The organism is Marinobacter halotolerans, assembly GCF_008795985.1.
In the GTDB taxonomy this organism is placed as follows: domain Bacteria; phylum Pseudomonadota; class Gammaproteobacteria; order Pseudomonadales; family Oleiphilaceae; genus Marinobacter; species Marinobacter halotolerans.
This window is the reverse complement of sequence record NZ_VMHP01000001.1, coordinates 963,906-1,018,734: the sequence shown is the minus strand read 5'-3', so window position 1 is coordinate 1,018,734 and position 54,829 is coordinate 963,906. Positions and strand designations below refer to the sequence as shown.

The window sequence follows — 54,829 nt, the reverse complement described above, 5'->3', positions numbered from 1 at the left end:
AAGGCCGGCGGTAAAGACAACACTATGAACCAGTTCTAAACAACGGTTCCGTTGTCATTGAAGCGGGCTGATAGGCCCGCCTCAGATTCCAAAACCCTGCCTTTGTGCGGGGTTTTGTTTTTTTACATCGGCATTTTTTTCAACTTTCTGAAATCATGAAATAAAGTTCCTTTCATGGCTGTTTTTCCGCGTGTTCTGTTTCATTCCTGAAACAGTGTCAGCGGTGCCAGGGCCGGTTGGTTATCCATCGAATAAAAAAAATTCATTAAAAACATGAACCTGACTCCATTTTCTCAATTTTGGCACGGTAATCGCTCCTTTGTTCTGGCGGGTCTGAACCTTGGCTTACCCAAGGGCTATCGGGTTGGGTCGGATCCCTTAAAAGCCAATAACTTCAAAGGAAATGACATCATGAACACAAAAAAAACACTGCTAGCAGCTGCCATCGCAATGGCAATGGGCGTTTCCGGTTTTGCCTATGCGGACCAGGGTGGAGATGGAGATCCGAATACCAATGCGGACAACACCTCAACCGCCAACAACGACCAATCCGGCAACACTGACTCCGGAAACGACAACTCCACTGACAGCTCTGACAACAGCACTGACGTGGCTGATTCGTTCAAGATCGCGGACAGTGGCAATGACAACTCTACGGATAGCTCCGATAACTCAACGAATGTTGCGGACAGTGCGAACAACAATTCCGACAACAGCACCGACGTCGCTGATTCGTTCAAGATTGCGGACAGTGGGAACGATATGTCGGACAACTCGGACAATTCTGATAATTCAGACAACTCCGATAACAGCACCAATGTGAGCGATGCCTTCAAGATCGCCGACGCTGGCAATGACATGTCGGATAACTCGGACAATTCCGATAACAGTGATAATTCGGATAACTCTGACAACTCCGATAACAGCACCAGTGTGAACGACTCGTTCAAGATTGCCGACAGCGGCAATGACAACTCCGACAACTCCACGAATGTTGCTGACAGCGGCAACACCGCCGTGGCCGATAGCGGAAATGATAACTCCGACAACTCCACGAATGTGGCGGACAGTGGGAATGACAGTTCCGATAATTCCACGAACGTCGCGGATAGCGGGAACGATAATTCCGACAACTCCACGAATGTAGCGGACAGCGGAAATACCACCGTCTCTGATAGTGGCAATGACAGCTCCGACAACTCAACCAACATTGCCGATAGCGGGAATACCACTATCTCCGACAGCGGAAACGACAGCTCCGATAACTCATTGGCTCTGGATCTGGACGTGTTCCTGAACAACGCTGATCTGGACGGCAGTGTATCCGGCTCTTCAACTACCTACGGCGATGCCAATGGCAGAGCGTCCTACACCGATGCCCGGAACCGCAACGAAATCTCTGGCGGTTCAGCGAACTTCACCGGTGTTGGCGCTTTTGCCCAGAATGCAGGCAATGGCAACGTTACACAGGCGAACGTCAGTGTAATGTCCAACCTGTCCACCGGCCAGTAAGGAATCCGGGCCGCATCTAAAAGGATGCGGCCCGGTTATTCCGGGAGAACTGCCATGGGTTACGTCATCAGAAGGAAACTGAAGGCTGCCTTGCTGGCGTTATTGTTCGCGGCAGCGGGATTTGTTTCAGCCGAGGAGTGGCTGGATGTCGCACCGATGTCGGCGGATCAGCTGGCGGACTCAAGCGGTCGCCAGGGGGTTCCGCTGCAGCTGCAGATTAACAATAACCAGCAAAACGCGAATGTGTCCGATAACCTGCTGTCGGGTAACGTTGTCACGGGTGATAACAGCATTTCCGACAACGCCTTCGGAAACATGAGCGGGATTGCCACGGTTATCCAGAATACCGGTAACCAGGTTGTCATTCAGGACAGTACCCAGATCAACATACTGATTAATCACTGACGGAGGTGGGCCATGACCAGGAAGGTTCTTGTCGCGGTTTGCGCGAGTGCCGGGCTGCTATGGTCCACCGCATTTGCCGGCTCGGTCATGGTGCCGGGTATTGGTGGTGATTTCCGGCTTACGGTGAACAGTTTCGAAAGCCGGCGATTCGACAGTGTCCTGCGACAGCAGTATGACTTCAGCTGTGGCTCCGCTGCGGTCGCCTCGTTATTGAGCTTTCATTACGAGGATCAGGTCAGCGAGCATGATGTTTTCGTTGAAATGCTGGCGTTGGCAGATGAGGACAAGGTGCGCCGGCATGGGTTCTCAATGCTCGATATGAAACGCTACCTGGCATCCAGAGGTTACGAGGCCGATGGATTCCGTTTGCCCCTGGTCGGGCTCAGGGAGAAGGTTCGCCTGCCGATGATTGTGTTGCTGAACATTGAGGGGTTCCGTCATTTCGTGCTGATCAAAGGCATCAGTGAAAACGAGGTGTTGATAGGAGACCCCGCCCGGGGTCTGAAAATCTATTCTCACTCAGAATTCAGCGAGTACTGGGATGGCACCGCCTTCGTTATTCGCAATCATCTTGACCGGGGGCGCGATCACTTTCTCGATGATGGCCGTTGGCCCCAGGTGGCCCGGGCGCCATTGCAGAAAGGCCTCGGGGGGCCATCCCTCGGACACACGCTGCCATACTGGCCCTCCACGAGGGAATGGTGATGATCATGAAGGGCAGGATGCCTGTGGTCGCATTGCTGGCTATAGCCTGCGCGACCTTATCGACGGTTGCACGGGCCGAACTGAATCCCGGAGTCGACCCGATCAGTGACGGAGAGCTTTCAGAGTACCGGGGCGGCTTCCTGACGGATAATCTGGAGATCAGTATTGGTCTGGAGCAGATCGTCGGTATTAACGGTGACACCCTGGTGATCAATCGATTGACCATCCCCAACCTGAACCAGCCCAGCAATAACCATTTGCTGGACCACCAGATGGAAACCGTACTGGAGGTGATCAGCGCGAGCCGCAGCGGCGAGGCGCGGATAGCCAGTAGCATGGCGGGCCCAAGCGGCTGGATGACGGTAGTTCAGAACAGCCTTGATGGCACTGTGATACAGAATATGCATCAGCTGAATATCGAACTGAACAATCTGGGAATCGGGAATCAGCTCCCGGCCCGGTTCAGTGATCAATTGATCCAGTTGCTTGGCCGCTGAGAAATTCTCGATTCCTCCCTAGGGATTGATCGGAAGCTTGAGAGTAATCTCGCTGTTGGGCGCGTTTTCAGTAACGCCAATGCTTACCGTCAGGCTCAGGGATGTGGACTGCGTCAGGCGCTGGGACAACCCGAATGACAGCGATCCGATCTGAATTCGGTCGAAATTGGATTCAAAAAGATCAATGTTCCTCTCGAACGTGGTTTTCCGGATAACGGAGTGATCATAGCCCAGGCTGAACGAAGTGCGTTCGTTAAAGGCGAACCCCATCCCGAAGCCAAAACGTACGATATCGCCGGGGTCGACCGTGCCTCCGTTTTCAAAGCCTTGCTCCTCTTTGAGGGTCCAGACATAACTCAGGTTGCCGAACAGCACGGCCGGGTCTGTCGGATAGATAAATGAGAGTCCGGGTTCGAAGGCCCAGAAACCCGAGCCGGTCGGCCGACTTTCCAGTTCGATGCCAATCGGATTGCCCTGATTATCCTCGATGACCCTCTGGTCTACGTCGTAGGGGCCCTCTCCGGTTGGCGCTCTCACCCGCAGCCCGCCAATGACGTAGGGCCAGCCCGCCAAGCCATCGGTTAACTGGTAGCGAGCGGAAATCTCGACATCGCCAAGACCCTCGCCAGAGGATTCACGAAGTGTGTCCACCGGTGTGCCCTGGAACACCTCACGCTCTCTTAGATCCTCGTTGATGCTCAGGTAGGGCACGCGGATCGCCGCTTCGAATTTGCTCGTAAATCCGTATTTCAGTGACATGGCACCAACGAAAATATCTCGCTGTATCTCCGAAATGTTGATCAGTCCGATCAGCAGGGCAGGGATAACCGTGTAACCCTCAATGGCCACTGCCGTTGAGTTGCTGTGGGCGTGGGAAAAAGATGGCTCGATAGAAAACCGGCCTGGCCGGGTAACGATGCCCCGGTCGGCGGTGATGGAGGCAATGTCTGTTGCGGGGTCGTGGTCTTGTTTAGGGGCACTTATCGCTGTACTGCGATCCGTTGAGATAGTGTCCTTGTCCGCCTGTGCGGCTTCAGTTAGTCCCGGAGTTATTGCTACCGCTAATAGCGAAACGAAGCTGAGCATTTTTGTCGACATGGGTAAATCTCCATTAATCACTCTTCAAAGGCCGAACCGACATTCTGTGGATGACCTGATGCCTTTCCATCAGTCGGTAAAACGAGACCCTCGAGATGTTAAGCAGTCGTGCTGCGGCAGAAATATTATTGTTCGCCAGCGCCAGACTTACCGAGATCGCCTGGCGATCTGCCTGGGAGCGAAAGGCGCTCAGGGATAGCTCCTCTTCCCGGCTGTGGTTGTTGACGGGAGCCAGCCCAAACCCCATGTCAACCGGTTCAATGAGCGGACCCTGCCCTAGCACAATCGCCTGACGCAGCCGGTTTTGAAGCTCTCTGAGGTTCCCCGGCCACGGGTGCTTGGCAAGGTAGATTATGGTTGTGTCCGCGAGCCGTTTTGGTCCGATGGAAGGTGCAGCTGCCGCAAGGATCCGGTTTGCCAGCAGAGGAATATCTTCCTTTCGGTCACGCAGAGGAGGCAGGAGTACATGCAAACTTCCGAGGCGGTAAAAAACATCACTGCGAAAATTGCCAGACGCGACTAATTGGTCAAGAGGGGTCGTGCTGGTTGCGATTACCCGTACATCCACCTTAATGGGATGACTACCACCGATACGCTCGAGCTGGCCTTCCTGAAGGAAACGTAGAATGGCCGATTGTTGTTCTGATATGAGTTCATCAACACCGACGAGTAAAAGAGTGCCACCGTCGGCGGTTTCAATTCTTCCCTTTTGTGAACGCATGGCATGGGTAAACGCGCCCTTTTCATGTCCGAACAGTTCATTCTGGGTGAGGGAAAGGGGTAGGGCTGCGCAGTTGACCACAACCAGCGGTTTGCGCTTGCGAGAAGAGTGGTTGTGAATGAATGTTGCGGCCGCTTCCTTGCCGGTGCCACTTTCACCGTAGATCAGAACGGGTTCCTCGGTGTGTGCAAACCGGCCAAGCAGCTCTCTTGTCTGCGTGACAGCAGAGGATTCGCCCTCCAGGGCAAATTCCTGATAGCTCGCTGGTTTGTTGTGGAAAGCCCGAGCCTGGAGTTCCGACATGCCCCATAGATGGCCAAGTGCTGCTTGCAGCCGGTCGGGCTGAATCGGAAAGGTATGATAATCCCCGCAATAGCGGTTGATGAGTCTGCACACCTCGGGGTCTTCAATCTGTTCGGGCTCAAGAATGGCTACCCAGTGTTCAACTTGAAGTGCTTCCAGCCAGCCCTGCGCCAGCGTTAGCTGGGACCTGGAAATGTCGCTGAGGGCAAGCACACCAACTCGCGCACTGCAGCCGGAGATGCCGCCCGGAAGACGCTGAGCCGAAATAGCAACAGAAATCACCTGCCATCCGGGCAGTAAAATATCTCGCGTTGCTGAACCGGAATAGTCCGCCGACAACCAAACGAGCGGTCGTTTTTCCTCCATGGTGACTCTCCTTGAGTTCGTGTCGGAAAACGTACTGCTTGGTTTTCAGTAAATTCTGGTAAGGCTGGAACGTCTGGATCCAGTCATGTCCCTGTCACTGCAAAGACGAGTGAACAGGTGGAGCGTTCTCGGAAATTATTCATGTTGCGTGCCAATTCAGGCACTTTGAGTCATTTCAGGCGGTTAGAGCTAAGGGGCGTCTGTCACAGGTCTTTGCATGTAAAGGCTGCCGACACAAGACATAGATTGTAGAGGGGTGTGACTGTTTGAGGGCGCTTTCTGGTCAACGTCCGTTCAGTTTTTTGCGGGTTTCCAGTCGCCCCTCCCGGCGGATTTCCGCATTTTCGAATCGCCGTTTCTGATCTTCAGTTTCCGGTTCCACAGCTGGTACATCAACAGGTTTGTCGTCCTCGTCCAGCGCCACGAAGGTAAAGAATGCGGAGAGAATGTGGCGGCTATCGCCGGTGTAGCTGTTTTCGGCCTCAACACGGGCGCCGATTTCCATGGATGATCCCCAGCTCCGGTTCAGTGAGAGACTGAAGAGCAGGGTATCGTTACCTTTAGCGGGTGCCCGAAAATGGATGGAGTCCACTGCCGCTGTCACGCAGACGCAGCCGGAATGACGTTCTGCCACGACCAGCGCCAGGCGGTCGCATTTTGACATGATCATCCCGCCAAATACCGTCTGATGGGAGTTCATGTCGTTTGGAAATACTTTGTAGACGTGTCCCTCAATGGCAGATGCACTTACCGGGCGCTTGCGTGCGGTCATTCTGGCTTCCTTTCGTCATGTCGTGAGGTTTGCGAGCTAGAGCATCGCTTTTCGCCGAGAGTCCAAGCTTACCAGACCTGGCCGGTTTATCTGACCTGGATTCGATCACCATCCTCCAGCTCACGGCTGGGATGACGTACGACTTTATCACCTTCGTCGAGGCCATCCAGGATGACGGTGCTCAGGCCATTGCTCCTGCCCGTTTCTACGGGTGTAACGTGTGCCGTGTCGTCTTCGATTACGAAAACAAACGACGCACCATCTGTCACGAACAACGATGAGGCGGGAATCTGCAGGCTGTCTTCAGATGACCAGAGAATGAACTCGGCATCGACCGCATATCCATCGCCCAGGTTGGCCCAGTCGGCTCTTGGGCTGGTCAGGTCCAGAATGACCTGTACCCTCTGTTCTTTCACGCCAAGGGCCGAAATGTCTTCGAAACCCACCGGTTCGATTCGACGAACCACCGCATTCAACGGGCTTCCGCCCCACCCGTGGAGTCTGGCCAGTGTGCCCGGTGTCAGCCTGACTGCGTCGGAACTCAATACATCCACGACCACTTCCAGGGCGCCGGCATCGCCAAGCTCCAGTATGGCTTCCCCGGCCTGTATAATGCCCTCGCTCTTACGCATGATGCCCAGCACTGCGCCGTTGACCGGAGAGCGCAGGGCGACCTGTTCGGCAGGTTTCTCGCCGGCTGCCCGTGCCGCCGAGACTTCCAGATGCGTGCGGGCCCCGGCCAGCTCATGAGAGGCTACTTCCTCTTCAAACACCGCCGAACGAAGTATCGCTCTGGCGCGAGTCAGGGCCGTTTTGATTTCGTCCAGCCGTTCTCTGGAAACAAACTGTGAGCTCTCCAGGCTTTGAAGCCTCTGATATTCGCTGTTTGCGAATTCGGCATCGGCACGGGCGGCGCTGACCTTTTGGCGGGCCGAATTGAGTGCTGACTGGACGGCGGCCACCCGGGCCTGGGCTTCGGCGCGGCTGCGGGCATCAAGCATTTCGGACGGCATAGGGTTCACGTGGGTCAATAACTCGCCGGGAATTACCTCGTCTCCTACCTGAAATTCCAGCCGATGCAGGAAACCGGTGACGGGAGAGGAAACGACGAATCGGTCTTTCACCCGTGTCGTGCCCTGCTCAGCAATCGTGACCTCGATAGGGCCGCGCCTGGCCTCTGCCACATCGACCCAGACCGGTTCAGGCCGCAGCACGCCGATCATCAGGGCGATCGCCAGAACACCGAACAGCAACCAGAACAGCCACTTGCCCATTGACCGTTTGCCGGCTGACACTTTGCTTGGTGACATATGCAGGGTCTCCTCAGGCTATCCGTTTTATTCTCGGGTTTTGAGCACCGACACCAGATCCAGCTGCCGGATTTTCCACCAGCTAATGAATCCGGACACCAGCGCAGAGACGATGACCACGGTGGCTGACAGCGCCAGGGTGTGAGCTGAAATCACCAGTGGCACACGGTAGAGCTCGGTTTGCATGGCCGTCACGATCGCCGTGGCGATGACATGACCAATGCCCCATCCCAGCGGGATGCCAATGAATAGCAGAAGGGCGAGCTCCCCCAGCAATACATGGGACACTTCATTATGGCTGTACCCCAGCACTCTGAGGCTGGCCAGCTCACGGCCTCGTTCGGACAGGGAAATCCGGACCGTATTGTAAATCACGCCAAAAGCGATAATGCCGCCGAGCAGGCTGATGATGAACGTGTAGGTCAGGAAGGTTTTCGCCAACGTCTCGTAGAAGCTGTCCAGCATGCCTTGCCGTCGATTGATGGCCATAATGCCGGGAATGTCATACAGGTACTCGTAGACGTCCTGCAGCTGCGCGGGGTCAAGGGTCATCAGAATCCGGTTGATCAATGGGCCTTCACCCATCGCCCGGTTCATTGCTGCCAGATTCAGGTAGGCACCGACGCCAAGGAACTCACTGGTCACACCAGCGACTGGCAAGGTCAGTGTGGCGCGTTTGCCATCCAGAATACGCACGGTGACCTCGTCGCCCGCGCGAATGTCGAGACTGGTTGCCAGAAAGTCGGTGAGCAGCAGGCCTGCCGGAGGAATACGGACGTCGTTTAATCGTTCGTTCACCACAGACTGAAGCTTTGCGCCGTCGGGAATGCCTCTCAGCGCGGTACGCTGGCGTCGATGGCCGTTAGTCAATTCAACCGGAACGACCCGGCTGCCCTCCACAAACCGAATACCGGGCTGTTGCCGGAGCGAATACAGCTCCCGATACCCAACCGGCTCGTACAAAGCGGCGCTGAGGTCGTGCTTCTGGGCCACCGCGAACTGGGTGTGAACCATCATCGAGACAGAGCTGAGCTGAAAGTTGCCGATCAACACCACTGCAGTGGCCATGGCAACTCCGAGCGTAGACAACAGCGTTCGACCGGGCCGGTGGGATAGCTGGCGGACGATCATTCTTGAGGTTTGCGTGAGCCGAACGTTTGACAATCCTCTTTCCAGAACCGACACCCCGAATTGAGCCGGGCCTTCGGGGCGCATGGCCTCCGCAGGTGGCAGGCGGGTGGCCTGGGCGATGGATTTCCAGCCGCCGAGCCAGGCCACGCATAGCGTGATGACGGCAAGAAGGGCGATCCATCCCGGGCTGAGCTGGAACAACAGCTCAGGAAACCGGTAATAATCCATGTAAAGTTCGCCCAGTTCGCGGCCCAGCCAGATCCCGGCGACACAGCCGATGACGAATCCCACCAGCGCGACGATCAGCACCAACTGGCTGTAATGCCAACCAATTTCGCGATTGGAATAGCCGAAGGCCTTGAGCACCGCAATGACATCACGCTGGGTGCTGACCAGCCGGCTGATCACCACGTTGAGCAGAAACATTGCCACGCCCAGGAAGATCGCCGGGAAAATGGACGCCATGGTTTTCAACTGATTCAGCTCGTCGGACAGAAAACGGTGGGAGAACTGATCCGTTCGGCCGATCGCGCCGACACCACCGTAAGCCGTAAAGAGGCGATCAATGCGGTCGATTATGTCGGCGATGGGCGTGTTGGGATCGATTTCCATCGCCAGGCTATTAAACGCGCCCGTCATGTCCATGGCGGAGGCCAGGGCTTCCTCGGTCATCCAGAGCACACCAAAGCGCTCAAAATCCGGAAGCATTCCCCCAGGCGGAATCACGTAAATGAATTCCGGCGATTCGACAATGCCAACAATGCGAAGAGATTGCTGGCGACCGTTGATGATGGCGGCCAGTTCGTCGCCGAGCGTCAACCCATGGGCTTCGGCAAAACTGCCGATCACGGCGGTTTCATCATTCCTCTGAGGGGATGGCAAGCGACCGTGCCGAAGGTACAGGCGATTAACTGAGGGTTGCCCTTCATTGGGCAAAGAGACCAGTCGGGCGGACACCGGGTCGGAAAAGCCAGGCACGGCGAGCCTTGCGGTGCCTTCAATGCGGGCGCTGATCCGCCCGGCGCCCGGGATCTCTGACACTTGCTGCACCAGGTGTCGGGGAGCCCGTTTCACGGATAGGAAAAGGTCTGCGAAATGATAATCCCGGTAATATTGGTCGCGGGTTGCGTTGAGAGAGTCGTAATTCACCAGCGAGAGCAGGCACACCGCAATGCCGCCGGCAATCACCAGCGCGATGGCAAGCATCTGCCCACGCATTTGCCAGAGTTCGCGGCGCAGTTTGGTGTGGAGAACGCTCGAGCCAAAGAGATTCATGGCGTCACCAGCTCAGGCTCATCGGGTCCTGACGCTCCGCGTTGCGGTGCTCCCCGCTGACCGCGCCGTCGGAGAGGGTGATGACCCGATCAGCCATCCGGGCAATGGACGCGTTATGGGTGATAATGACCGTGGTGGTGCCGGTTTCGCGATTGGCCCGTTCCAGTGCGGACAACACCAGCACACCGGTGGTGGAATCAAGAGCGCCTGTCGGCTCATCGCACAGCAACACCTTGGGGCGCTTGGCAATGGCCCGGGCGATAGCGACCCGCTGTTGTTCTCCGCCGGAGAGCTGTGCCGGGAAATGGTCCATGCGCGCTTCGAGTCCAACCAGCGCCAATGCGGCTTCAGGAGACATCGGGTCTTGCGCAATTTCGGTGACGGCAACGACGTTTTCGCGGGCGGTCAGGCTGGGTATCAGGTTGTAGAACTGGAAAACGAAGCCCACGAAGTCGCGGCGGTAGCGAGTGAGCTCCTTATCACCGGCGTTGCTGAGGTTGATGTCCAGATAGCGGGCTTCTCCGCCGGTGGGAACATCAAGGCCGCCGAGAATATTCAGCAGGGTCGATTTGCCGGAGCCTGAGGCGCCCAGCATAACCACTAGTTCGGCTTCGAAAAGGTCAAGGTTGATGCCTCTCAGAGCGGCAATTTCCACTTCGCCCTGCTGATAGGTCTTGGTGAGGTCGCGGGTCTGAAAAACAGCCTGCTTCGGACGACGGGCTTCCATTTCGACGGCATTCCTTCGCAATGTCCGTTGCTGATGTTTTCAATATAGCAGGCCTTCGTTCGCCCGGAAGCCCGCACCAGGGCGCTAGGGTTCTTGTCGGAAGCGTTCTATCCGCTCGGCGGTGCCGGGGTGGCTCGACAGCAAGTCACTGATCTGCCGCCAGCCTTCGTTGTCGTCGTGTTCTTCCGGCGCGGGTTCACCATGGGTGGCCATCAAGCGTTCCATAATGTTGGCGAAATGCCTGGCAGGAATCTGGTTGGCCTTAAGTGTTTCCAGGGCATAGCCGTCGGCTTCTCTCTCCAGATCCCGGGAATAGGCGAGGCTCATCAGTATCGCAGGAAGCGCGACGGTGGTGTCGGAAAAGGCCGACAGGTCTCCGGTCATCATTACGATCAGCCAGGTGGTCAGAGAGGACTGCACCACACCTTTCATGCCGTGGCGATGGGCCACGTGGCCGATTTCATGAGCCAGTATGGCGGTGAGTTCATCGTCGTTTTCGGCCAGTTCCACCAGGCCATCGGTAAAAATCAGCGTGCCGTTGGGCAGGGCCATGGCGTTGGCACCGATCGCCTCGGATGACCGGAACAGCACTTCCAGGTCCTGACCACCAACGGGTGTCAGCAACGGTGCGAAATGGGCCTGCAGAGCCTGCTGCCGCTCCTGGGGCAGGTTGCTGGGCTCGAACCAGAGGTCGTCCAGGGTTTCCAACGTGGAATTGCCCACCTGTTCAACCAGAGTATCCGGCAGGGCATTGGCGATCGCCTGGGATGCCCAGGGCACCCCGTAGATGAAGGTGAATGCGATGGTAGCCACCGTGAAGACGGTGGCCGCCAGAATCAGGCCAAGGTGATTTTCGAGCCGGTGAATCCAGCGGGAACTGCGCTGCCCCGTCTGTTGGCTTAGGCGGTCAACGGCGTCATTGTCGCCGGTTTCGAAAACGCCGTCGTCCGGCAGATGAAGGTAGCGTGGCGTGTTGCCGATTCGCGGTGAAAGGGTCACCTGATCCGGCCGGAGGTCAAGGGCGACCCCGGCGGATTCAATGGTGATGGACTGGCCGTCGGAACGCAGCGTGGCATTCTGACGGCGGGAGTCCTGACCGGAAAAGTAGTGGCCTTCAACAACGACTTCAGATGGCGGCGAAGTCGACATCAAAGGCATCCCCCAGTTCCTGCCCCAGAGCGCTGGTGCGGGTCTCTTCTGCTGCCGTGAACCGTTGCAGGTCGCCGGCGATCAGCATGGAGGTGCGGCTGGCCCGGTACCGGGCCATACGGCACTTGGCCCAGGGCGTGTACAGCCCCAGGGTAATGGCCACAAGGAAGCTGTTGGACAGGTAGATCCAGACCATCTGGACCGGTTGCAGCTCGGAATCGAAGCCGTGGTCGGCCAGCTGCACGGAACTGAAGAACAGGTTGGCGATACCGGCAATGAAGTAGCCCAGCAGTGCCAGGTACCCGATCAGGCCTATGGCCATTCCCAGTCCTGCGCTGCCGGAGCGCGTGGCCAGATAACTGACGACACCAAAGGCGGCGGCAATCAGCACGGCCTTACCGAAGAAGCGGTAATAGTCGCCGATGCTGGCGTTCAGGGCGAATTCCGACGTGCCGTAGCGGCTGCCGTTGGCGATGAATTCGTGGGTGCGCTTCATCACCAATGGAGTCAGCAACATCAGGGTGAAGACGTTCAGTAATGGCCACACAAATGACACCATCAGCGCCTGGCCGTAACTGCCCTGGAAGTCGAAGCGGACATTGCGGTAGGCGCTGTTCACCGCCCGGAATCGCAGGGATTTCACCATGATCCAGGGCGTCAGTGGGATAAAGGCGATGGCCAGAATGATGGCCGCTTCCACGTAGAGTTCTGACAGCGCAACGAACAACACCAGAACTGCCAGGGCAATCAGACGGCCCTTGAGGATGGTTAGGGGCTTGGCCAGGTACTGGAAGCTGGAATCGTCCAGCTGCGTATTGCCATAGAAATACTGATTGTTGCGCACTGTGGCCCAGGCCGAATAGATGCCGAGGGTCACGATGGTCAGCAGGATATTGACGATCCAGATACCGAAATATTCCCTGCCGCTGCCGGTAAACTGAAAACCTGCCTGGCGGATATCGCCGGAATCGTCGTTCACCTCGGATATTGGAGGTTCCTGGGCAGTCATCGCCGGCGGCTCTGCCGTCGTAGAATACTCTGTCGAGGCTTCGAATGGGGAATCGTCGGCCAGGGAAACGGGGTCCGGTTCTGCTGGCGGCGTGGCTGCCAGCTCGGTAAAAGCACCGATACTGGCCAGACGTTGCTGGTAGTCAAGCGCCTGCTGATGCGTCAGGCCGGATTTTAGTATCTTCGGCGCCCCGGAGAACAGATGTGCGGCTCTGGTGTCGGAAAGTTGAAACAACGATTGGACGCCGGTTTTTACCGCGTCTATGTCAAACTCCGGCAGTGGCCGGCCATCAAAAATGATCTGATACGTGGTGCGTTCATTTTCGGAGGTCATAACGTTCCCTGTTGTGTGCCGGCCCCCTGATAGGACCGTTTTTCGAGAAGTTACCAGAAATTCATTTTCTATGCATGATTCAGGTCTCATCTGAACCCTTGTTTGTTATCGTAGACCCATGAATAGGCAAACCGGAGATAAACCCGTGGACAAAGCAACTCTGCTAGGCGAGCTCGAAACAGCCCGACGCCGGACCCGTGAGCTGATCACCTCGTTGCCGGAGGAGAAGCTGGATGTGCCCTACCATCGCGGGGTGAACCCGCCGCTCTGGGAAATGGGGCATGCCGCGTTTTTCTACGAGGTGTTTGTGTTCAACCTGCTGGACGGCACGTCAAGCTATGATCCCACCATGGATGACCTCTGGGATTCGTTTCATGTTGAGCACGGGGACCGCTGGCGCAGAGATCTGTTCCCGGGCCGGGAGCAGACGCTGGTGTACTTCGACACCATCTACGACCGGGTGGCCTCAAGAATCGAGAATCAGCCCCTGACCGACCGGGAGCTCTACCTCTACCGATACTCGATTTTTCATCAGAATATGCACATCGAATCGATTATCTGGTGTCGCCAGACGGTGGGCTATCCGGCGGTGCCGGATTTCCGGCCCGAGCGGGTCGCCCCTGGCCAGCCTCTCGGCGATGGCGTGCCGGGAGACGCGCAGATCCCGGCGGGGCGCTGGCTGGTCGGGATGCCGGGCGAGTCGGACGCCTACGCCCATGACGATTTCGCCTTCGACAACGAGAAGCCCGGCTTTGAGATCGAACTGCCGGCCTTTGCTATCTCCCGGCTTCCGGTGAGCAACTGGGAGTTCATGGCGTTTGTGGAAGAGGGGGGATACGAGCGACCGGAGCTTTGGTCCTTTGGCGGCCGGAAATGGTTGGAGAAAGAATCCGACCACACCCTGGCTCAGGGAACAGTCGAGCCATTGATACAGACGCCGCGCCATCCACTTTACTGGCGAAAGCAGGATGGCCAGTGGCAGGAGCGTGTTTTTGATCAGTGGCAGCCGCTGAATCCGGATGCGCCCGTTGTACACGTCAATTACTGGGAAGCAGAGGCCTGGTGCAACTGGGCAGGCCGAAGGCTGCCCACAGAGTATGAATGGGAGGTGGCGGCCCTGGGTAACCGCCCGGGTGAGCCGTTCCGCCGTTTTCCCTGGGGCAACGAGCCGCCAAACGCTGAACTGGCCGACCTGGGCGCACGGAACATGGCACAGAATCCGATCTGGGATTACCCGGCCGGCGAGAGCCGTTATGGCTGCCGCCAGATGGTTGGCAGTGTCTGGGAGTGGACCAGCAACCAGTTCTTCCCTTATGACGGCTTCAGCATTGACGTCTATCCGTTCATGTCCACCCTGCAGTTCGGCGACCATAAGGTCACCAAGGGAGGTGGCTGTGCGACCTCTCCGAATCTGATTCGTGGCACCTACAGACAGGCCTATCTCGCTGAGCGGAACGATGTTTACACCGGGTTTCGCACTTGCGCCCTATCTGAATCCGATCGCACACAAACCTGAGGACACGCCATGAACGTGTATGAAACCGATGAGCTTCTCAGCCAGTACCTGGACTTTCATTTTGGCGAGACCCATTTCGGTGTCGGCAATTACCCGGCCCGCTGCGCCCGGATATGCCAGGAGCTGATGACCGGGCGCGACAAATTCCGGGCCCTGGACCTGGGATGCGCCGTTGGGCGTACGGCGTTCGAGCTGGGGCGGGTATTCGATGAGGTGGTCGGCGTTGATCTGTCATCACGATTCGTCGAGGCCGCGGCCAGCCTCAAGCAGGACGGTGCCATTGATTTCTTCCGCCGCGACCAGGGCGAGCTGGGCGAGCGGGTCACCGTCAGCCTGGAAACCCTGGATCTGGCACGGGCTGCAAAAAAGGTATCCTTTGCCACGGGGGACGCCTGTCAGCTCGCCGACGAGCACCGGGACTACGATCTGATTTTTGCGGGCAACCTGATTGACCGCCTGCAGGAACCGGCCGCCTTCCTGCGTGACATTCACACCCGGCTATCAGCCGATGGCACACTGGTGATCAGCTCCCCCTACACCCTGCTGGAAGACTTCACGCCCCGGGCCAACTGGATCGGCGGATTTCAGCACAATGGTCAGCCAAGAACCGTGCTCGATGGCATGCGGGAGTTGCTGTCCGACCATTTCGAGGAAATTCAGCCGCCCCAGGATGTGCCTTTTGTGATCCGGGAAACCCGCCGCAAATTCCAGCACACCATCGCCGAGCTCAGTGCCTGGCGCCGGATTCGCTGATCAGTCCTGACGGGTGAAAAAAGCCGTCTGGGTGGGGTGGCCCACTTCCGGAACATATTCGCCGATACCGCCGAACCGCACGTCATAGCGGTTGCGGCTGGCGACGCCACGGGCCCAGCGCTGGAATTTGGCCCGGTCCCATTCGAATTTGTGGTCTTCCTCCCGGAATTCGCCGGGCTCAAGGTCGAACAGCGGGTTGTACTCCCGGTTGGGTGTGGTCATGAACAGGCAGCCCGGCCGGTACTCACCGAAAACCGCCATTTCCACCCTGGAAAGCTGCTCCGGGCGCACATGCTCGATGGTTTCCACCATGGCGGCAGCCTCATACCCGGCCAGGGCGGGATTGCACTCGGCATAGGACCCGCGGATCAGCTCAATCCTTGACGGTGTTTCGTCCAGAAACGGCGCCAGGATCGACCGTGCCTGGCGCAGCGATACGCCGGAATCCTCCAGGCCGGTGACCTGATCGAACTGGCTGTCCGCCAGTAACCGGTACAGCAGCGAGCCCGAGCCGCAGCCCAGGTCCAGTACTCTTCGGGCGCCAGTATCCCGCAGAGTTCGGAATACAAAGTCCAGACGCTCCTCGTGCAGGGAGGTCATCTGGGTCATGGTGTTTTCCCGTGAACCGGTCCGCTCGTGATTCATAGATTGGCGCATCAAATCGTTCCCGCCGTCTGCGAGGGCACGGCAGGTTGGTTGTCCCGTAAGTGGCTGGCCAATGCCACACCGGTCTCGCTCATGGTCAGGTAGGCTTCATCGGCGCCGGCTTCGCGAATTTTCTTTGCTTCATCTGCGTAGAGGGTGTGGGCGACGACATACCCTTTAAAGCCCTTTTTCCTCAGCATCCGGGCGGCAATCAGTTTGCCTTCTATGTCGTTCATGGCAAGGATCACCGCCTCTAAATTCGGCATATGCAAGCCCTCCCAGAAGGTGTTGTCTTCGGCGTCTGCAAAGACGACATTTCTGCCCGCTTCCTGATGGGTCCGTGTTTTTGCCGGGTCAGAATCCAGGCCGATAAGCGCCGGTTCGGACTCATGTAGCCAGTCGTAGGCGGCGGTTCCGGTTCGGCCCATGCCCATGACCAGTACCTTGGTGTCACCCAGCGAAACAGGCTGCTCGTCAGGGTGGCGGGTCTGGCTTTCAAACTGTCCCAGAGAACCGGAAAAACGCTCATACAGTGAATGGGAAAATCGATTCAGGGGTGCGGAGATGACAAAAGACAGTGACACTGTAATCGCCAGGGGAATCAGCCATTCGGGTAGTGCAACGCTGGCGACAATCAGGCCGAACTCACTGTAGTTGGTTAGTGACAGGGAACTGAGGAATCCGCTTCGGGCACGCAGTCGGAAAAGCAGCAGCAGGAAAAAGAACAGTATTCCCTTCAGCGGCAACACCAGGGTCGCAAGGATAGCGAATATCAGCGCCTCGCCGTCCGGTAGTCCGCCAATACCGATCTGGAGAAAGAAGCCTACCAGGAAGACCTCTTTGACGCTCCAAAGGGACTTTGCCAGTTCCTGGGAGCGGGGGTGATTGGCCAGCATGGCGCCGAATACCAGCGCGCCCAGTTCTGAGCTGAGTCCGACCGCCTCGAAACCCAGCCCGCCAACCACCAGGGCCAGCAACAGCCCCAGCAAAACCAGCAGTTCGTCATGGCCGCTGGCGTCCAGCAGTTTGTAAAGCAGTGGCCTGAGCAGTGGCAGGCCAAACACGATCAGCGCCCATTGAGACGGGGTCTGGCCTGCAGCCAGGCTCATGACCAGCAGGGCGACCAGGTCCTGCATGATCAGGATGCCGATGGCGACACGGCCGTGAAACGCCCGCAGCTCGCGTTTGGTTTCCAATACCTTGGCCGCAAGCACCGTGCTGGAGAAGGAAAGGGCAATGGCCAGCAGAAAGGCGGTCTGTAACTCAAGGTCCATCAACAGATAGAGGCCGGGCGTGAACACAGTGCAGGTAATGCCAAAATGTAACAGGCTGCCGCCGATGACCTCTCGGCTGATGATCGAGCGTAGTTTGAGTTTCAGTCCGACTGTGAACAGCAGCAGCAACACGCCCAGATGGGCAATGTGGGCCAGAACATCGGTTGCTTCAATGGTGATGTCAGTAGCGGCAGAAATGCCACTGAGCACAAATCCGGCGGCCAGATAGCCTACCAGGGGGGGAAGCCCCACGGCCTTGACCAGCAGGCCAAGGCCGAAAGCAAAGGATATCCATATAGCTTCTGGCATGGGTCACTTCATGGTTAACGAGAAGACTCGGCCAAGGCTAGCGTGTTTTTACCGACTCGGCCAGAAACTCCCGGAACAGAGCCGCTGATTTTTCCGGCGCCTCAATCATCGGGGCATGACCAATGCCGTCAAGAAGAACCTTGCGGGCATCCGGGATCTGCTGCACAAATATATCGGCATTACGGGGATCGGTGATGCGGTCTTCCTGGCCCCAGATAATCAGCACCGGTGCCTTGATGGCCGTAATGTCTTCACTGAATTGCGACGCCATGGTGCTGTCGCGGATGTCATTGAAAATCACCGTGTTCACGTCCCTGTTCGCGATGGCCTTTTCTTCCATAACGCTGTAGATCGGCCAGGGCACGAAGGGCTTTTCGACCAGAGCAAAATCCACCAGTCGCTCGAAATCTCCTTCTTCAGTGGGGATCAGCGGGTTTTTGCCCCCGGCCACCACCTGTTCAGCCAGGTCCGATTCGTAGGCCCAGATCCCGGCCGGGTCGAACAGCACGGCGGAGCGAATCTGTTCCGGATAGTAGGCGGCATAGAGCGCGGTGATGGCGCCGCCCATGGAATTGCCCATCATATGGAAACGGCCGAGATCCAGTTCTGCCAGAATCCGGCTCAGACGGCGGGTCTGCTCGTCGAAGTGATACCCGATGTCCAGCGGCTTGCTGCTCTCGCCGTGGCCGGGCAGGTCAATAGCATAAACGTTGAAGTCGTCGCTCAGTTCGCTGGCCAGGCGGGTCCAGTTGTCCTTGTTCGCGCCGAAACCGTGGATCATCACTATGGTGTCACCGTCGACGGTCTCTTTGCTTTTCAGGTAGGCAATGGTCATGTCGTCAACCGTCATGACCGCAGGTTCCAGTCCGGCGCCGGAGCGTTCCCAGGCAATGGCGTTGTCATACAGAGCTTGCCTGGAACAGGCGCTGATCAGCAACGAGGTGATTAAAATTGTGATCAGGGACAGGGCGGATCTTGGCATCATGAACGGTTGCTCCCTTCACGGGCGATGGCGCGGAAGCCAATGTCCGAGCGACAAAATACGCCGTCCCAGTGTATGCCTTGGGCCAGCCTATAGGCGCGCTGCTGGGCTTCAGTAACGGTATTGCCCAGGGCCGTCGCGCAGAGCACCCGGCCACCGTTGGTGACGACCTTGTCTCCGTTCAGGCGGGTGCCGGCGTGGAAGACTTTTTCGCCGTCGGTGTCGGATTCCGGCAGGCCGGAAATGACATCGCCCTTGCGGTAGGAGCCCGGATAGCCGCCTGCCGCTAACACGATGCCGACAGAGGCGCGCTCGTCCCACCGGGAATCACACTGATCCAGCTGGCCATCAATGGCGGCCTGGCAAAGCTCCACCAGGTCGGACGTCATGCGCAGCATGATGGGTTGGGTTTCCGGGTCACCGAAGCGGCAGTTGAATTCAATAACCTTGGGTGCGCCCGCGCCGTCGATCATCAGACCGGCGTAGAGAAAGCCCTTGTAGGGGTGGCCTTCTGCCGCCATACCCTGAACCGTGGGATAGATGACCTCATCCATGATGCGCTGATGAACATCAGCGGTCACCACAGGCGCTGGCGAATAGGCACCCATACCACCGGTGTTGGGGCCGCTATCACCATTGCCCACGCGTTTGTGGTCCTGGGAGGTTGCCATGGGCAGTACGTGCTCGCCATCCACCATCACAATGAAGCTGGCTTCTTCGCCTTCCAGGAACTCCTCTACCACTACGCGGCTGCCAGCTTCGCCAAAGGCATTGCCGGCCAGCATGTCCCGCACGGCGTCTTCGGCTTCCGCAAGGGTCATGGCGACAATCACGCCTTTACCTGCGGCCAGGCCGTCGGCCTTGATGACGATGGGCGCGCCTTGCTGGCGAACGTAGGCCAGGGCTTCATCCACATCGGTAAAGTTGCCATAGGCGGCAGTCGGGATCTTGTGGCGGTCGAGAAAATCCTTGGTAAAGGCTTTCGAGCCTTCCAGCTGGGCAGCGCCTGCCGTCGGGCCGAAGACCCGCAGTCCGCGCTCTTCGAACAGGTCCACCACGCCGTCAACCAGGGGCGCTTCCGGTCCGACGATGGTCAGTCCCACATTGTTGGCGGCGGCAAAATCGGCCAGGCCTTTCAGGTCGTTAACGTCGATGTTGACGTTTTCCAGGCCAGCTTCCCTGGCCGTGCCGGCATTACCGGGGGCGACGAATACGCGATCTGCGGTCGGGGATTGTGCGGCTTTCCAGGCCAGGGCGTGTTCACGGCCGCCGGAGCCTATAACAAGAATGTTCATAGTCGATTCCTCAGTGCCGGAAATGGCGCATGCCGGTGAAGACCATGGCAATGCCGTGCTCGTTGGCCGCGTCGATCACTTCCTGGTCGCGCATGGAGCCGCCGGGCTGGATGACCGCGGTAATACCCGCCGCTGCGGCGGCATCGATGCCATCGCGGAAGGGGAAGAAGGCATCGGAGGCCATCACCGAACCCTTCACTTCCAGGTTCTCGTCGGCGGCCTTGATGCCTGCGATTTTTGCGCTGTAGACGCGGCTCATCTGGCCGGCGCCCACGCCGATGGTGCGGCCAGCACGGGCGTAGACGATGGCATTGGACTTGACGTATTTGGCCACTTCCCAGGCAAACAGCAGGTCGTTCAGTTCCTGCTCGGTGGGCTGGCGGTCGGTGACCATTTTTACGTCTTCCATGGCGACCATGCCCAGGTCACGGTCCTGCACTAGCAGACCGCCGGTCACGCGCTTGTAGTCCAGGGATTTTGCCCGTTCGCCGTTGAATTCACCACTGGCCAACAGGCGGACGTTCTTCTTGGCTGCCACCAGTTCCAGCGCTTCCGGCGCGATGGTCGGGGCTATGATCACTTCCACAAACTGGCGGTCGATAATGGCCTTGGCGGTCGCGGCATCAAGTTCCCGGTTGAAGGCAATGATGCCGCCAAAGGCCGAGGTGGGGTCAGTGGCAAACGCCAGATCGTAGGCCTGGGTGATATCGGTGCCAATGGCAACGCCGCAGGGGTTGGCGTGCTTGACGATGACGCAGGCCGGGTCCGCGAAGGGCTTGACGCACTCCAGGGCGGCGTCGGTATCCGCCACATTGTTGTAGGACAGCTCCTTGCCCTGAAGCTGCTTTGCTGTTGCGACGCAGGCTTCCCGCGGGTGACGTTCTTTATAGAAAGCGGCACGCTGGTGTGGGTTCTCGCCGTAGCGCATGTCCTGCACCTTCACATACTGGCTGTTGAAGGTGCGCGGGAAGTCCGGGTTGTCGTTGTCAGCGGTGCGCCCACCCAGGTAATTGGCGATAGCGCCGTCATAGGCGGCGGTGTGTTCAAAGGCCTTCACCGCCAGATCGAAGCGGGTGGCGTGGGTCAGCTCGCCATCATTGCTTTCGAGTTCTTTCAGTACCCGGCTGTAATCGGCCGCGTTCACCACAATGGCGACGTCCGCATGGTTTTTGGCCGCCGCACGCACCATGGTGGGGCCGCCAATATCGATATTCTCGATGGCGGTGGCCAGATCGCAGTCCGGCTTTGCCACGGTTTCCTCGAAGGGGTAGAGATTCACCACTACCATGTCGATAGGTTGGATGTCGTGTTGCTTCATCACCGCATCGTCGGTGCCGCGACGGCCCAGAATGCCGCCATGTATTTTCGGGTGCAGGGTTTTGACGCGGCCATCCATCATTTCGGGAAAGCCGGTGTGGTCACTGACTTCGGTGACCGGCACCTGGTTTTCCTTCAGCAGCCGGAAGGTGCCGCCGGTGGACAGCAGCTCAATGCCGCGCTCGGTGAGCGAACGGCCGAATTCAACAATGCCGGTTTTGTCGGATACGCTGATCAAGGCGCGACGGACGGGGGTACTAGCCTGATTTGCCATGGGTCACTTTTCTGCCGGGTATGAACGAATGAAGGCCTCGCGAATGGTGTCCGGGAGGCCCTCCTTACACTGGGGTTGCTGGATTATAACAAATCGTACTGCTTGAGTTTCTTGCGCAGCGTGCCGCGGTTCAGCCCCAGCATGGTGGAAGCGCGGGTCTGGTTATTGCGGGTGTACTTCATCACCTGCTCCAGCAGTGGCGCTTCAACCTCGGAAAGCACCAGTTGGTAAACTTCCGTCACCGGCGCCCCGTCGAGCTGGGCAAAATAGTTCTTCAGTGCCACTTCAACGCTGTCGCGCAGGGTAACTGCGTTGCCGCTGCTGTTCACAGTCTGCAATTGATGAACATCGTCGTTGGCGGATTGATTTGTACTGTCTTTGGCCAAAGTGTCAGCGGTCATGCTGCGAATACCTCTCCATTTCGTAAGCTTGCAAAATACTGTTGGATGCTTTCCTTCTGCTCTAACGGATCATCAATGGCGTTAAAGCGCTTTCGGAACTGTCTGTCTTCATCGTGGCACTGCAGATACCAGCCCACGTGTTTTCTGGCGATACGCACACCCATGGGCAGGCCATAGAAACTGTGCAGCTCGTCAAGATGCTCGCTAAGAACCGACTCGACTTCGTCCAGTGGCGGTTCCGCCAGGTGCCTGCCGGTTTCCAGGAAATGCAGTATTTCCCGGAAGATCCAGGGCCGGCCCTGGGCACCGCGGCCGATCAGCAGGCCGTCGGCGCCGGTATGTCTGAGGACTTCCCGGGCCTTGATGGCGCAGGTGATGTCGCCATTGGCGAAGACCGGAATGCCAACCTGTTCTTTCACCGCCGCTATGGTGTCGTACTCGGCTTCGCCCTTATAGGCGTCCGCCCGGGTGCGGCCGTGAACGGCCAGTGCCTGGATGCCTGCGTCTTCCGCCATGCGGGCGATCAGGGGCGCGTTGCGATTGTCGCGGTCCCAGCCGGTGCGCATCTTGAGCGTGACGGGTACGTCCACGGCGGCCACCACGGCCTCGAGTATGTCCCGTACCAGTTTTTCGTCTTTCATCAGTGCCGAGCCGGCCGCCTTGTTGCAGACTTTTTTGGCCGGGCAGCCCATATTGATGTCGATAATCTGGGCGCCGTATTCCGCGTTCAGTCTGGCGGCATTGGCCAACATGTCCGGGTCGCCGCCGGCAATTTGCACCGAACGGGGCTCGGGCTCGCCGTCATGGTTCATGCGGGTCTGCGACTTGCGCGTGTGCCAGAGCTTGCTGTCGGCAATCACCATTTCCGATACTGCCAGACCCGCGCCCATGCGCCGGCAGAGCAGGCGAAACGGGCGATCGGTGACTCCGGCCATGGGAGCAACGATCAACGAATTCGGTAGGGTGTACGGCCCGATTTTTGCCGTTGGCAGCATGATCTCAGTCCGTGTCGGAGCAGGTTAAGCGAACTCGAAAAGGAGCGATTGCTCAAGAATTAACCGATCACCATTCGAAGGGCGATAATGATACCGCCGCTCCGGATGGTATTGAAGGGGCCAGCGCCTTAAAAAATTGATTATTTTTCGCTCTGTCTGGTTGACTTTTGGCCTGCCCGGTGGCGTAGGCGTTAACCGATATGCGAAAGTTTCGGATCAGGGGGTATAGGCCCGGAAGGCAATGTTGTAGTTGACGGCGTCTTTGCCCGGATCGCGAATATTGATCATGATCCTTACGGGCGTATCCGGTGGCATGGCCTCCATTCCCTTACCTTCTCCGGCCAGATATTCCTCCGGTGTGAAGACACTCTGGGCTACCACATCATTATTGAGGTTGGAAAAGGTCAGCGCTATGGCCGGGAAAGGCTGCTCAAAGGAGGCCCGGTTAATGATGACCGCATCCACGACCAGTTGGCTGCGGTTTTCCGGATTGGTTTTCACCACCAGTTTGCGACTCTGGATTGCCTGGACGTCGACAAGGGGCTTGAGCTCACAGCCGAACAGTTCGCAGCCCTGTTCATAGAAAGGTCGCAATTGGGGAATCGCCGACAGGCGATCGAACTGGAACCACACCACCTGGGAGACCAGGGCGCCCAGCAAGGCAAGAATCACCACGAACCACATAAAGGCTCTCAGGCGGCCGCTGCCGCTGCCATCTACAGCGACCGGTTCCCGGCGGAGGTTGTGGTAGGGCGACTCTGTTGCCCGTGGCCCGGGCACCGGCTCCGGGTCCATGTCGTAGTCGAAGCCTGTGCTTTCAGGCTCGTCGATATAGAAGCCGTCGTCATCGTCCTGCTTCTTGGGTTCGGGCGCGAGAGAATGTTCGGGTTCTGGCTCGGATTCCTCCTGAGGCTCGGGTTCAGGCTCCGGCTCTGGTTCCGATTCTGGCTCAGGTTTCGGGGCAGGCTTTTGTTCCTGTTTTGGTTCCTCGACTTCCGATAGTATGGCTTCGGCCCAGCTTTCATCTATGGACTCGTCTGTCGTCTCGTCGTCTTCAGGAGTAAACCCTGCGCTCGTGCCTTTCTCGTCCACCGAGCGGAAGCTGTCGCTCAGTTCATCGTCGCTGAAGGTGAGCCTGGTGCCTGTGTAAGTGCTTTCGGAGGCGTCCTCTTCCGGGTTGTCTGCGAACAGCAGATCGTCCTCGGAGTCCCTGGGTGTGTTATCGCTGCTGGCCTCTGGTGTGGAGGCCTCTTCCGGGGCAGGCGAGGGCCGCGGTGTTTCCTTCAGCTGGTGCTCAATGGCATTGAAAACCGACATGCAGTTGCCGCAACGCACCTTGCCCCCGGCCACGCTAAGCTGTGCGTCCGTTACCCGGAACCGGGTATCGCATTTGGGGCACTGTGTCTGCAAGCTGTTCTGGGGCATGCCGGGGTCCTGTCAGCAATCTTGCTACGAGTGAGGCAGTTTAGTTGGTTCGGCCTGGTTCGTCATCTGTCGTTGCGCCGTCCTGTGAGACGGATCCATTCCTCGCGTTGATCCGGCTCGTCCATGATAAACCAGGGCTCGTAGGCAGACATGACCTCCCGGGCCTGATTGGAAAGAATACCGGACAGTACCAGGTGGCCGCCGGGTCTGACTCTGCTGGCCAGATGCGACGCCAGGCCGATCAGCGGCTGGGCCAGTATATTGGCGAGCATAAGGTCAGCGACGGTCGCCGGTTCGTCTTCCGGCAGGTACAGGTCCAGCCGGCTCTGCTCTACGTTGTTGCGCCGGGCATTTTCCCGGCTGGCTTCCAGGGCCTGGGAGTCGGTATCCACGCCAATCACGTGGTCCGCACCCAGCAGCAGGGCTGCCAGTCCCAGAATGCCAGAACCGCAACCGTAGTCGATCACCTGCTGGCCTGTGACGTCCTGGCCGTCCAGCCATTCCAGGCAGAGCGCGGTCGTCGGATGGGTGCCGGTACCAAAGGCCAGCCCGGGGTCCAGTGCCAGGTTGGCCGCATCCGGGTCGGGGGCCTCGTGCCAGCTGGGAACAATCCAGAGACGGCTGCCGAACTGCAAGGGCTTGAAGTCGTCCATCCACTCCCGTTCCCAGTCCTTGTCTTCCACCAGGGTCACTTCGATGTCCGGCAGCGACTGCTGAGTCTGCTGGTGCCAGGCGTCTTTGACCGCGGCGCAGAGTTCATCAATGTTTCGCTGGGAATCAAACAGGCCGGTCACGCTGGTCTGGTGCCATAGGGGCGTGGTTCCGGGGTCAGGTTCGTAGAGGGGCTGGTCGGCGGCGTCTTCCATGGAAACGGCCTCGGCGCCCATTTCCATGAGCAGATCCTCCAGCTGATCGGCGCTATCCGGATCAGCCGGGATCTGTAGTTGTATCCAGGGCATGCTTAGTCCCGTATCAGTTTTTCCAGGTAGTGTATGGTGAAGTCTACCTGTTTAAAGCCGCCGTCGCGTATCAGATTGCGGTGTAGTGACTGATTTGTCTTGATGCCTTCCACGACCAGCTCGTCCAGAGCGTTCTTCATGCGACGGCGGGCAATCTCCCGGTCGTCGCCCCAGGTGATCAGCTTGGCCACCATGGAATCGTAGTAGGGCGGTACGGTGTAACCGCTGTAGAGGTGTGAATCCACGCGAATGCCATTGCCGCCTGGGGCATGAAAGTGCTTGACCTTGCCGGGGCTGGGCACGAAGGTTTTCGGGTCCTCCGCGTTGATGCGGCACTCCAGGGCGTGGCCGGAGATCTTGATGTCGTCCTGGGTATAAAGCAGTGGCAGGCCACTCGCGATCCGCAGTTGTTCGCGAACGATATCCACGCCGGTCACCATCTCCGATACCGGGTGCTCCACCTGAACCCGCGTGTTCATCTCGATGAAATAGAAGGCGCCGTCCTGGTACAGAAACTCGAAGGTGCCGGCGCCGACATAACCGATGGTCTTGCAGGCGTCCACACAGGCCTTGAGGGTTTTCTCCCGTGCCTCTGGGTCGATATTGGGGGCCGGTGCCTCTTCCAGAACCTTCTGGTGGCGACGCTGCATGGAGCAGTCGCGATCGCCCAGGTGAATCACGTTGCCGTGGGTGTCGGCCAGAACCTGAACTTCCACGTGGCGAGGGCGCTCAAGGTATTTTTCAAGATACACCGTGGCGTCGCCAAAGGTGTTGCTGGCTTCGCTCTGGGTGATCTGGATGCTTTTCAGCAGGGCGGCTTCCGAGTGAACCACCTGCATGCCGCGACCACCGCCGCCTGAAGCGGCCTTGATGATAACCGGGTAGCCGATCCGCCTGGCGATCTGCAGGGTGCGCTCATCGTCATCGGTGATGGGGCCATCCGAACCGGGCACGGTGGGAACGCCCGCCTTGATCATGGAATTAATGGCAGAGACCTTGTTACCCATCAGACGGATGGTCTCGGCCCTGGGGCCGATGAAGCGGAACCCGCTTTTCTCCACCTGCTCGGCAAAATCGGCGTTTTCCGCCAGAAAACCGTAACCGGGGTGGATGCCCACCGAGTCGGTCACTTCCGCCGCGCTGATAATGGTGGGAATGTTCAGGTAGCTTTGGGTGGCATTGTTCGGGCCGATACAAACGGACTCGTCTGCCAGACGCACGTGCATCAGGTCGCGGTCAATCTGGGAGTGAACCGCCACGGTCTTGATGCCCAGCTCTTTGCAGGCACGCAGTATGCGCAGCGCAATTTCACCGCGGTTTGCGATCAGAACTTTTTCTAGCATAGCCATGAGAGAGTCACCGGGTTCAGGAAATGATGATCAGCGGCTGATCGAACTCGACCGGCTGCCCGTTTTCCACGAGAATCTCGGACACCGTGCCGCTCTTGTCGGCTTCGATCTGGTTCATCATCTTCATGGCTTCCACGATACACACCACGTCGCCCGCCTTGACCGACTGGCCTACCTCCACGAAAGACTTGGAGGTAGGAGAAGGTGACCGGTAGAAGGTGCCCACCATCGGTGATTTCACCGCGTGGCCATCGGGCTCCGGTTTTGGCGCCGGTTCAGCGGACCCGCCGCCTGAGGAAGAGGGCGCAGAAGGCTCCTGGTATTGTTGCGGGGCAGGATAGTGGGCCATGTACTGGGGCGCCGGGGCCTGCTCGCGACGACGGGAGATGCGAACGGAGTCTTCCGCTTCGTGAATCTCCAGTTCCTCGACGTCGGATTCCTCCAGCAACTCAATCAGCTTCTTGATCTTGCGAATGTCCATAGTCAGTCCGGTTCCGTTTGTCAGGTCTAGCGGTGAATTCGACGCAGGGCGGCCGTCAGTGCCAGATCGTACCCTAGGCTGCCCAGCCCGCTGATAACGCCATCGGCGATATCAGAAAAATAGGAGTGATGGCGGAACGCTTCCCGCGCATGCACGTTTGACAGATGCACTTCGATAAATGGAATGCCCGAAGCCAGAATTGCATCTCTTAATGCGACGCTGGTGTGCGTGAAGGCAGCGGGGTTGAACAGAATGAAATCGACCCCTTCCGAGCGTGCATCGTGAATCCGTTCAATCAGCTCATATTCAGCGTTTGATTGTAAATGTAGCAGGTGATGGCCGGTTTCGGCGGCCTGATTGTGTAAACGCTCGTTAATATCGGCCAGGGTCTCATGACCGTAGACCTCGGGCTCCCGCGTGCCGAGCATGTTCAGATTGGGGCCGTGGAGTACCAATATTGTTGACATGAGCGTCGTTACCTTGCTGACTTTCCTACAGGATCGCCGAATATATCGACATTTTCCAGCAAATGGACGGATTTTAACTGATAAAAATTGACAGGCAGGATGATTGGCCGGTCAGTTCAACAGTACGGCCATTATTGTCGTGAAGGCGGCAGGCAACTTCTATAAGACGTTGGTTTCATAAACCTGCCCCTTGAGCGCGGGGCAGGGAACCTTCGGGATCAGTCGCTGAAGGCGGTAACGCAGTTGCGACCCTGCTCTTTGGAGCGGTAGAGCGCCCGGTCGGCACGCTCACAGAGGGACTGGGAGGTTTCACCAGGCTTGAGGGTGGCAACGCCGCAACTGAAGGTGACGTTGAATTCCCGGTCGCCGGCGGGTTGTACCAGTTCCGAGAAACGTTCGCGGATTTCGTTCAGTACGTTTCGGGCATCGCTTTCCCGGGTTTCCGGCAGAATAATGGCAAACTCCTCACCGCCGTAACGGCCAATGTGGTCGGATTTGCGCAACCGTTGTTTAAGGAACATCGACAAGCTGCGCAGGACCCGGTCGCCGATCGGATGGCCGAAGGTGTCATTCACCTTTTTGAAGTAGTCGATGTCAATCATCGCGAAGCAGAGCGGCTGGTCTTTCTGATTGGCGCGAACAATTTCCTGGTCCAGCAGATAGAGCGTGTGGGTGTGGTTATAAAGACCGGTCAGGCTGTCGCGGATCATCAGTGCCAGCAGCGAGCGGGCGCGCCGACCCCGGTTGTGAATGGTGGAAATGAGGTGCTTTGGGTCGATCGGCTTGGTGAGGAAGTCGTCGCCGCCCAGGCTCATGGCGTGGAGCTGCTTGGTGACGTCGTCCTCGGCGGAAAGATAGATGATCGGTACGCTGTGGAATCGGTCCTGCTGGCGAATCACCCGGGCGATTTCCATGCCGGTGCAGCCGGGCATGTACATGTCCAGAATAATGATTTCCGGCAGAAACGACTCCAGGGCGGTAATGATCTGCATCGGGTCGGTGATGATATGGGCGTTCATGCCCGCTTTCTTCAGCACCGTTTCCATGTATTTGGCCTGGGCCCGGGAATCATCCAGAACCAGCACTTTGTAGGGTTCGACCGTGTTGCCGTGGGTATAGGTCTCGATCTTCTCAATCAACTGGCCCGGGTCCACCGCCGGGTAGAAGAATTCCTCCCCGCCGCATCGGGACGCTCTCAGGCGGGTTTCAATGGTGCCGTCCTCATCACTCATGAAGATAATGGGGATGGGGGTGTCGTGGCGTTCCTGGAGCTTTTCGATGGTGCCAATGCCGTCCAGCGGCTGGGCACCGAAGTTGACGTCCATCAGGATGGTTTCGGGCTTGTGCAGGCCGCAGGCCTCGATCAGGTCTTCGGCATTGTCGAACGCAGAGGCCCGGAAGCCGAAAAATTCCAGCTGGCGAATCAGGCGATGGGCCATTTCCCGGTTGGCCAGGGCAATGTAGACCGGGGTCCGACGGAACTGCTGGGGGGCTTCTGTGGCCTGCTGGTCGGTTCTCCGCAAGGTGCTGCGGGAGAGAGTCTCGATGGCTTCTTCCAGAGGCTTGATCAGCTGCTCGGGCAGGCCATGGCCCTCAGGCCACTCGCCGGCAAGCTCATAAACCTTTTTGCCGGCCTCGCTGTGGCTCTGCATTTCAAACCGCTGGGCATAACGCACCAGCTTGTCGGCGGCCCTTGAAAAGTCTTCACGGAAAGCCGCTGCCTGGGCCGGGTTTTCATGGATTTTCTGCCATGTGTCCAGCACCACCCTGGCCTGGGTAGTCACGCGGCGTGCAAAATGCTGCCTGAGTTTCTCTTTCTGGCTTTCGTCGTTCATTTTGTTCCGGCCTGTTTTTTCTAGTTTTTTGGGCTGTCCGGTTCCGGTCCGGACAGCCAGACTTCACATTAGTCGTTTTGCAGAGTTTATAGTGTTTAGTGTTGTGGGCGTAGGTGACGCTGTGTAAATCTTTGTCAACAATCACGGGCGTATAACGCTTAATAACGGGGTTTTTCGGGGTATTAGGCCCTGCAAATTGCATATACCGGGGCATTGCTGCATGGTATTCACAGTGAGAATTCATGACAGGAGAGTAAACAACTGATGGCGGGAAAAATCAGGCAGTATTTCAGTGATCGCAAGGACGACGTCCGGGATTTTGGCGGCGGCGGTATCGTCGGCAAGCTCCTGATGGTCGCTATTGTCATCTATCTGCTGGTAGCGCTGGTGTTGGGCATGTTCTGGAGCAGCGAGCCAGAGGTCTATTCCGTTCGCGACCACGTTCGTTCCGTCGCCAATGAGATGCAGCGGGAGCCCGTTACCGGGTTCGCCACCACGGTGACCATGATCCGGCTGGGGGAGACCCTGCTAGAGAAGCCAGGCGGCTATCTTTCCAACGACATTTTCCCGCCGGGCGTGTGGCTGGACAACATGCCCAACTGGGAATATGGCGTGCTGGTCCAGTTGCGGGACTTTTCCCGGTCGATGCGCCAGGACATCAGCCGTTCCCAGAGCCAGTCAGCGGAAGATCCGGACCTGACCATTGCCGAGCCGCAACTCCACTTCGACAGCGGAAGCTGGGCTATTCCGTCTACCGAGGCGGAGTATCGACGGGGTATTCGCGCGCTGCGGAGCTACCTGGACCGGCTGTCCAATCCTGAACAGCCCAAGGCCCAGTTTTTCGCCCGGGCCGACAACCTGGCAAGCTGGCTGGTAAACGTGGAGTCACGGCTGGGCAGCTTGTCCCGGACGTTGGGTGAAAGTGTGGGCAAGGCCTCTGTGTCGGACGCCGTTGCCAACATCAACCCCGATAATCCGTTACAGGAAGAAGCGCTTGGGGAACAGGTAAAGACGCCCTGGACCCAGATCGACGACGTGTTCTACGAAGCCAGGGGCGGTTCCTGGGCGCTGCTGCACTTGTTCAAGGCGATTGAAGTGGACTTCCGCGAGGTGCTGGTCGACAAGAATGCGGTATCCAGCATCAAGCAGGTGATTATTGAACTGGAAGGCGCGCAGGGCGAAATGTGGAGCCCCGTGGTGCTGAACGGCAGTGGCTATGGCGTTCTTGCCAACCATTCACTGACCATGGCGGCCTATCTCTCAAGGGCCAGTGCGGCGATCAGCGATATGCGGGACCTTCTCTCAAGGGGCTGATGGTTCCCCTTCATCGCAAAAAAAAAAGGGCCAGTTCAAACTGGCCCGTTTTTTTGTGCCTGAGAACTGGTGTGCTGATCAGTTCTTGTAGGCCTTGATTGAAGCTTCAATCGCCTTTCTGGCTTCGGCGGCGTTAGCCCAACCCTGAACCTTGACCCACTTGCCCGGCTCCAGGGTTTTGTAGTTCTCGAAGAAGTGATGGATCTGGTCCCGCAGCAGTTGTGGCAGGTCGTCCACGTCTTTTACATTGCTGTAGGAGTTGGTCAGCTTGTCATGGGGAACCGCAACCAGCTTGGCATCGCCACCGGCTTCATCTTCCATATTCAGCACGCCTACCGGACGGCAGCGGATAACCGAACCTGCCTGAACCGGATAGGGTGTAACCACCAGCACATCCAGCGGGTCGCCGTCGTCTGCCAGGGTGTGGGGGATGAAACCATAGTTGGCAGGGTAGAACATGGGGGTGGCCATGAAACGGTCAACCAGCAGGGCGCCCATGGCCTTGTCCAGCTCGTACTTTACAGGTGAGCTGTTGGAGGGGATTTCAATGGCGACGTAGATGTCTTCGGGCGGGTTCTTACCAGCCGGAATGTTGTCAAAGTTCATGTGCGATCCTTTCTGAAGTGCGTTTAACTGCGTTTAAAAAGTGGGCGCAATTATACGGCACAAACCAATGGATCGAAACTAAACCTTGGTATCCTTCATAGTCGCATCTGCTTGGCGATCAACTCCTTCATGATCTCGTCTGTGCCACCACCGATGGACAGAATTTTTCCATCCCGATAGAGCCGCTCAACGACGGATTCTCGCATATAGCCCATGCCGCCATAAATCTGCACCGCTTCACGGGTGACCTTCTCGCAAACCTCCACCGCAAAGTTCTTTGCCATGGCTACCTGCTTGATGGGGTTCTTGCCCGCCTGCATCAGCGCCGCACAACGGTAGGTGTACTCCCGGGCGACTTCCACCTGGGTGGCCATATCCACCAGCTTGTGGCGGGTGACCTGAAAGCCACTGATGGAACGGCCAAAGGCCTCACGCCGTTTCGACCAGTCAATGGCGGCTTCCAGTGCCATTTCAGCCGTCATATAGGCCATGATGGCCAGGCTCAGGCGCTCGAACAGAAAGTTGCTCATGATGGCAATAAACCCGGCGTTCTCCGCGCCAACCAGCCGGTTAGCCGGCACCCGGCAATCCTCAAAGAACAGCTCCGCCGTATCACTGGCCCACCAGCCCATCTTCTTCAGCTTTTTGCCATTGGCAAAGCCGGGCATGTCCCGGTCGATCAGCAGCAGGCTGATACCGCCATGGCCCTCGCCACCGGTGCGCACCGCCACGGTAAAGTGGTCCGCCCGCATACCGCTGGTAATAAACGTCTTACTACCGTTAACGATGTAATGGTCACCGTCTTTCACGGCCCTGGTTTTAAGATTGGCCACATCCGAACCACCGCCGGGCTCAGTCACTGCCAGCGCTGCAATCTTCTCGCCACGCAGAACCGGTGGAACAATGGCTTCCTTCACCTCCGGCCTGGCCCACTTGGCCACCGGCGGTAACCCGATATCCAGCGACCCCAGCCCAGCCACCAGACCGCCGGACGTCGACCGCATCAGCTCCTCGGAAACCGCCACCTTCATGAAAATGTCGTCTTCCCCGACACCGCCCAGACTCTCCGGAAACCCCACACCCAAAAGCCCCGCCTCACCGGCCTTTCGGTAAAGATCCCGGGGGAACTCCCCGGCCTCTTCCCATTCATCGATATAGGGCAGTACATGGGTGGCAATAAACTTGCGGGCGCTCTGGCGAACCTGCTCGTGGGTATCGTTGAAATAGTCAGACACGGACTTGCTTCCTCAATCGAAATTACATGAGGTAGTCTTATCGCACTTTAAGAAACCAAGCAAGCGCTTGGTTGTCATAGGCCCGAAAAGAGTCAGACGCCTTTACGAGGAATACTCTGAACCCCATTGGAGGTTCCCAGAAGCAACAAATCAGCCGGCCGCCGAGCAAACAGCCCATTGGTCACAATGCCTACAATGTTGTTCAGCTTCTCTTCCATCTGAATCGGGCGGGAAATGTCCAGATTGTAGATATCAAGGATTACATTGCCGTTGTCCGTGGTGAAACCCTCGCGATACACCGGATCGCCCCCCAGCTTCACAATCTCGCGGCCCACATGGCTGCGGGCCATGGGCAGAACTTCCACGGGCAGCGGGAAGTCGCCAAGAATATCCACCTTCTTGGACTCGTCCGCGATGCAGATAAACGTCTTCGACACCTCCGCCACAATCTTCTCGCGGGTGAGGGCGCCACCGCCGCCCTTGATCAGCTCAAGGCGCTCGTTCACTTCATCGGCGCCGTCCACATAAAACTCCAGCGGCGCGGCACTGTTCAGGTCATACACTGGAATGCCGTGACTCTTCAGCCGCTCTGCGGTGGCATCGGAACTGGCGACGGCACCGTCGAAATCATTGCGCACCTTACCCAGCAGATCGATAAAGCAGTTGGCGGTGCTGCCGGTGCCCACGCCAATGATGCTGTCCTGGTCCAGGTGAGGCTTGATGTAGTCGAGCGCGGCCTGGGCGACGGCCTGTTTCAGTTCATCCTGATTCATGGTGGGCTCCGGTTAATGCAGAAAGTGGAAAGACGGCGACATTATAGCGGTTCAGGGCCTCTGCCTTATAGACGGCACCCGACCAAAGTTTCTACACTGTGCGTTTTGCCGACGAATCTTCGCATCTGGAAAGCACCATGCCGCAACGTTACATCAAGAAAATCCTCGACGCCCGCGTTTACGACGTGGCCATCGAGACACCGCTGACCGAGGCCCGCAGCCTCTCAAAGCGCTTTGGCAATAACATTCTGCTCAAGCGTGAAGACCTGCAGCCGGTGTTTTCTTTCAAGATTCGCGGCGCCTACAACCGGATTGCCCACCTGTCGGAAGAACAGAAATCGAAAGGCGTCATTTGTGCCTCGGCGGGCAATCACGCCCAGGGCGTTGCGCTGGGTGCCAAGCACCTGGGTATCAAGGCCGTGATCGTGATGCCGCAGACCACCCCGGAGATCAAGGTACGTGCCGTGAGGGACCATGGCGCCAAAGTGGTGCTCAAGGGCGATGCCTTTGATGAAGCCGCGGCCCATGCCCAGGAGCTGATCAAGAAGCATGGTTACACCTATATCCCGCCCTATGACGACCCGGACGTAATCGCCGGCCAGGGCACGGTGGCCATGGAACTGATGTGGCAGTTCTCCAAGCCTCTGCACGCGGTGTTTGTCTGCGTCGGTGGCGGTGGCCTGATTGCCGGCATGGCGGCCTATATCAAGTATCTCCGCCCCGAGGTCAAAGTCATCGGGGTAGAGCCCGAGGATTCCAACTGCCTGCAGGCGGCGCTGGCGGCCGGAGAGCGAGTGATCCTGCCAGAAGTGGGCATCTTCGCCGATGGTGTGGCGGTCAAACAGATTGGCGCCCATCCCTGGGAGATCTGCAAGGACCACGTGGATGAAGTGATCACCGTGTCCACGGATGAAATCTGCGCCGCCATCAAGGATATTTTCGAGGATACCCGCTCCATTGCCGAGCCGGCCGGCGCGCTGGGCGTGGCCGGGGTCAAGAAGTACATCGAGCGGGAAAAGATCGAGGGCGAAAACATGGCGGTTACCCTGAGCGGGGCCAATATGAACTTCGACCGTCTGCGTTATATCTCCGAGCGTACCGAGATTGGCGAAAAGCGCGAAGCCATCCTGGCGGTCACCATTCCGGAGAAGCCGGGTGCCTTCAAGACGTTCATTAACGCCTTGCACAAACGCAGCATCACCGAATTCAACTACCGCTACGCCGATGCCACTGACGCAACTATCTTCGTGGGTATCCAGATTCAGGCCGGCGGTCTGGGCCGGGATGAACTGGTGCAGGAGCTGCGGGAGACCGGCTACGGCGTTGTCGACCTGACTGACAGCGACCTGGCCAAGCAGCATATCCGCCATATGGTGGGCGGCCATGCGCCGAGCATTACCAATGAAAAAGTGTTCCAGTTCGAGTTTCCGGAAAGACCCGGTGCGCTGCTGAAATTCCTGATGTCCATGGGCACTCGCTGGAATATCTCCATGTTCCACTACCGCAATCATGGCGCGGCCTACAGCCGGGTGCTGCTGGGTGCTCAGGTAAACGATGACGAGGTGGCGGATTTTGAAGCCATGCTCGACAAAATCGGCTTCCGCTACGAGAACATGACGGACAACGCGGCTTATCAGCTTTTTCTGGGAGCGGGCAACGGTGGGAAATCCTGATCGAAAGGTCAGGTTACTAAAAATTAATCTGTCAAAAATTGTAAAATGTGAGTTGCGTGATAGTCTTACTCCAGATTGTCGAAACCGGCAATATCCTACTGATTTCGATCATTTTTAGAATCTGGAGCATCGGAGCTTCGCGCCATGAACCGCAAGCCTGACATCATTCGCGCAATTGTGCTGATTTTTGCAGTGGGCCTGGTGATTACCGGCTTTACTTCAATGCAGTCGTCCGAGAAGGGTTTCTCCGCGGCGGCCAGTGCCTATACGAGCGAAGCCCCACCCGCTGACTCCCGCGCCAACTAGTTGTTCTTTGTAATACTTTCCTGCTGATTTGCCTGATATCGCCGTTCGTCTGTGACGACGCTGTGCAGCGGCACGTCCCAGTTTTCTGTGGGTAGCGCCTCCACTCGCTGGCATTCGTGAGCCAGGCCGATCAGCTTCGGGGCCAGTCTGGGCCGGAAGCGGGAAAAGGCAAACGTGCGATCGTAAAATCCGCCGCCCATGCCCAGTCGCCCACCTTCTTCATCGAATCCCACCAGTGGAAACAGCACCGCATCCATAGCCCAGGGTGGCCTTTTCAGGCCATCTCTGAACGCCGGCTCCGGAATGCCGAAGCGATTCGGTCTGAGGATGGTGTCATCGGTAAACGGGCTGAATACCAGCCGCCCGGTGTGAACCGGGTGGATCACCGGCAGATAGAAGCGAAGGCCGCGCCGCCGCGCCAGACTCACATAGACGGATGGGTCGATCTCGCCATCGTTGGGCAGATAAACGGCGATGTGCCGGGCCCGGCGAAGATCCGGATGCTGCAATAGATTTACCGCCAGATTGTCAGCCGCATCCTGTTGCTGCTGTTCAGTCAGGGCATTGCGTCTTTGGCGGAGTTCTTTGCGAAGGGTTGAGCGCAGGTTGGAGACGGTGGACAAAATAAGCTTCCCGGGCTGCCGTTATCGGATGTGGCCCTTGAACCCAAAGTTCAAGGTCGGTGGCCGCTGTGACATATTAGGCTTTCCCCGAAAGGGGACGTGCTCACAATGCCCTGTAGTAGCCACCTGGGTAATACGCATCGGCTCGAGGACGAATCCGACCAGCGAACAGCCCAGGAAGTTGTTTCGATTATACGGGTAGGTCGGGGGGCGATTGCAAGACTTGTCATCGGCGACTTTTGTGGCGGTTTGCTGTCAGCGACCGGAAGCATCACCCAGGGCGCCGTCGAGTTTCTCATCCATGGCGTTGAGGATGCTGCTGGCGGCGTCGGACATGGTGTCCCGCTCGAGCAGGTCATGGGTGATGTTCAGTGCGGCCATCACGGCAATACGTTCGGTGCCGAAGACCTTGCCGCTTGAGCGGATCTCACGCATCTTGGTGTCCAGATGACGGGCGGCCTGCAGCAGGGCTTCCTGTTCCTCCTGAGGGCAGGCGACCAGGTAGTCCTTGTCGAGGATCTTTACTTCAACGGTTGTCGGCTTCTCTGCCATTAGTGGTGCTCCAGGGATCTCAGGCGGCCGATCATGGCTTCAATCTTGTGCTTGGCAAGATCATTCTTGTGCATAAGCTGAGCCCGCTCGCGGTTCCAGTCATCCTGCAGTTCCCGCAGCATGGCGTTATCACGCTCAAGTTTGTGGCAGCGTTCAATCAGCTGGTCCAGCTTGTCCGCCAATGCCTGTAGTTCGGACTGTTCCATGAGTCGCTTAACACCTGAATGAAAGAAGTGAACTAACTATAAGTGTGGACCGCAAGTTGGTCAATTTACAGGGATGTCATGGGTTGAGACGTGATACTCGAATCCGTGCATCGGCAAGCGCACAGACCACTCCAGAACACGCTGTAAATACGTCCCTGTACGCTCGGCCTCCGCCATCCATGGCTCCGGACGGTTCTGGAGTGGTCTGTCCGCTTGCCTCAGTCTCTGCTTTTACGGTTACTCCGGAACCGCATGGCTTAGCCCTTGTTTACGGCTGCCCTGCCAGGCTTTCAGTGCCGGTATCAAACTGACGAGCATGGCGGCCACGGGCACGGCAGCGATCATCAGCCATTCGGTGCTGTTCAGCGGGCGCAGGGTGATTTGTACGCCCCAGGTCTCCAGCAGCCAGGGGCTCAGCGCGCTGATGGCTGCGGCGCCTGCGCCAAGGGCAATCAGGCAGGCGATGATGGCCAGTACCAGGCATTCGATCACGTGGAGCAGGGCAATCAGCAATGGGGAAGCGCCCACGGCCCTGAGGATGGCGACTTCCTGTCGACGCTGTACCTGCAGGGTCAGCAGCACGGCCGCCAGGCCAATCAGGCTGGTGATCACCACGAAGCCGGTAATGCCCAGCAGCGCCTTTTCAAACTGCCCCATGATCCGCCACAGCTCGCTTAGGGCGACGCCGGGCAGAATGGCAGACAGGGGCTCGCCGCTGTACTGGTTAATGTCCCGCTGGATCTGGAAGGTCAGTATCTGCCGGTCGATCCCGAGGAGGGCGGCAGTGATTGTTTCCGGGGTCAGGTCCCGCTGACGGGCCTGCTCGGGCGTGACCGTGCGGCCGGGTATGGCGACGCCGGATTCCCAGCCGATATGGATGGCCTCCAGGCCTTCCAGGCTGACATACACTGCCTGGTCCACGGGAGTACCGGTGGGTGCGAGTATGCCGGACACGGTGAACGGTGTGTCCTTGTGGTTGGAGAAACTGGTCCGCCCGCCACCGTGGGACAGGGTAATGCTATCTCCGATGCCATGCTGATGGGTCCGGGCGACTTCAGAGCCCAGAACCACTTCGAATACATCTCCGAACCAGTTGCCGTTAACCAGCTCCAGCGACTGGTCCTGCCCGTAGCGGAAGTGCTCGGGGTACTCACCGCTGGTTCCCACCACTCGATGGCCGCGATAGCTGTCGCCCAGGGAGATGGGCACGATCCAGCCGATTCGCGGATCTTCGCTCAGATCCTGGTAGGTTTCCCAACGGATATTGTTGGTGGCGTTGCCGATATGGAACACGGTGTATAGCAGCAGGTTCAGCTGGCCGCTGCGGGCGCCGACAATCAGATCGGTGCCGGCAATAGTGCTGGTGAACGACTGCTTTACTTCGGTACGGAGGTATTGAATGCCCAACAGCAGGGTAATACTGAGCGTCAGCGTGAGGGTGACCAGTGCCAGCACATGGCGCCGGTGCCAGAGGCTGGCGGTTGCCAGGGACAGAGCCAGTCGCAGGTTCATTGGGCCGCCTCCGGATCGGTCTGGGGAATGGGTCTGGGTTGGGCAGCGGGTTGAAGCGCCATCTGGTGGTCAAACCGGCCGGCCAGGCCCTGATCGTGGCTGACGAACACCACTGAAGATTGCTGTTTCGCCGCCAGTTGCAGCAGCAGTTCGATAAACCGGTCGCGGTTGTCGGTGTCCAGTGCCGAGGTGGGTTCGTCGGCCAGAATCAGTTCGGGCGTGCCGATCAGGGCCCGGGCGGCGGCAACCCGCTGTTGCTGGCCGACGCTCAGCCGGGTAACCGGTCGCCGCCTGTGGTCCGCGGGAATGCCAAGCGCGTCCAGCAGGAAGTCCGCTTGCTCCACCGGTGTTGGTTGGGCCCGGTCCCTGCGTTTCTGTGAAAGCCGGCAGGGCAGCAGGACGTTGTCCAGGGGGTTGAGGTAGGGCACCAGATTGAACTGCTGGAAAATCACGCCAATATGGTTAGCCCTGAAGCGATCCCGCTGGCCCGCAGACAGGCTGGCGGTGTCTGTGCCCAGTACCTGCACGGAGCCCGAGCTGGGAAGAATCAGCCCACCAATCAGGCTCATCAGGGTACTCTTGCCGCTGCCGCTGGGCCCCTGAAGAAAAAGGTGCTCGCCGGCGGGTAGCGTCAAATCCGGATAGCGAAGGGGGGCTTGCTGGCTGTCCCAGGCGAAGGTCAGGTCACGCATCTCAAGCGCTCTGCCGTCGGGTCGGGAATTTTCCGCTCTTTTTTCTGTCTTGCTCGTCATGTCGGGTGTCTGATATCCGGTGTATAGTTCGCGCGTTGGCAAGCGTTCTTTTTCTGCGAAGACCTTGTCGTATTTATGTTGCAGCAAAGAGAGTCTTCCATGCGACCTTTTTCCTTTGCCCTTCTGGCAAGTCTGTTAGTTGCGTTCTGCGTCCCCGCTCTTGTCAGTGCCGAGACGATGAAGGAGATCGACTGGCTGGAGCTGATGCCGGAAGAGGATCTCCATCTGCTGGAAAATATGCCGGAAGTGGAACACGAGGGCGACGGCCCCGCAGCGCTGCCCGATGAAATCATGACCGGCCGCGTTGTGCCGGAGATGAACGGTGTCACCGGCCGCATTCCCGGCTTTGTGGTTCCTCTGAAAACCACGGAAGACATGCGGATACTGGAATTCTTTCTGGTGCCCTACTACGGCGCCTGTATCCATGTGCCACCGCCACCGCCCAATCAGATTATCCATGTGAAGTACAAAAAAGGCTTCAAACTGGAAGCCCTGTATGACCCGGTGTGGATCGAGGGCACACTGGAGATCCAGAGAACGGAAAACGATATTGCCTCGTCTTCCTACTCGATCGTTGCCGCAGACGTTTCCCCCTACGAGCAGTAAAGCCGCCCGGGCAACCGGACAATTATTCGCTGACGCGGAAAGTCCGGTTGGCCGGGGTTACCAGAGAGCCGCCCTGGCCGCCTGCACCCACCCACTCAATCTCTAGCTCCTCCAGTTGCGGGAACCGAGCGGGCAGGGGCGACGTCAGTTGTACGTCGGGCGCCAGCTTGTCGCAGCTCAGTTGCTGGGTAACCTCATAGTCCCGATGGCTGGTTTCTTCGCCGTGATGATCGTGGTCATCATGAGAGCCAGTTTCCCCTCCCAGGCTGACGGTTGCGGACTTAAGGGCACAGGTGGCGCTTTCCGTGTTAATCAGGGGGGTGGTTTCCAGCCACTGACGAATGTTGGCCAGCTGCTGTTTTTCCTCTTCGGTGCGGGCCTGGTACTCGAATCCCGCCAGATTGTAGGCCGGGGAGGTGAAGATCAGCTCCATCCGGTTGTTCTCGATGGCCAGTTGCAGTGCGGCATGACCATGTTCATGGGCGCCGGGGTTGTCCGCCGCTAACCCCTGCGAGGACAGTATAGAGCCAGCAAGCAGGAAGCCGCCAAGCCGGCACAGGGCGCCTTTATAGAATGGGTGTTTACGTTGCATGAGCCTGGTCCCTTCCCGGATAAATGATATGTTATAACATAATGCACTTTTTTGGTGGCAGGAATCAACAGGCAAGTGTCTTCAACAGGGCTGAATGCTAGGATAGGCGTTCATCCATCGATACAGGAATGTCCCGTTTCATGTCTGAAACCGACCTTTCCAATTCACAGGCCGTTGCGTTCGAGCAGTGGGCCAATGTTTTCACCGTACATCAGGCATTCAGCCATCCCTCCGAGCTTCACGGCGCGCTTTGTGGTCGCCTGGCGGCGGGCGCTCGTATGCAGGAAGGTGAATGGCTCGGAATGGTTTGTGAGCACATGGGATTGCCTTCAACGGGCGGCGAAGATTCGCCAAAGTTGCACGATTTTATGGTGAACGCCTACGCCGAGACTCTGGAGCGGCTCAAGTCCGCGGACATGAGCTTCAGGCCGCTGTTGCCGGATGACGATTACGCCATTGAACAGCGGCTGGAGGCACTGATTTCCTGGGTGCGGGGGTTTCTGGAGGGTATGGCGCTGTCGGCTGGCGAATCGCTGGGGCAGGCGCCGGATGAAATTCGCGAACTGATTGAAGATATGGTCGCCATCAGTCAGCTCTCGGACGAAGAACAGCAGGATGATGAAAGCGAGCAACAGCTGATGGAAATCACCGAATACGTGCGCCTTGGTGCGCTGTCGGTGTTTACCGAGTTCAATCCGCCGGAAAAGCCGCAACAGGCGTCGCCGACCCTGCACTGAACCTTATCCGGACAGAATAGGACGTTAGAAACACTATGGCCGCAATGATCCCCGTGAAGGAATTCAATGACCGTCGGCGCCGGCTGATGGAACGTATGACGCCCGACAGTATCGCCATTATCCCGGCGGCGCCGGAACGTGTGCGTAACCGCGATGTGCTTCATCCTTTCCGGCAGGACAGTGATTTTCAGTATCTGACCGGGTTTGGCGAACCTGAGGCGGTCCTCGCACTGATTCCCGGCCGCGAGCATGGCGAATCGGTGCTGTTCTGCCGCGAACGCAATCCGGAAAAAGAACTCTGGGACGGTTTCCTGGTGGGTCAGGATGGCGCTATCGAACACTACGGCCTGGACGATGCGTTTCCCATTTCCGATATTGATGACATTCTGCCGGGCATGATCGAGGGCCGCAGCCGCGTGTATTACCCGCTGGGCAAGGACCACGAGTTTGATACCAGGGTCATGGACTGGGTCAAACAGATTCGCAGCAAGGTGCGCTCCGGCGCCCATCCGCCCGGGGAGTTCGTGGCGCTGGAGCATCTGCTCCATGATCTGCGCCTTTACAAGAGCGCGGCAGAAATCAAAGTGATGGCAAAAGCCGGGCAGATCAGCGCCGAGGCCCACAAGCGAGCCATGAAGCGGGCGCGTCAGGGCGGATACGAGTACAACCTGGAAGCGGAACTGATCCATACCTTTATGGAAAACGGTGCCCGCTCGACGGCCTATCCGTCCATCGTTGGCGGTGGCGCCAATGGCTGCATCCTCCACTACATTGAAAACAGCGCACCGCTGAAAGAGGGCGACCTGGTGCTGATTGATGCGGGGTGCGAATACGAATGCTATGCCTCCGACATTACCCGCACCTTTCCGGTCAGTGGCAAGTTCAGCCCCGAACAGAAAGCGCTCTACGAGGTGGTTCTGGCGGCCCAGTACGCAGCGATTGACGCGGTTCATCCCGATAATCACTGGGACCATCCCCATCAGGCGGCCCTGCGGGTATTGACCCAGGGGCTTCTGGATCTGGGCCTGCTGAGTGGAACCCTGGATGATGCACTGGAACAACAGGCCTATCGCCCCTTCTTCATGCACCGGACCGGTCACTGGCTGGGGTTGGATGTGCACGACGTGGGCGACTACAAGATCGGCGAGGCGTGGCGCCAGCTTGAGCCGGGTATGGCCATGACAGTGGAACCAGGACTTTATATCGCCCCGGACAACACCGACGTGGATGAAAAATGGCGCGGTATCGGCATCCGCATTGAGGACGATGTGGTGGTCACCAAAGACGGCTGCCGGATTCTCACCGAGGCCGTGCCGAAAACCATTCCGGAAATTGAAGCGCTGATGGCGAGCTGACCGTGAGCAGCCACGATACCGATATCGTCATTGCCGGTGGTGGCCTGGCCGGAGCCACGCTGGCCCTGGCTCTGGCCCGCTGCGTGCCCGAGCTTCGGGTGACGGTAGTGGAGTCCTTCCCGCTGTCGACCCAGGCTCTGCCGGAATCCTACCAGCCCAGCTACGATGCCCGTTCCACGGCGCTGGCCTGGGGTTCCCGACTGATCTTCGAAGAGCTTGGGCTGTGGCCGCGCCTGTCTGAACACGCCACCCCCATTCGTCATATCCATGTGTCCGACCGGGGGCATTTCGGCGCTACCCGCCTTCACGCGCGGGATCATCAGCATGAGGCGCTGGGCTATGTGGCGGACAATCGCTGGATGGGGCTTTGCCTGATGCGGGAACTGCTGGAAACCGGCGTGAAGTGGGAAGCTCCGGCCGCGGTCACCGGTATGGAGCCCCTATCGGAGGGCGTGAAAGTCTTTATCGGAGAGAAAGACGGCAGCACCGGTGAGGAACGGGAAATCACGGCCCAGTGTCTGGTGGTTGCCGACGGCGGGCGCTCCGGCCTGCGGGAGAAGCTCGGGTTTCGGGTTAATCAGCAGGCCTACGGTCAGCACGCCTTGATCGCCAATGTGTCCACCGCCGAAAGCCATGAAAACACCGCCTACGAACGCTTTACTGACGCCGGGCCCATGGCCTTGTTGCCGCACAGCCCGACGGACCAGGCGGAAACCACCTCGGCACTGGTCTGGACACTGGATGCCGACACCCTGGACGAACTGCTGGCCCTGGATGACGGTGAGAAATGCCGTCGTTTGCAGGAACGCTTCGGCTGGCGGCTGGGCCGTTTCACCCACATTGGCGAGTGCAGTCATTATCCGCTGACCCTGCAGACGGTGGACGAATCGGTTCGCCCCGGTGTTGTGCTGGTGGGCAACGCAGCCCATACCCTACACCCCGTGGCAGGCCAGGGCTTCAACCTGGCATTGCGGGGGCTGATGGCGCTGGTGGAGCGATTTCAGCAGGCACAGTCCCATGGCCAACCACTGGGCAGTCTGGCCGTGCTGAACCAGTACCAGGCCCGGCACCGGCAGGACTGGAAGCAGACGGTTCAGTTCTCGGATTCACTGATCGAGATTTTTGGCCAGTCCATGCCGGCGATGGCCGTCGCCCGGGATATTGGCCTGACCGGCCTGGACCTGCTGCCCGGTGCAAAACGGTGGTTTGGCAGGCGCGCCATGGGGATGGGTGGTCGACGCCCGCAACTATTTTCCGCCAGCGATAGCGAGGGGAAGTCGGCAGGCCATGAGTAATTCCGCGGATTTCGACATTCTGGTAGTGGGTGGCGGTTTGGTTGGTTCTGCCGCCGCGCTGGGCCTGTCACAGCAGGGCTGGAGAGTGGGGCTGGTGGAAAGCCAGCCTGGGGAGTCGCTGGACGCGGAGATTCCACCAGCGGCAGCCGTGGACGATTTTGACCCCCGGGTCAGCGCTCTTTCTTTGGCCAGCCAGAGTCTTCTGGAGCAGCTTGGGGCCTGGGACGGCGTGCGTAAAGGTCGCCACTGCCCCTACCAGGCTATGACGGTCTGGGACGGCGACGGCACCGGCCGGATTCAGTTCGAAGCTGCGGAGTTGCAGGCTCCGTCCCTCGGGACCATTGTCGAGAACCGGGCTGTGGTTAAGTCCCTGTTTCTTCAGCTAGCAGAGAGTTCCGTCGAGCTGATTGACGGTGTGAAGGTCGCCGGCTGGTGGCAGGATGCGGCCCTTAGCGGTGTCCGGCTGGACGACGGGAGATCGCTGGCGGCCTCGCTGGTAGTCGCCGCGGATGGCCCGGCCTCGAGACTGAGGCAGTGGGCTGGCTTGCCCACGCGGGAATGGGACTACGATCAGCAGGCCATTGTATGCACCGTAAAGACCACCCATGGCCACCGGTCCACTGCCTGGCAGCGATTCTCCCAGACCGGGCCGCTGGCCTTTCTTCCCCTTTGCAATGAACAGGGCGACAGCCATTTCTGCTCCATTGTGTGGTCCCAGGATACGGCGGAAGCCAGGCGGTTAATGGACCTGGACGACGGGGCGTTTGCCGGCGAACTTGAACGGGCCATCGAGCGGGAGCTGGGCGCAGTAGAGTCGGTATCCCGGCGCTTTGCCTTCCCGTTGCGCCAGCGCCACGCCAAGGACTACGTGGCCAACGGCATTGCCCTGGTGGGCGATGCGGCCCATAGTATTCATCCGCTGGCGGGGCAGGGGGCCAACCTGGGGTATTCCGATGTGAGGGCCCTGCTGGAAGAATTGTCCCGCGCAAAAACCGTCGGCCTGAGCCCGGCGGATGCCACCGTCCTGGCCCGCTACCAGCGCCGCCGAAAAGGCGAGAACCTGGCAATGATGGCGGCCATGTCGGGCTTTAAGCAGTTGTTTGCCCGTGATGAGCTGCCGGTCCGGTGGTTACGCAATACCGGGCTGCGGTGGTTTGACCGGCTGGGCCCGGTCAAGCACCGTATTGCCGCACAGGCGATGGGATTGAATCGCTGAGCCGGTCAGGATGGTCTGTCCACTCTCTCTGAAACTATCAAGGACAAAGTAATGGCAGGAAGCAGCCTTCTGATACTGATTGACGACATCGCCACGGTGCTGGACGACGTGGCGTTGATGACCAAAGCCGCCACCAAGAAAACCGCGGGTGTGCTGGGGGATGACTTGGCACTGAACGCCCAGCAGGTAACCGGCGTGCGGCCGGCACGGGAGCTGCCTGTGGTCTGGGCGGTGGCCAAAGGGTCGATGATCAACAAGGCGATTCTGGTGCCGGCGGCGCTGGCCATCAGCTTCTTCATTCCCTGGCTGGTGACGCCCCTGCTGATGCTCGGTGGGGCATTTCTGTGCTTTGAAGGCTTCGAAAAACTGGTTCACAAGTTTCTGCACCGGGAGGAAGACAGTCAGCACAAGAAAGAACTTCGTGAAGCCCTGAAAAATCCCGAAGCGGACCTGAAGGCGGTCGAAAAGGACAAGATCAAAGGCGCCATCCGAACGGACTTTATCCTGTCCGCCGAAATCATCGCCATTACCCTTGGCACAGTCGCCACCCAGACTTTCATCATGCAGGCGCTGGTTCTGAGCGTGGTGGCGGTGATGGTTACCGTGGTGGTGTACGGCCTGGTGGCGGGAATTGTAAAGCTGGACGATATTGGGCTTTACCTCTCACAGCAGGCCAGTGCTTCGGCGCGCAAACTGGGCGAGGGTATTGTCTGGGTCGCGCCTTACCTGATGAAAGGGCTGTCGATCCTGGGCACCATCGCCATGTTTCTGGTGGGCGGCGGTATTCTGGTTCACGGTGTTCCACCGGTCTACGAGGCGGTCAACCAGTTTGCCGCTGGCATTGGCGGCGTTGCCGGGGCGCTGGCGCCGACGCTGGCCAATGGCGTAATTGGCCTGCTGGCCGGAGGGCTACTGGTGGCGGTCCTGACGCCGCTAATGAAACTCTGGAATAACCGTAAAGCCGAGGCCTGAACGGCTGTCGTCTATAGACAGCCATCAAACAGTCGGGAAATGAGCACCGGCACGGCGGTTTCCACCCTCAGGATCCGCCGGCCCAGATGTACCGCCTGGCAGCCTGCTTCCTGCAGTTTTTCCACTTCGTAGGGAATAAATCCCCCTTCCGGACCAATGCACAATACCGTTGGCGCATTCAGGTGGGTGGGGCAGGGTGTGCCGGTGCCGGGGTGGGCCACCAGCGCAGTGCGGTCGCCGATCAGCTCCGGCAGCTCGTCCTCGACGAAGGGCTTGAAAAGCTTGCGCAGGTGAACCCGGGGCATCACCGTATCCATGGCCTGCTCCAGCCCCAGAACCATGTTGTCTGTCAGGGCTTTTTCTTCCAGCCAGGGAGTCTGCCAGAAGCTTTTTTCCACCTTCCAGGCGTTCAGCAGCCAGATATCTTTCACCCCCAGAGCGGTCGCCGTCTGCAATACCCGGCGAAACATCTTGGGCCGGGGCATGGCCATCACCAGCGTCAGTGGCAGCGCTGGCGGCGGCGGGCAGTCCAGGGTGACGGCGATCTCGGCCTCGGTGTCCGTCAGCCGGATGATCTGCCCGGTGCCCATGGCGCCATTCACCTGGCCTACCGGGATCTGGTCGCCTTCGGTGGCTTTCAGAACGTCTTCCAGATGAACCCGGCGTCTGCCGGTCAGCAGCGCCCGGTCCGGTGCGGTGAAGTCAGTGTCAAACAGCAGCGCCAGGTTCATGGCTGGAGTGATCTCAGGATTGGGAAGTTTCTTCTTCGGTCTGCGCTCTTTCGCGCTGGGCGAGACGGCCAAACAGAATGCCCATCTCGAAAAGCAGCCACATGGGCAGCGCAAGCAAGGTTTGTGAAATGATGTCCGGTGGGGTCAGCAGCATGCCGACGACAAAACAGCCCACTACGATGTAGGGGCGTTTTTCCGCCAGATCTTTGGGGGTTGTCGCCCCGGTCAGAATCAGCAGTATGGTGGCGATGGGGATTTCGAAGGCCACACCGAAGGCAAAGAACATTTTCAGCACAAAGTTCAGGTAACTGGTGATGTCCGGCAGCTCGACGATGCCTTCCGGGCCGATGGCGGTGAAAAAACCGAACACCAGCGGAAACACCACGAAGTAGGCAAAGGCCGCGCCCAGATAGAACAGGATGATGGACGTGAACAGCAGGGGAAACGCCAGGCGTTTCTCATGGGCATAAAGGCCGGGGGCAATAAAGCTCCACAGCTGATAAAGGATGATGGGGATGGCCACGAAGACCGCCAGCACCAGTGCCAGCTTCAGTGGCGCAAAAAACGGCGCCGTGACGTCCGTGGCAATCATGGTCTGGCCCACCGGCAGCAGCGCCCGAAGCGGTTCGGATATCCACAGATAGAGCTCGTTGGCAAAGGGATAGATCGCGGCAAAGCAGATCAGTACCGCCAGTACCATTTTCAGCAGCCGGTTGCGCAGCTCCAGCAGGTGCTCGATCAGCGGCATTTCCTGATGAATCTGGCTGTTGGAAGCCTGGCTCTTGTTGTCGTCCTGCCGGGTCATGAGCGATCGTCCCGTTCATCCGGCTTGCGGTTTGTTGTTTCAGGTGGTTCTTCGGGCGCGTCCAGCGCCGAATGGCCGGAATTGTTTGCCGAGGTCGGATCTTCGTCCGGTTCAAGCTGCTCTGCTTCCGCAGCAGGCGGGGTTGCGGGTGCTTCAGGCTTGGAGCGTTGGGGCGGCCGGGTGGTATCGTTCGATCTGACCATGTGCTCGTACTTCTTGGCTTCGTCCAGGGCGCCGCGCACGGATTTCTGCACGTCTTCCAGGCCAACGTCACCGGCCTTGCGCAGTTCTTCCCGCAGCTCGTCCGCCTTGAGTTGGCGGTCGAGCTCTGAGGAAAACTGGCCGACCATGCGCCGTGCGCCAGCTACCCAGCGGCCAGCCGCACGGGCCGCCGTGGGCAGGCGTTCCGGGCCCAGCACAATTAGTGCAATAACACCGCAGATCAGCAGTTCGACAAAGCCAATATCAAACATTCAGCCCGTCTCAGCTGTGGGACTTGTCCCGTGGGGTTTCTTCGGCCTTTGACGCCTGCTGGGTCTGCTCGTCAGTTTTGCTTTCGAGACCTTCGGATTCCGAGTCGGCGTCCTTTTTCTTGTCGTCATCCTCATTCATGGATTTCTTGAATCCGCGAATAGCACCGCCAAGATCGCCACCGATGTTACGAAGCTTTTTGGTTCCGAACAGAAGGATGACAATGCCAAGAACAATCAGAAGCTGCCAGATACTGATACCCATGTGGGGATCCTCATGCTTGTATTTAGATTAGGTTGATTGTACGACAGTTTGGGCCCAATCCGGAAACTGGTTCCCGCTATCTTATTGCCGGGTCCGTGACGCTTTTTCTTCCAGTCCGGACAGGTCGAAACGACTTGCCAGTTCCTCCAGGACGTCGTCCGGTCCCAGGCCCAGGCGGGACAGCATCACCAGGGTGTGAAACCACAGATCCGCAGTCTCACTGATCAGCGCCCGGGTTTCCCCGGAGTGCTCAGCATCCTTGGCGGCCAGCACGGTTTCCGTGCATTCCTCGCCCACTTTTTCCAGAATCTTGTTCAGACCTTTCTGATGCAGGCTGGCGACGTAGGAGGTTTCCGGATCCGCTTCCTTCCGCGCTTCCAGTACCCGGGCCAACTGCTGAAGAACCTCACTCATCTTTTGTACCACCTGATGTTTCGCCTGACTGGCTGTGTTTCTGGCCGTAAATCTCATCCGGGTCTTTGAGGACCGGGTCGACGCTCTGCCACTGGCCGTTTTCCAGCTTCCGGTAGAAGCAGCTGCGTCGGCCGGTATGACAGGCCATGCCGCCTTTCTGTTCAACTTTGAGCAGAATGACGTCTTCGTCGCAATCCAGCCGGATCTCGGACACGGTCTGCTGGTGGCCGGAGGTTTCCCCCTTGCGCCAGAGTTTGCCCCGGGAGCGGGACCAGTAAACGGCCTGGCCTTCTTCCGCGGTTAACTGCAGGGAGCGGGCGTTCATCCAGGCCATCATCAGAATATCGCCGGAGTCGGCGTCCTGGGCAATGGCCGGCACCAGACCGTCTTCGTTCCAGCGAATGTCGTTGATCCAGTCCGGAAGTGGGACTGTAGCGTTGGTATTTTGCATTTCCGTGACGTCCATTAATGTTTTCGTCCGATGCCGGCAACCAGCCAGGCGGCGCCTGCCAGTAGTACCCAGCCGTGTGCAGGCACGGACTGCGCCAGGCTGGCCAGATCATGATCAATGCTCAGCCAGGCCACGCCCACCAAAGCCAGTGCCGCAATGCTGCGCCGCCATCGCCGGTCCGCTCGCTTGCGGCTTTCCCGCAACAACTCGATGGCCTGGCGGCTGGCACTGTCGCTGGGGCCTGAATGACGCAGTTGAAGCAGGGCATCGTGCACTAGCTGCGGCATTTCCGGTGACTGTTCTATCCAGTCCGGTAAATGGGATTTCAGGGATTTTAGCAGGCCTGCCGGGCCAACGCGCCCGCGCATCCAGTTTTCCAGGAAAGGCTGGGCAGTGCTCCAGAGGTCCAGGTCCGGATACAGCTGGCGGCCCAGGCCTTCGACGTTCAACAGGGTTTTTTGCAGCAGCACCAGCTGGGGCTGGACTTCCATATTGAAGCGCCGGGCGGTCTGGAACAGACCCAGCAGGAAATGGCCGAAAGAGATGTCTTTCAGCGGCTTCTCGAAAATCGGCTCGCACACGGTGCGGATGGCGGCCTCGAATTCATTGACCCGGGTATCCGGCGGCACCCAGCCGGACTGGATGTGGAGCTCTGCCACCTGGCGGTAATCCCTGCGGAAAAACGCCAGCAGGTTGCGGGCCAGGTAGCTCTGGTCGTCCGGTGCCAGGGTGCCGACAATCCCGAAATCAATGGCGATGTACTTCGGGTCGGCAGGGTTGGTCGCGTCTACAAAAATATTGCCCGGGTGCATGTCCGCGTGGAAGAAGCTGTCTCGGAACACCTGGGTGAAGAAAATCTCCACGCCTTTTTCTGCCAGTACTTTCAGGTTAACCCCGGCGTCCCGAAGGGCGGCCACATCGGCGATGGGAATGCCCTGTATGCGCTCCATCACCAGCACTGACTTGCGGGTGTAGTCCCAGTCTATATAGGGAATATAGATCAGCGAGGAGTTTTCAAAGTTGCGCCGCAGCTGGCTGGCATTGGCCGCTTCCCGTTTCAGGTCCAGCTCGTCGTGAATGGTGGCGTCGTAGTCGGCGACCACTTCAACGGGGTGCAGTCGTGGGCCTTCGGACCAGTAACGTTCCAGCAGGGCGGCCATCAGGTACATCAGGGACAGGTCCTGATTGATGACCCGTTCGATACCCGGGCGGATGACCTTGACCACCACATCGCGGCCATCAAGCAGGGTGGCGGCATGCACCTGGGCGACGGACGCCGATGCCATGGGCTCGCGGGAGAAGGCCCGGAACAGGTCGCCTACGCTTGCGCCAAGCTGGCGCTCGATGATGGCCTGGGCGGTAGCCCCGGGAAAAGGCGGTACCCGGTCCTGCAGTTGTGTCAGGGACTCGGCCATGTCGTCTGGCAGCAGGTCACGGCGGGTAGACAGAATCTGACCGAATTTGACGAATACCGGCCCTAGTTCTTCCAGTGCCACCCGCAGCTGGTCGCCCCGGTCGGTTTTCGGTTTCGGGAACAGGTGCCAGGGGGCCAGGATGAACAGAATCTTCAACGGCACCGGCAGTTCGTTCAGCGGCAGAAAGGTGTCCAGCCGGTAGCGGCAGAATACCCAGGCGATGCGGATAATGCGTTGTAGTCGGGTCACGATGACTCCGGTCCGGATTTGTCGGTAGCGGGCTCAATCTGTCGGATGCGGGCGTCCAGGCGTTCAACACGGAGGCTCAGCTGATCAATGTCCTCGAACGTGGCTTCCAGCTCCCGGCGGCCAGGCAGGCTCCGGCTTTCCTCGTGGATGTATTCCTCCACGTTGGCATTGAGGGACTGAAAGGCCTGTCGGCTCCATTTCACGGCGCCGCGCAATCGCTGGCCCAGAAAGTGAGCGGGCACATCCCCGATGTAGTCTGCCATGGCCGCTTCCCAGTCCGGATCCAACTGGTCAATGGCGCGCTGGAACTGGTGCGCCAGCGCCATATCGCCAGTCACATTGATGCGGCCTTCACTGAACACCTGGTTGTCCCCGGTGGCCAGGGCGGCGAAAGCCATGGGCCGGCCCTTGAGCTCCAGCGCCGGTGTTTCCTGTGGCTGGCCGGCAACCTGAATGCGATTGTCGGCAGGCACCAGGGACAGGGTCATCGTCAGGGGCGCGTCCACTGTAAATTGCACCGGGCCCGTCAGGGCCTTCATCAGGGCCTGCCTGCCCGCCGGATCCAGTTCCAGGGCACGATTGAGGCCCCGTTCGATCACGGCGGTTACGGCAGACATGAACGTTGGCCCGGGAAACATCAGGGCTTGATTCCCACGTGCAGGGCGACCACGCCGCCGGTCATGTTGAAGTATTTGCAGTTCACCAGACCGGCGGTTTCCATCATGCCCTTGAGCGTGTCCTGGTCCGGGTGCATGCGAATGGATTCCGCCAGGTACTTGTAGCTGCTGGAATCGCCGGCAATCAGCTGGCCCATCAATGGCAGAGCGCTGAACGAATAGGCATCATAGGCTTTGCTCAGCAGCGGATTGGTGGGCTTGGAGAATTCCAGCACCATCAGTTTGCCGCCGGGCTTGAGTACCCGCGTCATGTCCCGCAGGGCCTGATCCTTGTCGGTGACGTTGCGCAGTCCGAAGGCGATGCTGACGGCATTGAAGCTGTTGTCGGGAAAGGGCAGGTGTTCCGCATCCGCCTGCACATATTCGATATTGCCCGCATAGCCACGATCCACCAGCCGGCTACGACCGACTTCGAGCATGGAGGCGTTAATGTCGGCCAGCACCACTTTGCCTTCGGGACCCACCAGATCGGAAAACTTCATGGTGAGATCGCCGGTACCGCCGGCGATGTCCAGCACCTGGTGACCCTTGCGCACACCGGAAAGCTCGATGGTGAAGCGCTTCCACAGGCGATGGATGCCCATGGACATCAGATCGTTCATCAGGTCGTACTTGCCGGCCACCGAGTGAAAAACGTCGGCCACCTGGCTGGCTTTCTGGCTTTTGGGTACGTCGCGGAAGCCGAAGTGGGTCAGGTCGTTCTGTTCGCTCATGGCTGGGTCCTGTCTGAATCTGAATCCGTATTCTAACGCCTGCCGGATTGTCTACAAGGGTAGCCACGGGGGTGGCGACAAGTTTATTGGCACCTTACACTGTATTTCCCGTTCAATGCCCGGAGAAACCTGCTTAATGTCCACTATCGACATCCATCGTGCCCACTCCCTCGACAAGGCCCACGCCCGCGAAGCGGCAGAGATACTGGCCAAGGATCTGTCCCGGCAATTCGATGTGAATTACGAGTGGGAAGGTGACCGGCTACGGTTCAAGCGCAGTGGCGTTAAAGGCAAGCTGGAGATTTACGAACAGGAACTGCACGTTCACCTGGAGCTCGGCCTGATGCTGAGGGCGTTCAAACCCCGTATTGAACAGGAAATCCACACCCAGCTTGACCAGATCACCGGCGGCTGAGGCGGGTTTATAGCTCGTCCGGCAGGTGAAAAGGCCGGGGGCTCTGGTTCAGGATATTGTCCAGAACCCGGCTCTCACGGGCTACCAGCCGGTCAATCAGCGCTTCCACATTGTCCATCTGCCTGAATGCCGTGTATCCCCGGTGCAAAAAGCTGTGCAGGTCCGTCAGGTCTGCCATTTCCGCCGGGCCCCGGCTCATGGCCAGTAACCAGCCCAGGGTGCGGTTGCGCACGTAGCGGTCCAGCTGGCGCCCCACTTCGGCCACCAGAGCAATCTGTCGGGACCTTTCGCCGGTCCGGTCGCTGGCTCTCAGGGCTTGGCAATAGATGGCTTCATCCAGCCCGCTCAGATCATGTGTCAGCCCGTGGCGGGTAGTGAGCACCTCTATCAGATCCAGGTCCAGCCGCTGGGTCAGCAGGTTCAGCTCCATCAGCCCGGCAAAGGTGTCCAGTTGCCGGTCCGGCAGCCACTTCACCATTTTCGGGAATACCCGGTCTATGTTGTCATCCCGCCGGGTCATGCTGACCGGTGCGTAAAGGTCCGTCAGCAGGAATTCCAGACCGGTGTGATAGCCCGGGTGGGCGTAGAGGTCGCGATGGGTGTTTTTCAGCCGTTCAGCCTGCCAGCTGGCAAGGGTGTAGGTGGCGGTCAGGTATTGATGGCTGGATCTGAGCTGCCGGAAATCGTGATAGGCCAGCAGCACCTGCTGCAGGCGTCGGGCACTGGATGTCGTGACGGGCGTATTGACGAGGCGATCACGATACATGAAGGAACAGGGCTCCACTGAAACGGCACTTAACGGGCACGCCAGTTTAGCGAAGCCGGACGCCTATTGCAGCCGTTCCGGAGCAGGTTGGTGCTTAATTCTGCGCGGCCATGGGCAGGGTCTCAAAGCCGGGGATCCATTCCTTGCTGTCCAAGGTAATGAAGTGGCTGGGCGCTTCGGTCTCCACGATCCGCATGGTGGTGGGGCTCTGGCGCGCACTTCTGAGCATGGCGTCGCGGTCCAGAATGCGGTCCACAGCGGGAATCAGGAAGGTGCCATAGCGGATGTTCTCGTAGGCCGTGGCGTCCGCCCGATGCATCCAGGCCATCAGGTTCTCGATGTTCCGGACAATGGTCAGGTGATCCTGGGTGGCGGAGAAAAGCTTGGACAACAGCTGCTTTTTCCGGGGATTCATCTTGCCGAAAAACGTCTGGCCATAGGCCGAGGAGGGCGCGCTGTTGATCAGCCGGATCAGCCAGGGCCACATGCCGTGGCTGACCGGTTCCAGCACCGCCGTAACCAGCGCGGAAAGCTTGCCCTGGGGCAGAATCGGCGCTTCCAGCACGACCTCGACGTTCTCATAAAGATCCGGCCACTGTCTTGCCGCCTCCAGAATCACCGCGCCACCACGGGAATGACCGTGGATGCGGATATTGTCGGTGCTCGGCAGGTTGGCCATGGCCTGGTTAAGAATGCAGGCGTCGTATTCGATCGTGCCTTCGAGGTGTTTGATCGGTACTTCCCAGTCCGGGGATTCCGGGGTCACACCGTTCACCGGAATATGGTAATTGCTGCAGGTGAGCAGAATCAGTTCGGTTGTGGGGGCGTCATAGGCCTGGGTGAAATAGCAGTGGTTCTCCAGAAAGCCATGTACACCAATGACCGTCTGCTCGGCATCGCCACTGTGGTTGCGAACCGATACGGCGCCAGTGCCCACGCGATAGACCCGGCCCGAGAACATTTCCGAATAGGCGCTTTCGATGGGCTTGATCAGTTTTCGAACGTGACTCGATTTCATGGTCTTTCTCTCCCAGGCTCCAAAGCCGCCAGCAACGCCTGACTTTTTATATTGGTGTATGTCTACGCTGGTAATACTCTGACCCTTAAAGTATAGCCATGTATTGGCACAAGATACTGAATTTAAACTGTCCCGTGGCCAATGGCTTACTTTCAGAGTATACGAAGGCAAGGTTACTTTCGCGTAACGTTTTGTAACCCGGCACAGAATCTTGAACCGGTGGTTATATGGAGCCCGTCGGGCATGTCTGGCACAATGGCGGGTCACTTTCTTCAGATTGTTCATTCGCAGCATTTGGCCGGGGATACACAGGTTTGAGTCAAACGGAATCGCACCTCCTGTTGCCTGTGGATTCGGCATGGCTCGCGCTGGAACGGCCCGGCAACCCCATGACCATCACCGTCATGCTGCGGGTTGAAGAGCTCACCGAGGCCCGTTTTCGGGAGTTCCTGAAGGTCTATTGGATGGCGTGGGAGCGATTCCGGTACATGCCTGTCCGCCGCACCACCGGCTGGTGGTGGGAAA

The 54,829-nt window shown here is 58.6% G+C and carries 59 protein-coding genes and 1 other RNA gene (2 of these 60 only partly in view); 18 read left to right on the top strand and 42 right to left on the bottom strand.

Annotation, left to right across the window (positions count from 1 at the left end):
- The 5 genes from FPL19_RS04805 to FPL19_RS04785 form a co-directional block, all read left to right on the top strand.
- Positions 1–39: the 3' end of an isocitrate lyase gene (locus tag FPL19_RS04805; RefSeq protein ID WP_150911125.1), read on the top strand. Its footprint begins 1,551 nt before the window's first position; 39 of the gene's 1,590 nt are visible here — the last part of the coding sequence; its start codon lies beyond the left edge, outside the window; it ends in the stop codon at positions 37–39.
- Positions 40–411: 372 nt separating this feature from the next.
- Complete coding sequence (locus tag FPL19_RS04800) at positions 412–1,512, top strand: hypothetical protein (RefSeq protein ID WP_150911123.1); 1,101 nt, start codon at positions 412–414, stop codon at positions 1,510–1,512.
- A 54-nt stretch (positions 1,513–1,566) separates the two neighbouring features.
- Entirely contained in the window at positions 1,567–1,917 is a 351-nt protein-coding gene (locus FPL19_RS04795; RefSeq protein ID WP_150911121.1) for a hypothetical protein, read from the top strand.
- Between the two features lie 12 nt (positions 1,918–1,929).
- The gene (locus FPL19_RS04790) at positions 1,930–2,622 is read left to right on the top strand and encodes a C39 family peptidase (RefSeq protein WP_150911119.1); all 693 of its coding nucleotides are present in this window, start codon (positions 1,930–1,932) and stop codon (positions 2,620–2,622) included.
- Positions 2,623–2,627: 5 nt separating this feature from the next.
- Positions 2,628–3,119, top strand: a complete 492-nt coding sequence (locus FPL19_RS04785) for a hypothetical protein (protein ID WP_225314290.1) — start codon at positions 2,628–2,630, stop codon at positions 3,117–3,119.
- 18 nt (positions 3,120–3,137) lie between these two features.
- Here FPL19_RS04785 and FPL19_RS04780 read toward each other — a convergent pair whose 3' ends face one another.
- The 8 genes from FPL19_RS04780 to FPL19_RS04745 all read right to left on the bottom strand — a co-directional run bounded on the left by FPL19_RS04780 (position 3,138) and on the right by FPL19_RS04745 (position 13,313).
- Complete coding sequence (locus FPL19_RS04780) at positions 3,138–4,217, bottom strand: transporter family protein (protein ID WP_150911118.1); 1,080 nt, start codon at positions 4,215–4,217, stop codon at positions 3,138–3,140.
- Positions 4,218–4,230: 13 nt separating this feature from the next.
- A complete protein-coding gene (locus FPL19_RS04775; protein ID WP_150911116.1) occupies positions 4,231–5,607 on the bottom strand; it encodes a sigma-54 dependent transcriptional regulator in 1,377 nt (458 codons plus the stop codon).
- 283 nt (positions 5,608–5,890) lie between these two features.
- Positions 5,891–6,379, bottom strand: a complete 489-nt coding sequence (locus FPL19_RS04770; RefSeq protein ID WP_150911114.1) for an acyl-CoA thioesterase — start codon at positions 6,377–6,379, stop codon at positions 5,891–5,893.
- Positions 6,380–6,465: 86 nt separating this feature from the next.
- The gene (locus FPL19_RS04765) at positions 6,466–7,689 is read right to left on the bottom strand and encodes an efflux RND transporter periplasmic adaptor subunit (RefSeq protein ID WP_150911112.1); all 1,224 of its coding nucleotides are present in this window, start codon (positions 7,687–7,689) and stop codon (positions 6,466–6,468) included.
- A 27-nt stretch (positions 7,690–7,716) separates the two neighbouring features.
- Positions 7,717–10,095, bottom strand: coding sequence for an ABC transporter permease (locus FPL19_RS04760; protein WP_150911110.1), 2,379 nt, complete (start codon positions 10,093–10,095; stop codon positions 7,717–7,719).
- Positions 10,096–10,099: 4 nt separating this feature from the next.
- On the bottom strand, positions 10,100–10,822 hold the full coding sequence (locus tag FPL19_RS04755; RefSeq protein WP_150911108.1) for an ABC transporter ATP-binding protein: 723 nt from the start codon (positions 10,820–10,822) through the stop codon (positions 10,100–10,102).
- 84 nt (positions 10,823–10,906) lie between these two features.
- A complete protein-coding gene (locus tag FPL19_RS04750; protein ID WP_225314289.1) occupies positions 10,907–11,971 on the bottom strand; it encodes a M48 family metallopeptidase in 1,065 nt (354 codons plus the stop codon).
- Positions 11,949–13,313: a YjgN family protein gene (locus tag FPL19_RS04745; protein ID WP_150911104.1), complete on the bottom strand. Its 1,365-nt coding sequence runs from the start codon at positions 13,311–13,313 to the stop codon at positions 11,949–11,951. The genes FPL19_RS04750 and FPL19_RS04745 overlap by 23 nt, the downstream gene beginning before the upstream one ends.
- Positions 13,314–13,458: 145 nt before the next feature.
- Between FPL19_RS04745 and senA the strand changes: the two genes are divergently transcribed.
- Both senA and FPL19_RS04735 read left to right on the top strand, forming a co-directional pair.
- Positions 13,459–14,829 (top strand): selenoneine synthase SenA, encoded by a 1,371-nt coding sequence (gene senA, locus FPL19_RS04740; RefSeq protein WP_150911102.1) that lies wholly within the window; start codon positions 13,459–13,461, stop codon positions 14,827–14,829.
- Between the two features lie 9 nt (positions 14,830–14,838).
- The gene (locus FPL19_RS04735) at positions 14,839–15,582 is read left to right on the top strand and encodes a putative 4-mercaptohistidine N1-methyltransferase (protein WP_150911100.1); all 744 of its coding nucleotides are present in this window, start codon (positions 14,839–14,841) and stop codon (positions 15,580–15,582) included.
- Here the strand turns inward: FPL19_RS04735 and FPL19_RS04730 are convergent, their stop codons facing one another.
- The 13 genes from FPL19_RS04730 to FPL19_RS04670 all read right to left on the bottom strand — a co-directional run bounded on the left by FPL19_RS04730 (position 15,583) and on the right by FPL19_RS04670 (position 29,590).
- Positions 15,583–16,239 carry a methyltransferase domain-containing protein gene (locus tag FPL19_RS04730; RefSeq protein ID WP_225314288.1) on the bottom strand — a complete coding sequence of 219 codons (657 nt, stop codon included), beginning with the start codon at positions 16,237–16,239 and terminating at the stop codon, positions 15,583–15,585.
- A complete protein-coding gene (locus FPL19_RS04725) occupies positions 16,239–17,810 on the bottom strand; it encodes a cation:proton antiporter family protein (protein ID WP_150911096.1) in 1,572 nt (523 codons plus the stop codon). Before FPL19_RS04725 ends, FPL19_RS04730 begins: the two co-directional genes overlap by 1 nt.
- 37 nt (positions 17,811–17,847) lie before the next feature.
- A complete protein-coding gene (locus tag FPL19_RS04720; RefSeq protein ID WP_150911094.1) occupies positions 17,848–18,795 on the bottom strand; it encodes an alpha/beta fold hydrolase in 948 nt (315 codons plus the stop codon).
- Positions 18,792–20,087: a phosphoribosylamine--glycine ligase gene (gene purD / locus FPL19_RS04715; protein ID WP_150911092.1), complete on the bottom strand. Its 1,296-nt coding sequence runs from the start codon at positions 20,085–20,087 to the stop codon at positions 18,792–18,794. Before purD ends, FPL19_RS04720 begins: the two co-directional genes overlap by 4 nt.
- Before the next feature lie 10 nt (positions 20,088–20,097).
- Positions 20,098–21,678, bottom strand: a complete 1,581-nt coding sequence (gene purH / locus FPL19_RS04710) for a bifunctional phosphoribosylaminoimidazolecarboxamide formyltransferase/IMP cyclohydrolase (RefSeq protein WP_150911090.1) — start codon at positions 21,676–21,678, stop codon at positions 20,098–20,100.
- Between the two features lie 83 nt (positions 21,679–21,761).
- Entirely contained in the window at positions 21,762–22,079 is a 318-nt protein-coding gene (gene fis / locus FPL19_RS04705) for a DNA-binding transcriptional regulator Fis (protein WP_150911088.1), read from the bottom strand.
- Positions 22,076–23,074: a tRNA dihydrouridine synthase DusB gene (gene dusB, locus FPL19_RS04700; protein WP_150911086.1), complete on the bottom strand. Its 999-nt coding sequence runs from the start codon at positions 23,072–23,074 to the stop codon at positions 22,076–22,078. The genes fis and dusB overlap by 4 nt, the downstream gene beginning before the upstream one ends.
- Before the next feature lie 216 nt (positions 23,075–23,290).
- On the bottom strand, positions 23,291–24,499 hold the full coding sequence (locus FPL19_RS04695) for a DUF3426 domain-containing protein (protein WP_150911084.1): 1,209 nt from the start codon (positions 24,497–24,499) through the stop codon (positions 23,291–23,293).
- A gap of 62 nt (positions 24,500–24,561) precedes the next feature.
- The gene (gene prmA, locus FPL19_RS04690) at positions 24,562–25,458 is read right to left on the bottom strand and encodes a 50S ribosomal protein L11 methyltransferase (RefSeq protein WP_150911082.1); all 897 of its coding nucleotides are present in this window, start codon (positions 25,456–25,458) and stop codon (positions 24,562–24,564) included.
- A gap of 2 nt (positions 25,459–25,460) precedes the next feature.
- Positions 25,461–26,807, bottom strand: coding sequence for an acetyl-CoA carboxylase biotin carboxylase subunit (gene accC / locus FPL19_RS04685; RefSeq protein ID WP_150911080.1), 1,347 nt, complete (start codon positions 26,805–26,807; stop codon positions 25,461–25,463).
- Positions 26,808–26,823: 16 nt separating this feature from the next.
- Complete coding sequence (gene accB, locus FPL19_RS04680) at positions 26,824–27,288, bottom strand: acetyl-CoA carboxylase biotin carboxyl carrier protein (RefSeq protein WP_150911078.1); 465 nt, start codon at positions 27,286–27,288, stop codon at positions 26,824–26,826.
- Between the two features lie 26 nt (positions 27,289–27,314).
- Positions 27,315–27,755: a type II 3-dehydroquinate dehydratase gene (gene aroQ / locus FPL19_RS04675; RefSeq protein WP_150911075.1), complete on the bottom strand. Its 441-nt coding sequence runs from the start codon at positions 27,753–27,755 to the stop codon at positions 27,315–27,317.
- A 218-nt stretch (positions 27,756–27,973) separates the two neighbouring features.
- Complete coding sequence (locus FPL19_RS04670) at positions 27,974–29,590, bottom strand: diguanylate cyclase (protein ID WP_150911073.1); 1,617 nt, start codon at positions 29,588–29,590, stop codon at positions 27,974–27,976.
- A gap of 264 nt (positions 29,591–29,854) precedes the next feature.
- Here FPL19_RS04670 and FPL19_RS04665 point away from each other — a divergent pair, with 264 nt between their 5' ends.
- Complete coding sequence (locus tag FPL19_RS04665) at positions 29,855–30,904, top strand: DUF2333 family protein (protein ID WP_150911071.1); 1,050 nt, start codon at positions 29,855–29,857, stop codon at positions 30,902–30,904.
- A 78-nt stretch (positions 30,905–30,982) separates the two neighbouring features.
- Here the strand turns inward: FPL19_RS04665 and ppa are convergent, their stop codons facing one another.
- The 3 genes from ppa to rpiA form a co-directional block, all read right to left on the bottom strand.
- Positions 30,983–31,510 carry an inorganic diphosphatase gene (gene ppa, locus FPL19_RS04660; protein ID WP_150911069.1) on the bottom strand — a complete coding sequence of 176 codons (528 nt, stop codon included), beginning with the start codon at positions 31,508–31,510 and terminating at the stop codon, positions 30,983–30,985.
- A gap of 95 nt (positions 31,511–31,605) precedes the next feature.
- Positions 31,606–32,745, bottom strand: a complete 1,140-nt coding sequence (locus FPL19_RS04655) for an acyl-CoA dehydrogenase family protein (RefSeq protein WP_150911067.1) — start codon at positions 32,743–32,745, stop codon at positions 31,606–31,608.
- A 92-nt stretch (positions 32,746–32,837) separates the two neighbouring features.
- A complete protein-coding gene (gene rpiA, locus FPL19_RS04650; RefSeq protein WP_150911065.1) occupies positions 32,838–33,518 on the bottom strand; it encodes a ribose-5-phosphate isomerase RpiA in 681 nt (226 codons plus the stop codon).
- Between the two features lie 137 nt (positions 33,519–33,655).
- On the opposite strand from rpiA, the gene ilvA reads away from it, so the two are divergent.
- Positions 33,656–35,191 carry a threonine ammonia-lyase, biosynthetic gene (gene ilvA, locus FPL19_RS04645; protein ID WP_150911063.1) on the top strand — a complete coding sequence of 512 codons (1,536 nt, stop codon included), beginning with the start codon at positions 33,656–33,658 and terminating at the stop codon, positions 35,189–35,191.
- Between the two features lie 144 nt (positions 35,192–35,335).
- Entirely contained in the window at positions 35,336–35,497 is a 162-nt protein-coding gene (locus tag FPL19_RS17525) for a hypothetical protein (protein ID WP_191965215.1), read from the top strand.
- Here the strand turns inward: FPL19_RS17525 and FPL19_RS04640 are convergent.
- The 6 genes from FPL19_RS04640 to FPL19_RS04615 all read right to left on the bottom strand — a co-directional run bounded on the left by FPL19_RS04640 (position 35,494) and on the right by FPL19_RS04615 (position 39,082).
- Positions 35,494–36,120 carry a 5-formyltetrahydrofolate cyclo-ligase gene (locus FPL19_RS04640; RefSeq protein ID WP_225314287.1) on the bottom strand — a complete coding sequence of 209 codons (627 nt, stop codon included), beginning with the start codon at positions 36,118–36,120 and terminating at the stop codon, positions 35,494–35,496. The two genes, FPL19_RS17525 and FPL19_RS04640, sit on opposite strands and share 4 nt — an antisense overlap.
- Before the next feature lie 3 nt (positions 36,121–36,123).
- Positions 36,124–36,303: non-coding RNA, 6S RNA (gene ssrS, locus FPL19_RS04635), on the bottom strand.
- Between the two features lie 72 nt (positions 36,304–36,375).
- The gene (locus FPL19_RS04630; protein WP_150911059.1) at positions 36,376–36,672 is read right to left on the bottom strand and encodes a cell division protein ZapA; all 297 of its coding nucleotides are present in this window, start codon (positions 36,670–36,672) and stop codon (positions 36,376–36,378) included.
- Positions 36,672–36,878 carry a TIGR02449 family protein gene (locus FPL19_RS04625; protein ID WP_150911057.1) on the bottom strand — a complete coding sequence of 69 codons (207 nt, stop codon included), beginning with the start codon at positions 36,876–36,878 and terminating at the stop codon, positions 36,672–36,674. The genes FPL19_RS04630 and FPL19_RS04625 overlap by 1 nt, the downstream gene beginning before the upstream one ends.
- A 237-nt stretch (positions 36,879–37,115) precedes the next feature.
- Complete coding sequence (locus FPL19_RS04620) at positions 37,116–38,390, bottom strand: ABC transporter permease (RefSeq protein WP_150911055.1); 1,275 nt, start codon at positions 38,388–38,390, stop codon at positions 37,116–37,118.
- Complete coding sequence (locus FPL19_RS04615; protein WP_225314286.1) at positions 38,387–39,082, bottom strand: ABC transporter ATP-binding protein; 696 nt, start codon at positions 39,080–39,082, stop codon at positions 38,387–38,389. Before FPL19_RS04615 ends, FPL19_RS04620 begins: the two co-directional genes overlap by 4 nt.
- Before the next feature lie 159 nt (positions 39,083–39,241).
- On the opposite strand from FPL19_RS04615, the gene FPL19_RS04610 reads away from it, so the two are divergent.
- Complete coding sequence (locus FPL19_RS04610) at positions 39,242–39,748, top strand: DUF3299 domain-containing protein (protein WP_150911051.1); 507 nt, start codon at positions 39,242–39,244, stop codon at positions 39,746–39,748.
- A 22-nt stretch (positions 39,749–39,770) separates the two neighbouring features.
- Here FPL19_RS04610 and FPL19_RS04605 read toward each other — a convergent pair whose 3' ends face one another.
- Positions 39,771–40,340, bottom strand: coding sequence for a ZrgA family zinc uptake protein (locus FPL19_RS04605; RefSeq protein ID WP_150911049.1), 570 nt, complete (start codon positions 40,338–40,340; stop codon positions 39,771–39,773).
- A 140-nt stretch (positions 40,341–40,480) separates the two neighbouring features.
- Here FPL19_RS04605 and FPL19_RS04600 point away from each other — a divergent pair, with 140 nt between their 5' ends.
- The 5 genes from FPL19_RS04600 to FPL19_RS04580 are packed head-to-tail and all read left to right on the top strand — an operon-like array spanning position 40,481 to position 45,915.
- Complete coding sequence (locus tag FPL19_RS04600; RefSeq protein WP_150911047.1) at positions 40,481–41,077, top strand: UPF0149 family protein; 597 nt, start codon at positions 40,481–40,483, stop codon at positions 41,075–41,077.
- A 35-nt stretch (positions 41,078–41,112) separates the two neighbouring features.
- A complete protein-coding gene (gene pepP, locus FPL19_RS04595) occupies positions 41,113–42,432 on the top strand; it encodes a Xaa-Pro aminopeptidase (RefSeq protein WP_150911044.1) in 1,320 nt (439 codons plus the stop codon).
- Positions 42,429–43,727 (top strand): 2-octaprenyl-6-methoxyphenyl hydroxylase, encoded by a 1,299-nt coding sequence (ubiH, locus tag FPL19_RS04590; protein ID WP_404802811.1) that lies wholly within the window; start codon positions 42,429–42,431, stop codon positions 43,725–43,727. The genes pepP and ubiH overlap by 4 nt, the downstream gene beginning before the upstream one ends.
- A complete protein-coding gene (locus FPL19_RS04585) occupies positions 43,720–44,943 on the top strand; it encodes a UbiH/UbiF/VisC/COQ6 family ubiquinone biosynthesis hydroxylase (protein ID WP_150911040.1) in 1,224 nt (407 codons plus the stop codon). Before ubiH ends, FPL19_RS04585 begins: the two co-directional genes overlap by 8 nt.
- Positions 44,944–44,994: 51 nt before the next feature.
- Positions 44,995–45,915, top strand: a complete 921-nt coding sequence (locus FPL19_RS04580; protein ID WP_150911038.1) for a DUF808 domain-containing protein — start codon at positions 44,995–44,997, stop codon at positions 45,913–45,915.
- Between the two features lie 11 nt (positions 45,916–45,926).
- Here the strand turns inward: FPL19_RS04580 and FPL19_RS04575 are convergent, their stop codons facing one another.
- The 9 genes from FPL19_RS04575 to ubiE all read right to left on the bottom strand — a co-directional run bounded on the left by FPL19_RS04575 (position 45,927) and on the right by ubiE (position 52,105).
- Entirely contained in the window at positions 45,927–46,646 is a 720-nt protein-coding gene (locus tag FPL19_RS04575) for a 16S rRNA (uracil(1498)-N(3))-methyltransferase (RefSeq protein WP_150911035.1), read from the bottom strand.
- A gap of 13 nt (positions 46,647–46,659) precedes the next feature.
- A complete protein-coding gene (gene tatC, locus FPL19_RS04570; RefSeq protein ID WP_150911033.1) occupies positions 46,660–47,451 on the bottom strand; it encodes a twin-arginine translocase subunit TatC in 792 nt (263 codons plus the stop codon).
- Positions 47,448–47,924, bottom strand: a complete 477-nt coding sequence (gene tatB, locus FPL19_RS04565) for a Sec-independent protein translocase protein TatB (protein ID WP_150911031.1) — start codon at positions 47,922–47,924, stop codon at positions 47,448–47,450. The genes tatC and tatB overlap by 4 nt, the downstream gene beginning before the upstream one ends.
- A 10-nt stretch (positions 47,925–47,934) precedes the next feature.
- Positions 47,935–48,186, bottom strand: coding sequence for a Sec-independent protein translocase subunit TatA (tatA, locus tag FPL19_RS04560; RefSeq protein ID WP_150911029.1), 252 nt, complete (start codon positions 48,184–48,186; stop codon positions 47,935–47,937).
- An 81-nt stretch (positions 48,187–48,267) separates the two neighbouring features.
- Entirely contained in the window at positions 48,268–48,600 is a 333-nt protein-coding gene (locus FPL19_RS04555; protein WP_150911027.1) for a phosphoribosyl-ATP diphosphatase, read from the bottom strand.
- Positions 48,593–49,051, bottom strand: a complete 459-nt coding sequence (gene hisI, locus FPL19_RS04550; RefSeq protein WP_150911025.1) for a phosphoribosyl-AMP cyclohydrolase — start codon at positions 49,049–49,051, stop codon at positions 48,593–48,595. The genes FPL19_RS04555 and hisI overlap by 8 nt, the downstream gene beginning before the upstream one ends.
- Before the next feature lie 14 nt (positions 49,052–49,065).
- Positions 49,066–50,715, bottom strand: a complete 1,650-nt coding sequence (gene ubiB, locus FPL19_RS04545) for a ubiquinone biosynthesis regulatory protein kinase UbiB (RefSeq protein ID WP_150911023.1) — start codon at positions 50,713–50,715, stop codon at positions 49,066–49,068.
- Positions 50,712–51,353: a ubiquinone biosynthesis accessory factor UbiJ gene (locus tag FPL19_RS04540; RefSeq protein ID WP_150911021.1), complete on the bottom strand. Its 642-nt coding sequence runs from the start codon at positions 51,351–51,353 to the stop codon at positions 50,712–50,714. The genes ubiB and FPL19_RS04540 overlap by 4 nt, the downstream gene beginning before the upstream one ends.
- Positions 51,353–52,105, bottom strand: coding sequence for a bifunctional demethylmenaquinone methyltransferase/2-methoxy-6-polyprenyl-1,4-benzoquinol methylase UbiE (gene ubiE, locus FPL19_RS04535; protein WP_150911019.1), 753 nt, complete (start codon positions 52,103–52,105; stop codon positions 51,353–51,355). Before ubiE ends, FPL19_RS04540 begins: the two co-directional genes overlap by 1 nt.
- Before the next feature lie 136 nt (positions 52,106–52,241).
- On the opposite strand from ubiE, the gene FPL19_RS04530 reads away from it, so the two are divergent.
- A complete protein-coding gene (locus FPL19_RS04530) occupies positions 52,242–52,520 on the top strand; it encodes a polyhydroxyalkanoic acid system family protein (RefSeq protein WP_150911016.1) in 279 nt (92 codons plus the stop codon).
- Between the two features lie 7 nt (positions 52,521–52,527).
- Here the strand turns inward: FPL19_RS04530 and FPL19_RS04525 are convergent, their stop codons facing one another.
- Both FPL19_RS04525 and FPL19_RS04520 read right to left on the bottom strand, forming a co-directional pair.
- Positions 52,528–53,286 carry an FFLEELY motif protein gene (locus tag FPL19_RS04525; protein ID WP_150911014.1) on the bottom strand — a complete coding sequence of 253 codons (759 nt, stop codon included), beginning with the start codon at positions 53,284–53,286 and terminating at the stop codon, positions 52,528–52,530.
- 94 nt (positions 53,287–53,380) lie between these two features.
- A complete protein-coding gene (locus tag FPL19_RS04520) occupies positions 53,381–54,304 on the bottom strand; it encodes an alpha/beta hydrolase (RefSeq protein ID WP_150911012.1) in 924 nt (307 codons plus the stop codon).
- A 314-nt stretch (positions 54,305–54,618) separates the two neighbouring features.
- Between FPL19_RS04520 and FPL19_RS04515 the strand changes: the two genes are divergently transcribed.
- A protein-coding gene (locus FPL19_RS04515; RefSeq protein WP_150911010.1) for a WS/DGAT domain-containing protein crosses the window boundary here: on the top strand, positions 54,619–54,829 show its start. The gene runs 1,196 nt beyond the window's last position; 211 of the gene's 1,407 nt are visible here — the first part of the coding sequence; it begins with the start codon at positions 54,619–54,621; the stop codon falls past the right edge of the window.

What these genes read in the sequence shown, in the direction of transcription:
- rpiA (WP_150911065.1), bottom strand. Translation starts at nt 33,518, where the DNA reads ATGAATCAGGATGAACTGAAACAGGCCGTCGCCCAGGCCGCGCTCGAC.
- hisI (WP_150911025.1), bottom strand. Translation starts at nt 49,051, where the DNA reads ATGCAAAATACCAACGCTACAGTCCCACTTCCGGACTGGATCAACGAC.
- ilvA (WP_150911063.1), top strand. Translation starts at nt 33,656, where the DNA reads ATGCCGCAACGTTACATCAAGAAAATCCTCGACGCCCGCGTTTACGAC.
- FPL19_RS04585 (WP_150911040.1), top strand. Translation starts at nt 43,720, where the DNA reads ATGAGTAATTCCGCGGATTTCGACATTCTGGTAGTGGGTGGCGGTTTG.
- FPL19_RS04625 (WP_150911057.1), bottom strand. Translation starts at nt 36,878, where the DNA reads ATGGAACAGTCCGAACTACAGGCATTGGCGGACAAGCTGGACCAGCTG.
- prmA (WP_150911082.1), bottom strand. Translation starts at nt 25,458, where the DNA reads ATGCCCTGGATACAACTACAGATCCCGGCTGATCCGGATAGCGCCGAT.
- FPL19_RS04555 (WP_150911027.1), bottom strand. Translation starts at nt 48,600, where the DNA reads ATGAGTGAGGTTCTTCAGCAGTTGGCCCGGGTACTGGAAGCGCGGAAG.
- FPL19_RS04745 (WP_150911104.1), bottom strand. Translation starts at nt 13,313, where the DNA reads ATGACCTCCGAAAATGAACGCACCACGTATCAGATCATTTTTGATGGC.
- FPL19_RS04720 (WP_150911094.1), bottom strand. Translation starts at nt 18,795, where the DNA reads ATGATGCCAAGATCCGCCCTGTCCCTGATCACAATTTTAATCACCTCG.
- FPL19_RS04755 (WP_150911108.1), bottom strand. Translation starts at nt 10,822, where the DNA reads ATGGAAGCCCGTCGTCCGAAGCAGGCTGTTTTTCAGACCCGCGACCTC.
- FPL19_RS04790 (WP_150911119.1), top strand. Translation starts at nt 1,930, where the DNA reads ATGACCAGGAAGGTTCTTGTCGCGGTTTGCGCGAGTGCCGGGCTGCTA.
- fis (WP_150911088.1), bottom strand. Translation starts at nt 22,079, where the DNA reads ATGACCGCTGACACTTTGGCCAAAGACAGTACAAATCAATCCGCCAAC.
- FPL19_RS04785 (WP_225314290.1), top strand. Translation starts at nt 2,628, where the DNA reads ATGAAGGGCAGGATGCCTGTGGTCGCATTGCTGGCTATAGCCTGCGCG.
- accB (WP_150911078.1), bottom strand. Translation starts at nt 27,288, where the DNA reads ATGGACATTCGCAAGATCAAGAAGCTGATTGAGTTGCTGGAGGAATCC.
- FPL19_RS04665 (WP_150911071.1), top strand. Translation starts at nt 29,855, where the DNA reads ATGGCGGGAAAAATCAGGCAGTATTTCAGTGATCGCAAGGACGACGTC.
- FPL19_RS04725 (WP_150911096.1), bottom strand. Translation starts at nt 17,810, where the DNA reads ATGCCAGAAGCTATATGGATATCCTTTGCTTTCGGCCTTGGCCTGCTG.
- FPL19_RS04780 (WP_150911118.1), bottom strand. Translation starts at nt 4,217, where the DNA reads ATGTCGACAAAAATGCTCAGCTTCGTTTCGCTATTAGCGGTAGCAATA.
- FPL19_RS04730 (WP_225314288.1), bottom strand. Translation starts at nt 16,239, where the DNA reads ATGCGCCAATCTATGAATCACGAGCGGACCGGTTCACGGGAAAACACC.
- FPL19_RS04600 (WP_150911047.1), top strand. Translation starts at nt 40,481, where the DNA reads ATGTCTGAAACCGACCTTTCCAATTCACAGGCCGTTGCGTTCGAGCAG.
- FPL19_RS04770 (WP_150911114.1), bottom strand. Translation starts at nt 6,379, where the DNA reads ATGACCGCACGCAAGCGCCCGGTAAGTGCATCTGCCATTGAGGGACAC.
- ubiE (WP_150911019.1), bottom strand. Translation starts at nt 52,105, where the DNA reads ATGAGCGAACAGAACGACCTGACCCACTTCGGCTTCCGCGACGTACCC.
- FPL19_RS04695 (WP_150911084.1), bottom strand. Translation starts at nt 24,499, where the DNA reads ATGCCCCAGAACAGCTTGCAGACACAGTGCCCCAAATGCGATACCCGG.
- purD (WP_150911092.1), bottom strand. Translation starts at nt 20,087, where the DNA reads ATGAACATTCTTGTTATAGGCTCCGGCGGCCGTGAACACGCCCTGGCC.
- FPL19_RS04630 (WP_150911059.1), bottom strand. Translation starts at nt 36,672, where the DNA reads ATGGCAGAGAAGCCGACAACCGTTGAAGTAAAGATCCTCGACAAGGAC.
- FPL19_RS04670 (WP_150911073.1), bottom strand. Translation starts at nt 29,590, where the DNA reads ATGAACGACGAAAGCCAGAAAGAGAAACTCAGGCAGCATTTTGCACGC.
- FPL19_RS04580 (WP_150911038.1), top strand. Translation starts at nt 44,995, where the DNA reads ATGGCAGGAAGCAGCCTTCTGATACTGATTGACGACATCGCCACGGTG.
- FPL19_RS04760 (WP_150911110.1), bottom strand. Translation starts at nt 10,095, where the DNA reads ATGAATCTCTTTGGCTCGAGCGTTCTCCACACCAAACTGCGCCGCGAA.
- FPL19_RS04610 (WP_150911051.1), top strand. Translation starts at nt 39,242, where the DNA reads ATGCGACCTTTTTCCTTTGCCCTTCTGGCAAGTCTGTTAGTTGCGTTC.
- tatA (WP_150911029.1), bottom strand. Translation starts at nt 48,186, where the DNA reads ATGGGTATCAGTATCTGGCAGCTTCTGATTGTTCTTGGCATTGTCATC.
- FPL19_RS04575 (WP_150911035.1), bottom strand. Translation starts at nt 46,646, where the DNA reads ATGAACCTGGCGCTGCTGTTTGACACTGACTTCACCGCACCGGACCGG.
- FPL19_RS04800 (WP_150911123.1), top strand. Translation starts at nt 412, where the DNA reads ATGAACACAAAAAAAACACTGCTAGCAGCTGCCATCGCAATGGCAATG.
- FPL19_RS04735 (WP_150911100.1), top strand. Translation starts at nt 14,839, where the DNA reads ATGAACGTGTATGAAACCGATGAGCTTCTCAGCCAGTACCTGGACTTT.
- FPL19_RS04525 (WP_150911014.1), bottom strand. Translation starts at nt 53,286, where the DNA reads ATGTATCGTGATCGCCTCGTCAATACGCCCGTCACGACATCCAGTGCC.
- FPL19_RS04615 (WP_225314286.1), bottom strand. Translation starts at nt 39,082, where the DNA reads ATGCGTGACCTGACCTTCGCCTGGGACAGCCAGCAAGCCCCCCTTCGC.
- pepP (WP_150911044.1), top strand. Translation starts at nt 41,113, where the DNA reads ATGGCCGCAATGATCCCCGTGAAGGAATTCAATGACCGTCGGCGCCGG.
- tatB (WP_150911031.1), bottom strand. Translation starts at nt 47,924, where the DNA reads ATGTTTGATATTGGCTTTGTCGAACTGCTGATCTGCGGTGTTATTGCA.
- FPL19_RS04605 (WP_150911049.1), bottom strand. Translation starts at nt 40,340, where the DNA reads ATGCAACGTAAACACCCATTCTATAAAGGCGCCCTGTGCCGGCTTGGC.
- FPL19_RS04620 (WP_150911055.1), bottom strand. Translation starts at nt 38,390, where the DNA reads ATGAACCTGCGACTGGCTCTGTCCCTGGCAACCGCCAGCCTCTGGCAC.
- purH (WP_150911090.1), bottom strand. Translation starts at nt 21,678, where the DNA reads ATGGCAAATCAGGCTAGTACCCCCGTCCGTCGCGCCTTGATCAGCGTA.
- FPL19_RS04750 (WP_225314289.1), bottom strand. Translation starts at nt 11,971, where the DNA reads ATGTCGACTTCGCCGCCATCTGAAGTCGTTGTTGAAGGCCACTACTTT.
- dusB (WP_150911086.1), bottom strand. Translation starts at nt 23,074, where the DNA reads ATGCTGCCAACGGCAAAAATCGGGCCGTACACCCTACCGAATTCGTTG.
- aroQ (WP_150911075.1), bottom strand. Translation starts at nt 27,755, where the DNA reads ATGTCAACAATATTGGTACTCCACGGCCCCAATCTGAACATGCTCGGC.
- FPL19_RS04530 (WP_150911016.1), top strand. Translation starts at nt 52,242, where the DNA reads ATGTCCACTATCGACATCCATCGTGCCCACTCCCTCGACAAGGCCCAC.
- FPL19_RS04520 (WP_150911012.1), bottom strand. Translation starts at nt 54,304, where the DNA reads ATGAAATCGAGTCACGTTCGAAAACTGATCAAGCCCATCGAAAGCGCC.
- tatC (WP_150911033.1), bottom strand. Translation starts at nt 47,451, where the DNA reads ATGACCCGGCAGGACGACAACAAGAGCCAGGCTTCCAACAGCCAGATT.
- FPL19_RS04540 (WP_150911021.1), bottom strand. Translation starts at nt 51,353, where the DNA reads ATGTTTCCCGGGCCAACGTTCATGTCTGCCGTAACCGCCGTGATCGAA.
- FPL19_RS04795 (WP_150911121.1), top strand. Translation starts at nt 1,567, where the DNA reads ATGGGTTACGTCATCAGAAGGAAACTGAAGGCTGCCTTGCTGGCGTTA.
- FPL19_RS04775 (WP_150911116.1), bottom strand. Translation starts at nt 5,607, where the DNA reads ATGGAGGAAAAACGACCGCTCGTTTGGTTGTCGGCGGACTATTCCGGT.
- FPL19_RS17525 (WP_191965215.1), top strand. Translation starts at nt 35,336, where the DNA reads ATGAACCGCAAGCCTGACATCATTCGCGCAATTGTGCTGATTTTTGCA.
- FPL19_RS04765 (WP_150911112.1), bottom strand. Translation starts at nt 7,689, where the DNA reads ATGTCACCAAGCAAAGTGTCAGCCGGCAAACGGTCAATGGGCAAGTGG.
- accC (WP_150911080.1), bottom strand. Translation starts at nt 26,807, where the DNA reads ATGGCTATGCTAGAAAAAGTTCTGATCGCAAACCGCGGTGAAATTGCG.
- ppa (WP_150911069.1), bottom strand. Translation starts at nt 31,510, where the DNA reads ATGAACTTTGACAACATTCCGGCTGGTAAGAACCCGCCCGAAGACATC.